Here is a 57,671-nt window from a genome sequence, read left to right as displayed (position 1 = left end):
CGAAAATCGTTAGTTTGTCTTTCATGCTTTCTGGAAGATCTTTAGGGTTGCTCCAATTGAAATTGCTGAACGCTCCTGCTGCGACTCTCTGCTTATACACCCATACTGAAAGGTTGATTTCATTCGATTGAGCCAAGTGCTCGTCAAGGAATAAATATCCAATACTGTCTTTGGCTGGTTTGTCATCGGAGGAGGGGAGGTATTCTAATTTCTCCCCTTGATTAAGCAGTGTAATAGCGGGTAAGTAATAGCTGCTGGTGGATGTACGCTTTTCAAAAACAAGTGTTTTTCCGCGCAGGTCAGAAATCGACTCGATACCACTCTCTTTGTGGGTAAAGAATACCGTATGATATTTTTGTAAACCTTTTTTCCAGCGTATGGCAATGACTTGGCTGCCAGATTCTGCCTCGAGGGTCATTGCATTGAAGGGGGTGGCTGTTGCAATTTGAACGGTGCCATTTTCAAGTGCCACCGCGAGCTGGCGATAATTTTTAAATACTTTTACAGCCCCCTTGGTGTATCCGTATTCAGCCAAACCATTGGTCACGTGCTGCGTAAAAGGCGTCGACTTTTTGATTTTGCTTTGAGCTTTATTGGAAACAATGCCAAACGTGAATGTTTTTTCAATATTTTCTTGTGCACTGACGACAAAAGGCGAACTCAGCAAAGTGAGTGATAACAGAGTGCAGGCAGGTTTCATCCGGCTTCAACTTCCTTCTGGTGCATGTCAGTAATATTTAGCATTTATCAATGCGCCCCAAATCAATAGTAGAAACAGTATGATGTACAAATTTCGTTTTACTAGCGCACTTTTATAATGTGACTTGGTCACTTATTCCGTTCAAATAGTACCGAATTTGAAGTTTATGTACAGGATGAATGTTTCACCGTGGGTTTTAATTCACTGGATTCTTAGTCAAGTTCAGTAGTGTCTGTGAGCGAGTACACCTTCTTTATCATGATGTCGTGTTAAGAAAATATCTCCAATTGCTTTTGATATTTTTTCTCGAGTGCTTCATTACCTGCTGCACGTTCAAGTTGAATCATGAGCTGTAAAGAGGGTTTCTTAACGCCATACATTTGATTAAATCTCATTAATCGAATTCTGGCTTCAGTGTAATTGCCGCTATCAATTTCTAGCTTGGCTAGCTGCAAAATAGACTTTGGCCTATGAGGGTCATGATCAATAGCTCGGGCGAAGTAGTATTTCGCTTTGTCTTTATCTTGTGACTTCAACGCGCAAAATGCGGCGTTTTCATAACTGGCCGGAATGAGATAGTAATAAGGCTGCTCAATGGCTCGATTAAACATTTGATCGGCTTTCTCGAAGTCACCCCGCTTGCAAAGAAAGGTGCCGTAGTTATTGAGCACGTTACCGTTTTTGGTGTGTTGGCGTAGAGAGCGTTTATACATTTGCTCGGCTTTAGCATCTTCACCAACCGTTTCATAGTAGTGAGCCATCGATAACTGAGCACGATAGTATTGAGGTGCGTGGGTTAAGGCTTGTTGCAAGTTATCATGCGCGCGAATCATATTGCCGCCTTCTAAATAACCTAGGCCAAGTGCGATACGTGATTCTGCCATTGCTACAGGATCGGCTTTAACGACAGGACTACCATCTTCTTTCACCGTCACGCAGCCCACAAGTGCAAACTGAGAGATTAATAGTAGTGCACCGAGCTTTGTTGTTTTCATTCTTTGTCCCTACATCCCTGAATCTCCCAGCATGATATGAATTACGTAGCAAAAGCCTATGGAGGAAAAAACACTATGCGATCAGGTTTGCAAACTGGTATGAAAAAGCCGCCATATGGCGGCTTGGTTCACATATTACATTTAGGCATCATAAGCGCTTTGTTTGCGTGCTTTGAGGTTAATCGTCTTTAGTAAAAGCGTCTTCACTGAAGTGATCAAGATCATAAGGTGTTTGCTGGTAAACGCAGTAGTTCAGCCAGTTTAAAAAGAGGAGATGTCCATGACTTCTCCAACTGGCAATTGGTGGATTATCAGGATTGTTGTTTGGATAGTAGTTGACGGGAATGGCTGGTTCCATGCCTTCGCTTAAATCGCGGATATATTCGTTATGTAAGGTATGCGAATCGTATTCAGGATGCCCAGTAACAAACACATTTCTCTTGTCTTTTGTTGTAGCTAAATAAACACCTGCAACATCCGATGTGGCTAGGATGTCTAAGTCGGTATGTTCTTCTAAAAAGTGAGGTGAAAAGTCGGCATAGCGTGAATGAGGCGCTAAAAATGTGTCATCAAACCCACGTAACATAGGATGGAATTGATGATGAATCTGGTGATGGTACACGCCTGAAAGTTTCTCTTTACGCGTTTTTTTAGGTAGATCGTAGAGCAACTTCAGCCCTGCTTGTGCTGCCCAGCAGACATAAAGAGTCGATGTCACATGATCTTTTGCCCATTCCATGATGGTTTTTAGGTGGTCCCAATAAATGACATCTTCAAATTGAACCAAACCTAGTGGGGCACCAGTAATGATCATGCCATCGAAATTTTTATCTCTCACCATTTCAAATTGACGATAAAAAGTATCCAAATGTTCGGTTGGCGTATTTTTGCTTGGGCGGTTATCAATGCGTAACAACTCGACATTGACTTGTAATGGGCTGTTTGAGAGTAGACGCAAAAACTGAGTTTCAGTTTCTATTTTTTTGGGCATCAGATTCAGGATCAGCACTCGTAAAGGACGTATTTCCTGACTCGCAGCACGCGTTTCACTCATTACGAAGATGTTCTCTGTCCTTAGCACATCGGTAGCTGGTAGTTGATCTGGAATTCTAATTGGCACGACTTTCTCTCCCTAAGTATAGTCAATCTAGACGTCTATACTTCTAAAGCTAACTTAATTAAGTTTAGATGTCGATACGAAATATGACTTTTCAATCTACTCTTTACATTATGGTAAACCGAGCTCGAAGCTGTCACACAATTGTGACTAGAGCGGAGTTTCTGATGAGATATGTTTGAAACGCTGGTCGTACTATTTGCTGGTAATTATGTGATCACGTTAATATGCGAAAGTGACTTCGTTGTAAGGAAGTCTCAGATTAATGAGCCATACTAAAAACAATCAGCTCACCAATATGCATTAAAGTGTGTATTTGGAAACATCGTCAGTGGAGGACATTATGTTCGGTATTTTTAAAAGAAAGACAAAAATTCAGAGCATCGCTCAAGAGGTTCCTAGCGTACTATTGCGCTTGTTTGGCGATAAAGACACTTATACGCCGAAAGAAATTGATCAAGCCCTTCAAGAGCTTGGTTATGATAAGAGTAAGGATCTAAGTCATTATCAGTATGCCTATGGAATGTTTGCCAATGAAGCTTCTTACGAGCAGCTAGGGCTGACGGATGAGTTAGGTAATTATGGTCACTTTCAACGAGAAGTGGGCAAGATGCTGCTCAATACACCAGAGCCAATTGATATGCACATCTACTTTGAAATTGCTCGGCAGCACCAAAAAGCAGGCCTGTCGCTTACTCATCAAGAAGTGAGTGAAAGCGATGGCGTGTGAATGTCTCTATATTCAAGTGATCACGCTGTGAATCCTGCATTTTGAAGCCGCTTGAGTAAGAGGTATTCCATCGAGAGATGAGTTGGGTATAATGCGCGACCTAATTATCCGGACGTGTTGTCGGTTACATTTCTGTTGAGCGTTAATGCCTTATGTTCAAAATGCTTGTCTCTATGCCGCCAATGTTGGCGCTGTCGATCGCGATTGTATGTGAAGTGATTGCCACTTCCTATATTCCCAAAACAGAGCAATTTACGAAAATGATGCCTAGCACAGTCGTTCTGATTGGTTACGGCATTGCTTTCTTCTTGCTTTCCGTCACGGTAAAAACGATGCCTGTTGGGGTTGTTTACGCCATATGGAGTGGAGCGGGTATTGTTTTAGTTGCTACGGTTGGCTACTTTGTTTATGGACAGCGGCTAGATTTGCCTGCGATTGTTGGTATTGGGTTTATCCTCACTGGTGTGATGATCGTGAATCTGTTATCCAAGACTGTAGGACACGGATAACCAACACTACTTGTGATGCCAAATAAAAAGCCGTAGCGAGAAATTGCTGCGGCTTTTTAATGTCAATCCAATAGTTAACTTACTAGTACCTCAAGCATTTTGCTTTGTTGACAATGTTTTCGATTGCGATACATCACGGCGGCGAACGCTGGGAGGCTAAATGTGATAAATCCTAATATCAGTGCATATGCACCAGTTTTTGCGCTAATTCTTGCTGGTACGTCAAAAGATACAACAATCGTCACCAAGCAACTCATCAAGCCTAATCCTGCCACTAAACACATTCCTATTTTTCCGCCCGCAATTCGAAATGGGCGCTCAATATTTGCGTGTTTGTAGCGTGAGACCAAAAAGCTAACAAAAATACAGATGTACATCACCATATAGAGCTGAGTCATCAGGATATTCAATAGCCACATGCCTTGATTGACGTTTGGAACAAAAATGAAAACCAAAGAGAGCACGCTAACAATCGCGCCTTGCAAGAGCAACAATGAGACGGGGGCTTGGTTGCGGTTTTCTTTGGCGAGCGACATCGGCATGAAACTATCTTTTGCGGCAACATGCAGACTTTTAGTTGGGGCGATTATCCAGTTATTCAGGCTTGCAAGCGTGCCAAAAACAATAGCAAGGGCAATGACAGGCAGCAGGAATGAGAGGTGCAGATCATCAAAAAAAGTTTTGAAGGCAAGTATCACTCCTTCACTCAAACTAGAATGGTCACTTGAGACGACCGAAGAAATAGACAGTGAGCACGCCGTCAGAGAAACCAAGATTAAGGTTGTGGAGATCAGCAGAGCTTTGGGATAGGCTTTTTGCGGATTTTCTACTTCGCTTGCATAAGAGGTCGTGATTTCAAGGCCTGTAAGTGACAGAACTACCGCAGTAAAACCAGCTCCGATCCCATCTTGAGAAAGGTCCGGCAACCAGTCAGATACGTGGCGAAGCGAGATATGAGACTCACCAGGATGGGTATACGCCCAGTACCCGCCTAATCCGATAATCAATAGAATCGGAAATATCAAACCTAGGGTGCCGAATACATTTGTAATCAGGGAAGAGAGGCGCAAGCCAAAGATATTAACTAAAGTTAACGCCCAAAAAATCACATTAATCATCACCAACATAAACATGTTGTTTTGCGCCAGGTCTGGGAAAAAAGGGTAGGCCCCCGTTGCAACAATGAATGAAATTAACGGTGGATAGTAAACAATATTTTCAGCGTATTGATACCACACGGTGGCAAAGCCAAAGTTTGGCCCTAGTGTTTCTTTGCCCCAAAGATATACACCACCTTGCTTTGGATAAGTGGTACTTAGCTCAGCACACACTAGCGCTGTAGGGACAAAAAAACAGAGTCCAGCAAGTAAGAAGAAAGAAATGGCATGGCTACCAAACAAAGCCGCCCCAGGAATGTTCCTTATGCTGTCGACCGAAGTTACGGTAATCATGATGATAGAGAAAACACTCAATTTAACGGCGGATTTAACGATATTGCTCATTCGATACCTTTAATGGATGAGCGCACAACTTCTAGGTTGTAAAAGTAGCGTGCTACAAGTAAGACTCGCGTATTGTAGATTCCTCATAAATAGTGGGTATATAGCGAAAAACGGTATGTATTTATCCGAAAATGAGCTGAAAACAACACGCTTTATTTCCATGGGATATAAACGAGTGATATGTCGGATAAATAAACACTTATAGCGATAAATTAGAACCTTTAGGTAAAGGTTTGACTTTCCCCTAAGGTCAAGGAGTACATTAATGCCATATCGAAATGAAACGATGGAGAAACACAATGGGATGCTGTAACCAAGCGCCAAAAGGTGGCACCGGAAAGTTGTCTTACTTATTCAGGGTAATGGTTATCATGTTTATTGTTATTTTCATGGTAGCTGCATTATGGGGTTAAAAAAACACCATTATCTAGCGCATTGAAAACACAAAGTTATGTTTGTCCAAACTTTATGAAAGTGTGGTAGATTAATCACTCCAATCGATGTTAACGTGGTGATTCATCTTTGCTGCTTTTTCATCCCCCTACATATTTCTGCAAAGTTCTTATTGTGTAGTGTGTCGAAGAACCATAGAATCCGCGCGCTTTAATTTATGTTATTAGCGCTATCAATGATAAAAGTGCAGTCCATTATCATTGTTTTTATCACTTATAGATGGGCACATCTGACAATACTCACATGAATAAATACCAAAAGCCTGAGTTCAAGGCTGAATTTCTTTTGCCTCGTTACTGGGGAACCTTAATTATCATCAGCGTGATGTACTTACTCAGTCTCCTTCCTTTCAAAGTTCAGTTAGCATTAGGACGTGGCATTGGCCGTTTAGCCATGCGAATCATGAAAAAACGTCAAGTTACGATTAGACGCAATCTTGAGCTTTGCTTTCCTCAGATGGAAGAATGCCAACGCGAAGCAATTTTAAAAGACAATATCGACAATACAGGTATTGCGCTATTTGAGACCGCGATGGCATGGTTTTGGCCTGATAAACGGGTAAACAAACACGTTACGATAAAAGGAATGGAGCACCTCGAGGCTTTAGAAAAATCAGGCAAGGGGGCATTAATGTTGGCCGTACACTCGATGAACTTAGAGTTAGGTGCTCGTGCTTTTGGCATTAAAAAGTCTGGCACTGGTGTTTATCGCCCAAACAACAATCCGTGTTTTGATTACTTTCAATACAAGGGGCGTTCTCGCTCTAATCGTACGCTTATTGACCGCAAGAACGTTAAAGCCATGCTTGAAGCGCTTAGAACGGGTGAGCGGGTCTGGTATGCACCGGATCATGATTATGGAAACCGACGCTCAACGTTTGCGCCATTATTTGCCGTTAAAAATGCTTGCACGACGACAGGTACAAGTCTGCTGGTTGATTCGACAGATTGTGCCATCGTGCCTTTTACGATGGTAAGAGGAAAAGACGGACACTATACCTTGACGATTAGTGCGCCAGTCGACGGTTTCCCGAAAGAAGATCCTCAAGGTGCGGCAGTTTTCGTGAATAAGATAGTTGAAACGTCAATCATGACAAGTCCGAGTCAATATATGTGGCTTCACCGTCGGTTTAAAACCAGACCTGAAGGCGAGGATTGTTTGTACAAGCCAAGGCTTATCCCTAGCTTGGCATAGTATAGAAAGAGCCTAAAAAAGCCCAAGGAACATACGAACCTTGGGCTTTTACGTTCTATTCTTTTTCTATTTACAGGTAGCGGCCTTTTAGGTGCGCTTGGAAGTGCTTAGCATTTAGTGTTTCACCCGTTGCGTCTCTTACGAGATCATCTGTTGTTAATACGCTGCCTTTACTCCAGATGTTCTTCGACAGCCAATCGAATATCGGCGTCAGATCGCCAGAGCGAATAACCGCGTCCACATCTACCGTTTGCTTCATTGCGGCCATGAATTGGGCTGCGTACATCGCACCGAGAGTGTAGGATGGGAAATATCCAAAACTTCCATCCGTCCAGTGAATGTCCTGCATACAACCGTTTTTGAAATTCCCTTCCGTTGAGAGCCCCAAATACGCTTTCATTTTTTCGTTCCAGAGCTCTGGTACGTCTGTATGCTTGATGGCACCGTTCATAAGATCACGTTCAATCTCATATCGAAGAATAACGTGGGCAGGGTATGTTAATTCGTCCGCATCTACGCGAATAAAGCCTTTCTCTACGCGAGTGTAGATTTTGGCTAGATTGTCTTTTTCAAATTCATCCCCAGAAAAATGCTTGGAAGCCATGTGAGCAAGGTGGTCGATAAATGCGTTGTTTCGTCCTATTTGCATTTCAAAGAAGAGCGACTGTGACTCATGAATTCCCATAGAGCGGGCTTGACCAGCTGGTGTTCCTGCTAAATCTTTTGGTAGCCCTTGCTCGTATCTGGCATGGCCAGTTTCGTGGACGATCCCCATCAATGATTGGACAAACTCGCTTTCATCATAACGTGTTGTAATACGCACATCTGTTGGCACACCGCCACAAAATGGGTGGACACTTTCATCAAGCCGACCGTGTTCAAAATCGAATTGAAGTAGCTTCATGACTTCCAGTCCCAGCGCTTTTTGTTTTTCCGCAGGGTAGTGCGCAGTTGGCAATAAGATGTTGTCTGATTGCTGTTTTTCAAGCGCTTCGTCTATCAAGGAAGGTAGCCACGTTTTTACGTCAGCAAAAAGCGTGTCTAACGATGCAGACGTTGTGCCTGGTTCATAAATATCAAGCATGGCATCGTAAGGCGTTGTGCCGTTTGCTTCGGCTCTAATTTGCGCTTCTTCTTGCGATAGTTTGACGACTTCTGCCCAGTTCTTTTCAAAGCCAGACCAGTCATTTTCTCCGCGTTGCGTACGCCATGCATGTTCACATTTGGAGCCAGCAAGAGATTGAGCTTGAACTAATGATTCTGGTAGCAAGTTAGCTTGTTGCCATTCACGTTTCATTTCTCGTAGGATGGACTTTTCACTTGCAGATAGCGTCTCTTCTTCTGCCTGAGCGAAAAGCTCGCCCAAGTGTGGCTGAGTCATCAATGAGTGGATGTGTACATCAAGTTCTGCCATAGCATTGGAGCGCGCTTCAGCGCCACCAGATGGCATGACCGCTGCTTGGTCCCAACCTATGATGGCAGAGAGGTGCTCAAAATTTGCCACTTTTTTGGAATGTTCAATGAGTTTTGTAAATGCTTTCATGTGACTACTCTTATTCTTTTGTTCTTTCCCTAAACACCCGATAACGGGTCCTTTACGTCGAGTTGCACGAAACAACCTGTGTTAATTTACTAATAATTAACAATTAATCGTCACTCATTGTCCATAAATTCACTCAGTTGTATAGCTCTCTTAAAAAAGAAGCTTGCGAATCTCGTGGATTGACGGTATTGATGACGGATTAACAATTAATTATCACGATAATATGGATATCTTGAATTTTGAGGCATTTATTATTGCCATCACTATTTTAACGCTAACGCCGGGTTTAGATACGGCCCTTGTTATTCGTAATACCAGTCGCGCGGGTTTAAAAGACGGATGTACAACCAGTTTAGGGATTTGCTTTGGCTTATTTGTGCATGCTTTCTTTTCAGCGGTTGGAATTTCGGCCATTCTGGCGCAATCTGCAGAGTTGTTCCAAATCGTAAAAATGATTGGTGCAGCTTATCTTATTTGGCTTGGTCTGAGCAGTTTAAAAGCCCTAATGTCGTCGAAGAATGGTTTGCCAGTGACTGAGCAGGTTCATGAAGTGTTTAATGGCAAACGCTCTTTTAGAGAGGGCTTTCTTTCTAACGTCTTGAACCCAAAAACGGCAGTTTTCTACTTGGCGTTCTTGCCACAGTTTGTGAATCCAGAAGGTTCTCCTTTGCTTCAATCAATGATGATGGCATCCGTGCACTTTATTATTGCGATGGTTTGGCAGTGTGGTTTGGCTGGCGCACTTAACTCAGCTAAGAGCCTGTTAAAGAATGCAAGCTTTATGAAGTGGATGGAAGGGGCGACGGGCGCTGTCTTAGTCGCACTTGGCGTAAAGTTATTGATTGAAAAGCCCGTGTAATGCGCAATATTTACCACCTTTTGATATTGCTCGTTGTGTTTATTACTGGCGTGGTTGGTGCCATTGTTTGGCAGACATGGCCACAGGTACAGTTTGCGCAACGTGGCATGACCTGGTCTTGGCACTGGGGCTATTTCGAGCCATTTTCCAATGGAATACAACAGACGCGAACTCAAGATACGAAACAGCTATTACTTCGACGTGTGTATATGAATGACGGTATTGTCGTTTTTGTCTCGACAACAATGGACAATAAATTTGAAGTTGATGTTGTAAAAGAGCAAAGCTGCGAACCTAAAACGACAACTTGGGCTTCAGTATCCGTCAACCATCAACGCATGAGACATGTGCCGATGGTTTGTGATGCACTGGGGCAGAGCTACTTTTATCGCTACATCGGGAAGCATCTTGAATCGATTGAAGTTGGGGTTGGAGATTCGTTCGTAACAGAGGCGTTTTCAGACTGGCCGCTATCAGAGCTGAAGTCGGATCAATTCAAGCAAAAAAATGCGAAGTTTTTTCAAGAACGTGGAGAAAAGGTTGAGCATCAATGGTTGAGAGATTAACCGCTTAACTTAAGATAAAATAAAGCCCGCTGAATACCAGCGGGCTTTATGTTTTTACCATTTCCAATTTACTTTCAGCGATTGACGGTTCATTACTGAACACTTGTCATGTCACTAAGCTTTTACTGCTTCAATTTCATCAGATTGCGATGCTGAGCTAAAGAACAGTTTGGTTTCTGCCAGCACGACGTGACGCAGTGCGATCAAACCGATAAGGTTAGGAATCGCCATCAGACCATTTACGATATCGGCGAGTAGCCAAATCATGTCTAGATGGAGGAACGCGCCTGATGCCACCAAACCAACGAAAATCAGCTTATAAGGAAGCACCGCTTTTGTACCAAAGAGGAACACAACGCAACGCTCACCGTAGTAGTTCCATCCAAGAATGGTTGTGAATGCAAAAAACATCAAACCAATTGAAACCAGCATTGGACCAAATGTATCCGCATTCAAACCTACCGCAAAGGCATGAGTCGTCATTGCTGCACCAGAAAAGTCGCTTTGCCATGCGCCAGTAAGGATCAAGGCTAGGCCCGTCATGGTACAAATAATGATGGTATCAAAGAAGGTACCTGTCATTGAAATCAGGCCTTGTTTCACACAAGAGTCTGTTTTCGCTGCCGCTGCTGCCATAGGCGCGCTACCCAAACCAGATTCGTTTGAGAATACGCCACGAGCGATACCTGATTGGATTGCCAGCATGATACTTGCACCTAAGAAACCGCCAGTCGCTGCTGTTGATGTAAATGCTGAGACCAACACTAATTCAACGGCGTTGACTAATTGGTCTGCATTCATGATGATCACGCTTAGACACGCCAACACATAAAATACAGCCATGGTAGGAACCACTTTTCCTGCAACGTTAGCAATGGATTTGATACCACCCAAAGTCACGAAAGCAACCAAAAGAGTCAGTACAAAGGCAGAGAGCTCACGGTCAACACCGAGAGATATCTCACTTGCATCCAGAATCGCGTTTACTTGTGGAAACGTACCAATACCAAAACAAGCAACACCCAAAGCAAACACTGCAAACATGATCGCGAGGGCTTTTGAGCCAACACCGTATTGCAGATAGTACATCGGGCCACCAATCATTTGGCCTTTATCATCGACTCTTCGGTATTTAACCGCTAACAAACATTCGGCGTATTTAGTCGCCATTCCGAAAAGGGCGGCGAGCCACATCCAGAATAGGGCACCTGGTCCACCAAGTTTGATCGCGGTGGCAACACCAACAATGTTACCAGTACCAATCGTTGCAGAGAGCGCAGTACAAAGTGCTGCAAAGCTAGAAACGTCACCTTGTTTATCAGATGACTTATCTTTACTGAATACCATCGCTAGCGCTGTTGGGAGATGTTTAAACTGGATCAAGCCGAGGCTAAAAGTGAAGTAAACACCGGTACCCACTAGCAAAATAAGCAGTGGTGGACCCCAGACAAAATTATCGATGGTTTGTAGTAAAGATTGTAGGTCGTTCATGATTTCCCCTTAATAAAACAACTAATAAGGAGAAGAGGGAAAGGACGAGATCAACGATCTCTAAAAGAACTAAGCTATTGGTTGTAGGCGGGAAGGCCAAGCAAAATAGTTAGGTTGTAACTTTCCACTCCTCTGTCCTTTTGCCTGAGAGTTTCACCTTGCGTGAGTGCAAGACTTGCTCCTTCGGCGACCGATTTAACGGTTCTCTCCAGAGGTTCCTCCAACTACAGTCCCCGCTACCTAGGTAGCACCTGAAATAGTTAATTCTTCGGCGAGTTATGCTAATCAAATGTTAAAATTTGATTAATAACCACTCTCCTGCAGTCTTCATCGGAACAATTACTCAATTAAATGAGTAAAGGTTAGTTAATGATGCTGGTCATCATTAACGTGTGAACTCTATCATGTTTTTGGTCCATTTCAACACCCTATGTCAATTTATTTTCAACGAAATAACCCCACTTATTTTCACGAAGCTATGTTTACCAAGTTTTTTGTGTGAGCAACTGCATAAACAAAACTCATTGGGCTAGGGAATAGAACCAAGAACACACTTCAGAACGATAAATGTGTTTCGATTATTACGACATAAGTTATTCAATTAAGGACACAAATTTGATTAAAATCGGAGCACTTATTTTAAAATCTACGCTAAGTTGACCTTATGGGGCGTATAAATGAGTTACAATAAATCTTTGTGAAACCGTCTATGGACCTAGGCAGTTTTTCATGAGTGGACAAGGAGGCGGTATGACCAGATTATTAGCCATTGCGGTGTTGATTGCAGTAGCATTTGTGCTGTTTCGTTATCGAACCAATGAAAAAGTCCAAAAAGCGACCGTTATAACATTAATTGGCGCCTTTCTGATTTATACAGCATCGATTATGTTTGCGGAATTGATCCGCTAGCAAAGTAAAAGAGTCCTTGGAGTAGTATACGGTGAGTTCTCAGAACAAAATGGAAGAACAAGACGACGTTGTTGTCATTGAAGAGCGTGACAAACGTACTCATATCTATATCGCGATTGCTGCGGTATTAGGCTTAGCATTTGGTGGCCTTGTTGGATCGATTGTCACTGCGAACAAGTGGGAATCGACTTATCATGTGCTAGAAGAAAAATACCAAGCGTTGACGCAAGATAAAACGCAGTTGGTGTCTCAAGTAAAAGTGCGCGAAGAAGCGCTCGACCAAGAAATACAAGATAAAGTCACTGAACTGCTCGCAGCGAAAGATGAAGCGCACGAGAAAGCGCTTAAGAAGTTACAAAAGCAATTGACTGAGGTCGAGAAAGTTAACCTGTCGCTAGAGTCTCAATTGAAACAACAGGCAGATAAGATCAATACGACAAAATCAGAAAATGAGAAGCTGAGTCGTCAAGCGGATATGCAAGCGACTATCTTTGAACGATCGCGCGAGGTGTTTCAAAAAGAGCTGAAAATTTCGCAAGAATTGGAGTCCCTAGAGAAAGAAAGGGCGAAATTATTGCCTAAGATCGAGAAACTCAAAAAAGAGTGTGATGTATTTTTGGAAGGTAAATCTTGGGACGTGAAATCGGACGCGTGTGATAAACACGATGAAGCCAATTCACGACTAAGTCAGGTCGATCAAATGATTGAAGTTTATAAAATGGATCTCAAGCAAATCAAAGCAATAACTGAAGATATCGGCCTCTAGATCTTTTATACCTGATTTTGGAAAGTAAAAGGAGCTCTTTAAGAGCTCCTTTTTCGTTGCTAGCTTTAAACTCGGGAGCTAACGTTTATTCTTAGATACGCGAGGCGTCATAGCCTGAAGCAAGCAGCAATTCTCGCTCATGTTTAATCAGTTGGGCGCGATCTTCAATCAGCTCATTGAGAGCTAGTGAGGGCTTGCCTGCTAAAGCCTTGAACGACTCAAAAGATTCCGCGGTGTCGATTTTATCAATCATCTGACTGATGACATTACGAGCCTCACACGGGTTACTCGTAGTGGTAAAGTATTCCACTTGCTTTGCTGCCGATTTCATCTCTGTCAACAGCTCAAGTGGGCTGCTCTCTTTTGCTACCGCCATGTAGTTATCCAGCACGCGCTTTGCGTAAAGCAGTTCTTTGAGGGGGATATCTCTTCCACTCTCGATTAGAGATTCGCTAAGGATCATACTTGAGCTCATGGGCATTCCTTCTTATATACAACGCAGCTTTTGATGTTTCCCTGAGTCTAATTTATTGAAGTCACATTGGGAATGGGTAAAAAGCATTTTTAACGCATTTTTATTCACTAATGAAAACGCGAATGCGATGTTTATCCGGATCGGTAGCCACAAAATTTAAGCCATACACCGAAGTCATTGGTGGTTGAGCAAACTCAACGCCCATGTTTTTCCAACTGTTGTAAACGTGCTCTAACGTATGGCGGTTGCGCACTGCAAATGATAATTCGGTGCCACCACCTTTGATGTCGCTGGAAGGGGAAAGAACATCACTTTGCTTGAGTGTCAGTTTTAAGCCATTTGCGAGTGGCATAGAAGCAAATGTTGGAGACAAAAACGTGACCTCACAATCAAACAGTTTCGAGTAAAAAGCTTGGCTTACGTGGATGTCCTCAACATAGAGGACGAATGAATTGATAGTTAGCATGGTCTGTTTCTCAATTTACTAGAAGTATGAGGTTGAATCTAACGGAAGGGTAAGACAGGCTTTGTCAGTAGACCAAGTTAAAGTACCTTGTTTGAAATAGTGAGAAGTATCACTTTCAATTTTATTGGCTCAGGATCGAGCATATGAACATATCGTTTGCTTTGTATTTGATTCCATTTATCTTCTCGACATTTCCTTGTCAAAAGCAATCCGTTCATATGTGTAAAACGATTAGTTCACTGTTAATTATTATTTTTTGTGTTACATGTTCATTAAGTATTTCAGCAAAAAATATAGAAAAGAAAGAAAGTCAAATTTTAACTATCAATGAAATTAATAATAAAGAAAAAATTCGTGATCTTACAGAAATAGAAAGAGTGAGCCTTTCAACTATCTATCTTCTTTACAAAAATGGAGTGATAACGGAGAGTGAAGCAAACCAAGAGTTTGGACACTTTCTCGAAAATGAAGACAGAAAAAATGCCTTATTGAAACTCGCTCACATTGATGACGCTCAAAAAGAGCTGAAGCAAGCCGAAGAAAGCAGTGACTGGGTGAAACTATTTAACTTAGTTAACCTGATGAAACTATGTGGAGTGTTGCTTCTTATCGCTGCTGTTGCTTATTTTATCGCTCAAACCTACGAACTTCTTCAAGATATCGGTAGGGTATTTTGGCGACTTATTTGCACATTACCCGCGATTTGTTACCAGATTCTATTTGTTATCATTGGCTTAACCCTAGCCTTAGTTCCAATGATTATCAGTATCTCAGAAGCGCAATATGTTGTCATTTTTGGTGTGTTGCTCGCTTATGTCGCACTAGTATGGTGGACTATTCATTACGAAGAGCAGTCAGAAATTCTCCTAGAAAAACTCTCCTTGGGTTTACCAATTGGTATGGTTTGGTCTTTTTATCATGCTATTTACTTTGGCTTTTTTGCCATCCGCGAAGAGATCGCATTTTTACAGCTAGTGACATTTTCATGGGTTGTTCTTGGTATTGCAGTGGGAATTTTTAGGTTATTTAACTTTGAGGACAAACCTTACAAAGGAACAAAGTGTTTTTCTTTAGCGTTATCATCGACCATTGTTACTTGCATAATACTATTCTTAAACCAGAGTTCAGATTGGATTACGCCATATTACAAATTTACTTATTATGGGTTAGTGCCATTGCTGTTGTTGTCCTTTTCTATTTCGGGTTTTTATCTACAAAAACCAAGTTGGGTTAAAAAATTTTCAAATATTATGATGTTTTCACTCCTATTTATTAGCGCACCCTTACCAAGTTTTGGTCTGGATAATTTGTACGCTATGATTAATAGTGGTGTATTTGCCTATGGTTTTATCACGATAACAACGATGGTATTTCGGGTCAGTTTTCTGTTTGGCTTGATATCAACAAGCCTCGTTGTTTACGTGTTGGCCTTAGTCATCGAACACAATCCTGAAAAGTTCATGCTCTACATATGACTATGATTTTCTAGATACAAAGTGTGCGTTCCTCCATGTACTCTAAGAGTGAAGAGTCTTACAGAATAAAGAAAAGGAGCCATTTGGCTCCTTTTTAACTGAATCAGCAGATATTAGTTGGTACATTTCGAAGCGTACCAGTTGTTTTGATACGCCTTAGATGCAAACAATGCGTTTGCTTTTGCGCGTTCAATAACGGATTCATCGACTTCTAGCGGTTTCATGGTTTGGCTTTCAAAGTCGTATTCCATGGTCGACACTTTTTCACCAGGAGAAAGCACAACTAGGTTGTCACGCGTTAAATAACCAAAGTTTTTGTCGTATTGCATCATTGCGCGTTCATCTTCGCGAGCCAGTGGTTTCGTTAAGTCACGACCAATCATCGGCGTTTTGGCGTCTACGCCAATAAGAGACAACAGCGTAGGCGGCATATCTATGTTGTTTGCGATACGGTCATCTTTACGTGGTTGAATGTCTTTACCAATGATCAATGCAGGAATGTGGAAGTGCTTAACTGGAACCAAGTTAGCGCCAGACACGCGGGCATCGTGGTCTGCAATGACAATGAAAATAGTATCATCCCAGTAGGATGAGTTTTTCGCTTTGTCAAAGAACGTACCCAAAGCGTAATCTGAATATTTTACCGCGTTATTACGCGTCATGTGTTCGGAATCGTATGGCTCAATTTTACCTTTCGGATACTCATAAGGACTGTGATTGCTTGACGTAAAAACTAAGCTGAAAAAAGGTTTGTCGCTTTTTGAAAGGCGTTCAAACTCTTCGTCTGCTTTGTTGTATAAGTCTTCATCACTGACCCCCCAAGAGCCAACAAAGCTTGGGTTATTGTAATCATCTTCTTCGACGATTTGATCAAAACCATTACCGAAGAAGAAGGTTTTCATGTTATCGAAGTTTGCTTCACCGCCATAAATAAATTGCGTGTGATAGCCTTGTGCTTTGAGTAAGTCTGCGATGGTAAAGAAGCCTGTTTGGCTTTTGCTTAGTTTCACCACTGCGCGAGAAGGGGATGGTGGAAAACCCGTGGTTACAGCTTCGATACCACGAACAGAACGAGTACCCGTTGCGTACATTTGCGTGAACTGCCAACCTTCAGCCATGAGTTCATCAAGGTTTGGTGTAAGAGGCAGACCACCCAAAGAGCCCACAAACTGTGCGCCCAAGCTCTCTTGTAGCAAGATCACTAAGTTCTTACGTTTACCATGGTAAGTCGCAGGGTTACTGTTCATGGTTGGAAGTAATGTTGGATCAAAGTCGGACTTTTTTGACGAAGCGCGAACGAGATCCAACATCTTTTGATTATCCATCTTGCCGTAGAACTGCTCTGCGCTTTTTTCTGACTTCATGCTGTTGACAGCAAACAGCAGTGAGTAAGATGAGTTTAATGCTAAGTCGTTAAGCAGTGGATCGTTAGAAAATGCCACCATGGCAGGGTTTAGCGGGCGGTGGCCTAAAGACGAGCGTGCGCCTGCAACACCAAGAAGCACAACAAAAATGGCTAATAGTGGGCGCCACTTCCAGTTGATCTGCTGTGCATTGTCGGTCAGTTTTTTGCTCCACTTCCAACCCAAAACTAGAGTTAATGCCGTGCCTAACGCGCCAATAAACAGCTCTAGCTTATAGCCAGTCCAAAGCATGCCCATGACCTCTTTCGGATAGATAAGGTATTCCACAAACAGACGGTTTGGGCGTAGGTCATATTCTTGAATGAATGGTGCCGTTGCCAGTTCCATGTACACGAGAGTCCAAAGCCCTAAAACCATCCATATGCGCAATATCCATTTCCAGCATTGCCCAATCTTGCCGTTTAATGGCATTAGGGCAGAAAGCAGTGCAGGGAGGATGAATAACCAGCACAGTGTTGCAATGTCTACGCGTAAGCCTTGGCCTAGGATGTAAATTAAGTCGTTGAAAGAGTCAATTCGATCAAGTTGCCAAAAGGCGAGCAAAACGCGTGAGATAGACAAAAATATAAGTGAAAACAAAGAAAAAGCAGCAATTGGCTGCAAAGGCCCCCACATAGAGCCCTTAGATAAGTTTTTCATATTTATTCGAATAGTTTAATTGTTATGTTGTGTTGTTTTTAACAAAGCAAGCGTGAAATAAACGTGAATTATAATGTGGGTTTATGGTCGAGTAGTGTAAGTGTTGGTATGTCTATGTAAGTGTGGAATGAAGCTCATGTTCGGCTGGAACATAAATTAAACAGGTTATGGTCTGTATCGCTTTTGTTAGCACTTTGGGAAAGTGACGACAAACGTATTCCTACTATTTTCTCTGGGAATGAGCTCAAGTGTTGCACGGTGTAGTGCTGTAATGTCTTTGCAAATTGACATCCCTAAACCCGCACCGTCGCCATGTTCGGAATGACCCCGATAAAACTGTTCGAAGATTCTTTCACGAGTTTCTTTCGGGATTTCTGGACCAGTATCGGAAATTAAGACTTTGATTGTATTATTGTTCTCAGTGACGCTGACTTGTATGTCACTGTGCTCGCCGGAGTAACGAATCGCATTATCGACGAGGTTACGAAATAACACCTCTAACAACATTTGATCACCGGATATAGCGATGTTGGAAGATGATAAACTGATGTCTTGCTTATGCTTCAATGCTAACGGTGCCAAATCAGCAACAACGGTTTGCAACAAAGGGGTTAGCTCAACGGTGTCGAATACACGTTCTGATAAGCTATCTACTTTAGCTAAAGTCAGTAGCTGATGGATAAGGCGGTCAGTGCGTTTAATGCCTTGCAGAATGTTGTGTAAATCTCCTCTCAGTTGCTCCGGATCATTACTTTCAAGTGCATTTTCTACGTTAAGACGAAGGATTGTTAGTGGGGTTTTTAGTTCATGCGCTGCAGCACGTGTAAAGCGTTTCTCTCTTTGCCAGGCTAACTCTAGTTCCGAGAGGAGAGAGTTGAGCGAATCGACAAGTGGTGCGAGTTCAACGGTGTTGTCTTTTACATGAATGCGATCTAATCGGTGTACGTTTCTTTGTGTGATGGCGGTGCGTAGGTCGTTAATCGGTCGGAAATGTTTATCGATCAACCAAAACAGCAAAAGCAACAAAGTTGGTAGTATCAGCAATTGTTCTATTGATGTGGATAGGGCAATTTCGTGGATGATCTCTTTACGTATCTTGTATTTTTCTGCAACCACGACGTATTCATTATCATGTTTTGTTTGTGGTAGTGAAATCTGAAATGTACGCCATTGTGTACCGTCTTTTACGATATCAGCGTAGCCGTTATTATCAAAGGACGTAGAGAGTGCGTGCAAGGTTTGATCAGAGCTCCAGAGCAGTGTGTTGTCTCGATAGAATTGAAAAACCAAGTTTTGTTCATAAGGGTGGCCGAACGTTGTGACATTGTCATCGTCAGACTTTGACATTGACTCAATGTTTTCCATCCACTCATTAAATAATTCTCGATGGTTAGCGAGAGTCCTCTCTTCCGTTGAAATTGAGAGCGTCAGCAACATTAATTTTGCGGATTGTCCAAGCCTAGCGTCATAAACTTCTTCGACCTCGTGCTTCGCAGATTGGAAACTGAAATAAAGTGAGATGAGTAAGAGAACACTTACCAACACGCCTACTGATAGAGTTAACTGACGTTTGATCGAGTACGATTTCTTATCTTTCAAGAATGTACCCCACACCGCGAATATTTTTAATGACCACTTTGGGCGCTTTTTTACGCAAATTGTGAATATGAACTTCGATAGCGTTGTCGCTTGAACCTTCATCCCAGCCGTGCAGTGATTGTTGCAATTGCTCCTTACTTTGCACGCGTCCGGCGTTCGTCATCAAACTGGTGAGGATTTTAAATTCATTGCGTGTGAGTTTAAGCGGCTCGTCATCGTAGCGAATGCTTTGTTCCGATAAGGATAAAGATAACTGTCCAACTTGAATGATTTCTTCTGCACTACCGGATTGACGGCGAATCAACACACGCAAGCGAGCGAGCAACTCTTCGAGTGCAAACGGTTTTCCGAGGTAGTCATCTGCGCCGCCGTCGAGGCCTTGAACGCGATCGCGAATGTCGTCTCGTGCGGTAAGTATCATCACTGGGAGCTTAAATCCGCCTTTGCGAATATTACGTAAAACTTCCAATCCATCGATATCGGGTAGAGTGAGATCCAAAATTACGGCAGTGAACGCTTCTGTTTTGAGTGCGCTAGTCACGCCAGACCCTTTTTCCACCCAATCCACGGTGTACCCATGGCGACTTAATGAAGTCACCATGGATTGACCGAGTAGTTTGTCATCTTCTACGAGTAATAAGCGCATGGTTTATTTCAATCTCCCAAGAGTCGCTTCAATTTCCAGCTTTCGACCTTTATCAGCTAAAGGTCGGTCAGGGCGAGGTGACGCCTGAATTGCGCGAGTCAAATACACTTTCGCTTCCTTGTCTCGACCTTCTTCTGCAAGGAAGTCTCCATAAAAATAGTTCGGATCGATGCCTTTTGGATTGATCTCTAACGCTTTTTTCAACATTTCTTCGGCTTTATCGTCATCACCAAAGCCAATTGGCCACCCCGGAACTTTGTAATACAGAGAACCCAAACTGGTGTATGCAGAGCCATCAAGCGTTTGCGGTGACGTTGCAATTACCCCTTCGAGTAAAGATTTGGCTTCTTTGGCGAGTGACAATGCACCTAAGCCACCTTGAGCACCAGCCAGCGATGCTTTATTGATTGCCAGCCAAACAGTGAGTTCGGGATTGCCGGGTTCTCTGTCGAGATAAATACTGGTTTTGGCAATCGCACGATGGAAGCATTGTTCCTTTTCGTCACCGTCAGGCGTGCTGTACTGACATTCCGCCCATTTCTTTTGAACCTGTTGCAGTGGAGCATTACCTGCCAACGCAGCGGTCGAAGCTAACGTTGAACAAACCGTCAAAGCGCAAAGTAGTTGTTTGGTATTCATCGTCCATGTCCTCTTCAATGACTGACCCGGTTTACGTATTGGTGAATGGTTTCTTGTTGCTTACGAATCGCAGAAGAAACCACGCTTGGAAGCAGTTGATTGATGCGTGCAAAAAGCTTTTCTGGCCAACCAATCCATTTCGCGGAAATTTCTTTTTCCAACATGGTGACAACGTGATCGGCTACAACTTGCGGCGAGTCCGTTTTGTTACCCAGTTGTCGATTCATTTCATTGACGGCATCGCTATTGAGCGAGGTTTCTGTCGCTCTTGGTGCCAAATACAGCGCACGGATTCCGGTTGCGAACAGCTCTCTGTCGAGCGATTCGGTAAAACGGTGCAACCCCGCTTTTGCCGCGCAATAGGAGGTATAGCCTGGGTAGCCAATTGAGCCGAATGTGGAACCTATATTGAGAATCACCCCAGGCTGCTTTAACCACGTTAACGCTGATTGGCACAGCAGCATCGGCGCAACGAGATTGAGTTGGATTTCGTCTGTAATCTGCGTTGGTCGTTTGTGGCTTAACAACGAGAAATCGTTGCTGCCCGCATTGTTAATCAGTGCGTCCACTCTTTGATGTCGGCGCGCTCGAGCTTTAATCGCAGTTAATCCTTCTGATGAGGTGATGTCTGCAACGACTAGGTTATGGCGCTCTGGATTCGACAGTTCACGCTGTAGTGTTTGCAAGCTCTCTTCGTTTCGCCCAACAAGAATGAGGCTGGCACCGCGTTTTGCTAACTCTTGCGCGATGGCTTGCCCAATTCCGCCCGTTGCGCCTGTCAAGAGAATGGTGCTGTTGTTAATGATCATGCTTCACCTCACGCCGCTTGTTGGGTTGAGAAAGAAGGCAAAGAACGCAGCATTTGTCCGTACAATGCGAACACCATTTTTGCGGAGTCGATGATGACTTGTTGATCTTCCACTTTGGTGATTTTGTTCATCAGTGATTCAAAAAATTGCAGATGATCTTGGTCTAACACGCTGTGTGAAACTAGGTAAGTCATTGCCGAAGGCGGTAGGCTTAGCGTTGACTGGATTTTTTCAGCCATTTGGCCACCAATGCCGACGCTGGTGCCTTCTAATACCCACACCATGCCAAACAGCGCGAGTGGGTTGTGGCGGTCAATGTTGTGGTAAAGGTAGGAAACCATCAGTTCAATCGGTGCTCCTACTTGACCTACATCTTTGTTGTTGCGCACTGCTTCGGCATCGCCGCCGCACGCTTTGATGTCATTTAAAATCCATTCTTGATGGCCTTTCTCTTCCTCGATGTACTCGGCAATGGCATCTCGTACCCATTCGTATTCGCCAGGTAGTCGGCCTCCACACGCCATCAGCAAGGGAACAGTGTGCTTAACGTGATGGTAAGCTTGGGTTAGAAAGGCGATATACATATCTTTGGAAATGTTGCCTTGTTGAACTTCTGCGATGACTGGCGCAGTTAACATTGCTTGTTGAGCAGCGGCAGTGCTTTGTTTGAGTTGTTCGAAAAATAAAGTCATAACCTTCTCCTTAAGAAGCCGTTAACTAAGATGCAGTTTGGAAAGACGTAATGTGTTGCTGGAAGGGCAAATCGATGCGTTGGAGCTTTTGCGCTTGCAGCGTTAATTCAGGCGTTGTGCTCGCTAATAACTGAGCCACATCATGTTCGATTTGATTTCGTTTGAGCTTGCCGTTATCCGTGTACCAACCAGAGATGGCTCGTGGGTTGTCAAGTAGCAACAAGGTTCGGATTTGAGCGTAATCGGGTAGGGTTTGGTTTAATGTATGAACCTTTGCTTCGACGTCTTCGCTATTGGCAATGACAGCGCATAATGTTTGTTGGCTATCGCCCGTAACGATCAGTGGCGTCATCGGCAAAAACGCCAACGCTTCTGATTCAATCCATTCCGGTGAGACATTTCTGCCATACGCGGTGACGATAAGGTTCTTCTTACGTCCCGAGAGAGAGACAAAGCCTTGTGCGTCAATTTGGGCTAAGTCGCCAGTCGCTAACCATTCTTGAGTAAACGGTTCATTCAAATAACCAAGAGCAACGTTGCCTTTGACGAGCAGTTCACCATCTTCCGCGATACGAATCTGAGCGTGGGGAAGCGGTTTGCCACACGTTCCTGCTTTAAATGCGGCTGGTGTATTCAAACAAACAACAGAGCCACATTCAGACAAGCCATAACCTTCAAACGCAGGGATGTTCAGTGCATGCGCGGCGTTAATCAGTTGAGACGACACTCTTGCGCCGCCAACGGCGACAAATTTTAGAGAATCCACAAGAGAGGGCTGCTGTTTCGCGATCTGAATGAGCGCAAGCAATAAAGCCGGTGTTAGCACTAAGCTTTCTGGTTTGATGGTCGCTAATGCTTGTGCAAACAGACGCGGTTCGAATTGGCTTGAACCGAGTAGGCCGGTTTGTGCTCCGGGTAAAATATATGACGTCACGCCCAACATGAGTGGAACATAAACGCCGGTTATGTTCTCGAGAAGTGTCGATAACGGAAGCAGCACTAAGTGCGAGTGCGCCGTGCCGTTTACTGCATCGGCGAGCGATTTCGCCACCAAACACAAATGATCATTGCTTAAACACACGCCTTTAGGCTGACCAGTCGAGCCAGACGTAAATGTGATTTTTCCGGTTTCTGGTAGATAAGCTGCCTGTGTATCTTCATCTCCCAACTGGTTACGACGCAGCAAAGGCAAATTGGTAATGGAAAACGGATGGTCTTGCTGATTAAAGCTTTGCTTAGGGTTAGAAGCCAACCATGCTTGCCAATCGCCGACTAAAGCATCGACGCGTGATTGCTCTAACGTATGTTCAACCTGTGCATCAGAGAAAAAAGTCGGAATAGGTACGACGACTATGTCTGCCGCCATCGCCGCCAAATCAACAATGGCCCAATTGATGCTGTTTTCTGCGCGTAGCGCGAGTGCTTTGATGTTCTGTGCAATAAGTTCGGCGGCAACGAGTTCGATCTTGTTTAACAATTCAGAGTAAGTCAGTTCAACGGTTTGATTTGCTTCGTAGCCGACAAGTGCTACTCGGCCTGGTGTCGTTTTTGCCCATTTTGTAATGGCATCGAGGAGAATATTCATACGTCACCTATATTCTGGCGTGGTGTTTAACCAAGTTGTTCTGGTTGTGTTTGCGGTTTTAACGACGTTTACTTTTCTATCTAGGCTTGTTTACGTTTTTTTTCTTGGACTAATCGAAGGCGTTCGAGTCCTTTTTGCAAATTGCCAGCTAACACACGCGGTTGATGCTCGTAGTACGCCCCCCAAGTGGACTCGGCATCAGGGACTTTATTTTGATCGGCCTGCGCGATGATATGAGGCTCCAATCCTAGGCGCGCCATCATGGCGTGAAGAGGGTCTGTTGCGGTGAAGATGCACCATTCAAAACCGAGATTGACCAGCATTTCTGCGATCAGGTAGAAGTGCAGAGATGACATGCCCTTAGCGAAAGATGCCAAGTGACCAAACTCCACTAAGTTCGAACGTTTTACGTCGCAGCTAAATACGTTAGAAACCAGCTTTTGGGCGTCGTCTTCTAAATACTGTTCAAGGAACAAAGGTTCATCTTCGGCGATGCGAAAGCCGCATACGGAAATAATTTGACCGCCGTCAATGAGGGTTAAATACGCCGGCATAAACTGTTTGAGCTCGGCAAAGAATGCTTCTTGATAACGCTGAGAAACATGCTCGATAACTTGGCTCCAAAGCGGATGCATTGGATAGACGATGTCTAAAGTAAAGCCATCTACAGAAATTTGTGCATGGTGTTTCATGAGCGCTTCCTTTGTTTGATTGGTTATCAACAAAATAAAACGCGAAACTTAAGAAACTCTTAAGGAATGAAATTAAGTAGAAACTTTAAGAAAATACTTAGGAGCAGGGCTCAATATTGTTGTAACCCTTTTTACTACGGTGAATAAAATTAGAGCCAACCGATGTGATCGGTTGGCTCTAAAGTTAGGTGTCGCGTATTTTAATGGTTGTGCCGATTACATGGCTGCTTTTTTAGCTTCGTCTACCCATGCGTCGAACTTTTTCTGGTTCGCTTTGATCCAGCCATTTACATGAGACTCGATGTCTGCTGAGCTGTTCTTACCTTGGCTCATCATCATATTCTGCGCACTAACATCATTGATGTTTAGCTTGATGATTTCAAACAGCTTCGCTGCTGCTGGGTTCTTTTCAGTAAACTCTTTGTTCGCAACGATGCGCATAGAGTTCATCTCAAAGCCGTAGTTCTTACCGTTCTCTAGTGTTGTGTCGATGTCCTTACGCTCACCAGGAAGTGAAGAGAATGGCACTTCTAACCAAACAACATCTTTACCCGGAACTAAGACGCCACTTACCCAGTAAGGTGTCCAAGTGTAGTAAAGAATCGGATCGCCTTTTTTGTAACGAGAAATCGTGTCAGCGATAATCGCAGCGTAGTTACCTTGGTTGTGCGTTACCGTGTCACGAAGCTTGAACGCATCCAACTGATGCTCAACGACCATTTCACAACCCCAACCTGGGTTACAACCTGTTAAGTCCGCTTTACCGTCACCGTTGGCATCGAAAAGCTTGGCCAGTTTTGGATCTTTTAATTGACCAATATTTGTGATGCCATATTTTTCAGCGGTTTTTTTATCGATCAAGTAACCTTGAGCAGCACCACTTACATATTGACCTTTGCGGAAAAACTTATCATCACCGCCAGACATCGTGTACTTATCGGCGTGAAGAGGGAACCAACCTACAGCTAAGAAAGTGGCGTCGCCTTTAGCAATAGAGGTATAGCCTACGTTGTAATCGACTTCTTTAGTCGGTTTTACATCGTAACCAAGCTCTTCAAGTGCACGGTTTACGATCAATGTTTGAAACGTTTCCTCTGCAACGGTTGATTGAACTGGCTGAACAGTCACACCTTCACCCGGTAGTTCGCTTGCCACACCATAAGTTGAAAATGCGATAGTACTTAGAGCTCCAACAGAGAGCGCTTTCTTCCATGAATTATTCATTGATGTTTCTCCTAAGTTTTAGATCGTCTTGGTTCGTCTTTGTTTTCAGTTTTAATAGGTATGAAACAGGACCTGTGTGATACCAGCGAAGCTTGGTGTTACCCGCATTAACCCCTAATACTTGGGTAATACGGTCTAATAAAATGGCAAGAATTACGATGCCTAAGCCACCGACGGCAGCAAGACCCATATCAAGTCGGCCGATACCACGAAGTACCATTTGGCCCAAGCCGCCAACCGCAATCATTGAAGCGATCACAACCATAGAAAGTGAAAGCATCAAGGTTTGGTTTACCCCTGCCATAATCGTTGGTAACGCCAATGGCAATTGGATGCGGTAAAGCATCTGTTTTTTGTTTGCCCCGAAAGAGTGGCCCGCTTCGATCAGCTCTTCAGGTACTTGTTGAATCCCTAAAATAGTCAGGCGCACAACGGGAGGCAGTGCGAAAATGATGGTTACTACAACGCCAGGAACGTTACCAATACCGAATAGCATAACGATTGGCACTAGATAAACGAACGCGGGGGTCGTTTGCATTGCATCGAGTATTGGTCTAACAAATTTGGCTGCGGTTTGGCTTCTCGCCAACCATATCCCCATCGGTAGCCCGATAAGCAAACAGAAGAAGACGGCGGTTAAAACCAGTGCGAGCGTTGTCATCGCCTGTGACCACGCACCAATTAGGCCGATAAAAACAAGGGATACAAGTGTTGAAAAACCGAGTTTTACATTGGAAAACTGCCACGCCAGCAAAAATAAAATGAGCACCATGATAGGCGCAGGTGTAGACACCAAAGCAGTTTCAAACGAGGTAAGAATAAAGTCGATTGGAACTCGAATTGCTTGGAAAACAGGGCGACCATGTTCCACCAACCAGTTCAATCCCGATTCTACCCAGCTATCAAGTGGTAGAACCGCATCTTGGAATGGGTTCATAATGTCGAATGGCGCTTGCTCTACAGTTTCTGAGCTTAACCAGTCATTACTTGGGGCAGCGTCAGCACCTGCACCTTGTGACCAAGGATCATCTTGTGCAGGAGCGGTATTCGACCAGGGATCATTGTTAGTTTGCTCTGAAGACATCGTGTTAATCCTTATCTAGTGTTTGTAGAAGACGTGATTTAGTCACGACACCAAAGTAAGTACCTTGCTCATCAACGACAGGTACGGCATAAGGAACGCCTGCAACTAGCCCCAAAATGTCATTGATTGACTGCTCTGGCTGAAGAGTGACTTCATCCGTCAATTGAGCACTGGCTAGAGAGCGGTTTTCTTTGTGAGCCAAACGTAGTGAGTCAAGAGACACGATGCCGGAATATCGGCTAGATTTATCGACGACAATGCCGTAATCACGGTCATGATCCATCAGAATCTGCATCGCTGAGCCTGGGCCATCATTTTCCGATTTCTTAAAGACGGCGGCTGGCTTCTTGCGAGCGATATCTTTTGCTGTCAAGACACTTGCGATGTTTACGCCGCGGAAAAACGCTTCGACATAATCATTTGCTGGGCTGTGCAATATTTCATCAGGTGTGCCAACCTGAACAACCTCACCGTTTTGCATGATGGCGATACGATCACCAATACGCATTGCTTCGTCCAAATCATGAGAGATGAAGACAATTGTGCGTTTGTCATCGTTTTGTAGACGAATAAGCTCATCCTGCATCTCAGAACGGATTAATGGGTCTAAAGCGGAAAACGCCTCGTCCATTAATAGAATGTCTGGGTCACAAGCCAATGCCCTTGCTAGACCCACGCGCTGTTTCATACCACCGGATAACTCGTCAGGGAAAGATTCTGCATAAGGGTCTAAGCCAACTCTTTCCAAGGCGGAAAGGGCACTTTTCTGACGTTCATTAACATCAATGCCAGCAAGTTCTAAACCGAATGCAGCGTTTTCGATCACCGTCATGTGAGGCATAAGTGCGAAACTTTGAAACACCATTGAGATATTGTTGCGACGAACTTCTCGAAGTTCGTCTTCAGAGATATGGGCAATATCTTTCCCTTTTAGATAAACACTGCCTTTCGTTGGCTCAATGAGTCGGTTTAGGAGTCGAACGAGAGTAGATTTTCCCGAACCAGAAAGCCCCATGATTACGAAAATTTCACCTTCGTTAATGGTGAGAGATACATCGTTTACGCCGACTGTTAAACCTGTCTGTTCAAAAATACCGTCCTTATCGATACCTTTTTCGATAAGCGAGAAGGCTCTTTCTGGGTCTTCTCCAAACACTTTATACAGTCCCTTAACTTCCAGTATGGGATCCATGTTATCTGTCCTTTTTTGTGTGTTTATAACTGTTTAACGATTTGTACTCTAATTAATTTTAGTTCAACTTTCAACGAATGGGGTTCGGTTAACAGGATTTTATGTGCATACAATAAACAATGAAGGTGGTGTGGTTAAATAGTGTTTTTATTAACAAAAATAGATATTTACGGTTAGTTTTGTCTTCGCTTAACTTTTCCATGACATTGGTTTGAATTTATTTTGAAGTTTTTAGTACATTTCAACTCAGCCCATCTGCATAGCTATAAGGAGAAATAGATTAGAGGTCTATATTTAAAAACATTAGAGCTCTAATTTTTGGTTGGAGTTTTATTCTGCGAACTAGGTTAGGTGTTGTTATTCTTAGATTTATTCATTGATTGATTTCAATCTTGGTGATATTTATCGCTGTAGTTTAGGCAACGTATGGAATAAAAGATGGAAGCCGAACAGTTAGAAGTGCTCAACTTCATTAGCCAGTACCCACCTTTCGATGATCTACCCGAAGAGCAGTTAAAAAAGATCGCTCTAAATGCCGAGGTTGCATACTTTCGGCAAGGCACAGAGATACTCAATTTTGGAGACACGATCCGCGACTTATATATGGTGAGAAGCGGCGCTGTGGAGATCTACCGACGTAAAGGCGAACTCTATAACAGGATTGACGCTGGTGGACTGTTTGGACAGATGGGGTTGTTAATGAACAACCGTGTGCGTATGCCTGCCAAAGCGATAGAAGACACCTTGGTTTACTGTATTCCGGAGGATATTTTCAACGAGCTTTGTGATGAGTTTGAAAACTTTGCTGACTATATGGAACTGGAAGACAGCGCGCGCTTGCGAAGCGCAATATCCAGCCGCTCAGAAAGTAATGACTTTACCACCGCCAAAGCACGTAAGATCTTAGCGAGAGATCCGGTAACGTTGGAGGCGACGGCATCGATTCAAGAAGCCGCGATACTGATGGCGGAGGAAAATGTCACCTCTTTGCTTATTGTTCGCCCAGCAGAAGAACTCACAGAAGAAGACGATGAACAACTACTTGGAATATTGACTGATCGCGATCTATGTATTCGCGTATTAGCTCAGGGCATTGATACCAATATCCCAGTGAGTGAGGTCATGAGTTATGACGTGGTGTCTCTGGATTACAACGCTTATGTCTTTGAAGCCATGTTAACCATGTTGCGCTACAACGTGCACCATCTCCCTATTTTAAAAGATAAAAAGCCGATAGGAATTATTGGCATGACGGATATTGTCCGTTATGAATCTCAAAACAGCTTGCTGCTAGTTAGCTCTATCTTCCAACAAACCAGCGTTGAAGATCTCAAGCAAGTTTCTGAACAAGTGAAAGACTGTTTTGTGCGAATGGTGAATGAAGATGCCAACGCTCATATGATTGGTCGAGCCATGTCGGTCATTGGTAGTAGCTTTAAACAGCGTTTGGCTGAATTAGCAGAGCAAGAGCTTGGCCCTGCGCCAATTCCGTATTGTTTGGTCGCTATGGGATCGATGGCCAGGGATGAGCAGTTAATTGTAACGGACCAAGACAACGCCCTTATTCTCGACAACAGTTATGATGTTGAGATGCACGGGGAGTACTTTGAAAAGTTTGCCAAATTTGTTTGTGATGGTTTAGCAGCATGCGGCTATGCTTACTGTACTGGCGACATTATGGCAACCAATCCAGAGTGGCGAAAAACCCGAGCGGAGTGGGAGGAGTGCTTTGGCAACTGGATAGATAACCCAACTCCTGAAAGGTTGTTAAACAGTAATATCTTTTTTGATTTATTAGGTGTTCATGGGCGAGTGAAGTGGGCGGAACAATTAAGCAGCTTTATTGTTAGGCGCGCGAAAAGAAACAACCGCTTCCTTGCATGTATGGCTTACAACGCGATACGTCGTACACCGCCATTGGGCTTCTTCAAAGATTTTGTTATGGAGAAAGATGGTCGTCACCGCAATTCTATTAACTTGAAAAGAAGAGGAACTGCGCCATTGGCAGATTTGATTCGAGTACATTCATTGGCAATTGGTTCCCGTTCGCAAAACTCGTTTGACCGATTAGACGATATTAATGATGCGGGCATTTTACCTAAAGGTCGAGGAATGGACTTGAGGGATGCAATGGAATTGATCTACATGGTTCGAATTCGTCATCAAGCACTCGATATCGAAAATGGAGATGAACCAGATAACAACATTGAGCCAGAGAACATGTCAGAGTTTGAGCGCCGAAACTTAAAAGCTGCTTTCCAAATCCTTAGTAATGCACAGAACTTCATCAAGTTCCGATACCAGAGAAGTAGCAAATAATGTGGTTCTCAAAAAAGGCAGCAAAAGATCAGCCGTTGTTGGATACGTCTCGGACGCCAGAGTGGTCAACGTTATTCAAACAGCTCGCGAAAGAAGCAAGAGACGAGAGGCTCAAACGTTATTACTCGACACCGATGGTTAATGGGGAAACCCCAGTTGAGGAAGTGCCATTTGTCTCGGTAGATTTTGAAACGACAGGTTTGAATGCGGAAGAGGATGCAATTCTCACGATTGGACTTGTGCCGTTTACCATTGATCGTGTTCAATGTAGTGGCTCTGCGCATTGGGTTGTTAACCCTAATCGTGAGTTAAACGAAGAGTCAGTCGTGATTCATGGCATCACTGATTCTGAAGTCAAAAACGCACCCCAATTAACCCACATTTTAGGGGAAATATTGGATGCGCTGTCAGGCAAAGTTGTGCTTGTTCATTATAAAAATATCGAAAGGCAGTTTTTTAATAACGCGTTGCTAAATAGCATTGGGGAGGGGATACAGTTTCCCGTTGTCGATACGCTAGACATTGAACACGCGATACAGCGCCGTGAATGCAGTGGCCTATTCAATAAGTTAAAAGGTAAGAAGCCAGGCTCTGTCAGGCTGGGGCATGCTCGTGAAAGGTATCGCCTTCCTGCTTATCAACCTCATCATGCTTTGACCGATGCGCTGGCAACTGCTGAACTGTTTCAAGCACAGTTGCAATATCATTTTAATCGAAGCATGCCAATCTCTTCGATTTGGCAATAAGCGTTGTTTATGATGAAGACAATAAAATGCAATGAAAGGTAGGGGGCTTTGCGATTATGATGGCGGACTGAGTAACCGCTTATAAGAACTATGTTTTTTGAACATGTGCTTGGTAGTGATGGGAGGTTTCATCACTCAAACTCCGACGAAAGTAATTTAAATTTGGTCACGTATTTTTAAGGAGATTATCCGTGAGCACCGATAATAACGGTGGCATTCAACGCCCCGATGGAAAGGTAAACGCGATAGACACTGACTATCAAATTGGTCAGGATAACGTCGCGTTAAAAGTAGGCCCGTTTGGCCTTGATATTCATAACCGTGTTTTTGCAATTTCTGGTTTAGCAATCATCCTATTTGTTGTAGTAACACTATTATTTCGAGAACAGGTAGAGCCGTTTTTCGCAGATCTAAGAGCGGGTTTGTTACACCATTTGGATTGGTTCTTTCTCGCATCTGGTAATATTTTTGTCATTGTCTGTGTTGGGTTGATTTTTACACCGCTAGGTCGGGTACGAATCGGCGGTACAGAAGCGACGCCAGATTATTCCTATGCGGGTTGGCTGGCAATGCTCTTTGCAGCAGGTATGGGTATCGGTCTGGTGTTCTTTGGTGTATCAGAACCTATGTCTCATTTTAGTTCTGCTATTGGTGGCGTGAACGTTGAGAACGGTGTTCGTACTGACTGGGCTCCTCTAGGTGGTGCAGAAGGCGATGCAAGTGCTGCATCTGCACTAGGCATGGCGGCGACGATTTACCACTGGGCGCTTCATCCGTGGTCAATCTATGCGCTATTGGCTCTTGGTTTGGCGATTTTCTCGTTTAACAAAGGCTTACCACTTACCATGCGATCCATTTTTTACCCACTGTTTGGTGAGCGTGTATGGGGTTGGACTGGTCACATTATCGACATTCTTGCCGTTGTCGCGACAGTTTTTGGTCTGGCAACGTCTCTAGGTTACGGTGCGTCTCAAGCCGCAACGGGTTTGAACTTCCTATTTGATGTTCCAATGACGAATACTACGCAGGTACTATTGATTATTGGCATCACCGCACTCGCTTTAATCTCAGTTGTTGCGGGACTAGACAAAGGCGTGAAAATCTTATCTGAGATCAATATGGGTCTCGCTGCGCTTTTACTGCTTTTCGTTATTGTTGTCGGCCCGACGATCGCGATTTTAACGGGTTTCTTCGAAAATATAGTGTCATATGTGGCTAATATTCCTGCCCTATCAATGCCATTTGGACGAGAAGACGTAAACTATTCTCAAGGTTGGACAGCATTCTACTGGGCTTGGTGGATTTCTTGGTCACCATTTGTCGGTATGTTCATTGCGCGTGTATCTCGTGGTCGTTCCGTTCGTGAGTTCATTATTTGCGTTATCCTTATCCCTTCCTCTGTTTGTGTGTTATGGATGACCGCTTTTGGTGGTAACGCTATAAGCCAATACGTGAGCGATGGTTATGAAGCCGTGTTCAACGCGGAATTACCGTTAAAACTATTTGCCATGTTAGATGTGATGCCGCTAGCTGAAATTACATCTTTCGTCGGTATTATTTTGGTGGTGGTATTCTTCATTACCTCTTCAGACTCTGGCTCACTGGTTATTGATACTATTGCTGCGGGCGGTAAGGTCGATGCGCCAACGCCTCAACGCGTGTTCTGGTGTACGTTTGAAGGCTTAGTTGCGATTGCATTGATGCTTGGTGGTGGCCTAGCGGCAGCTCAAGCAATGGCCGTGACCACAGGCCTACCATTTACGATTGTTCTGCTTGTTGCAACGGTTTCTCTAGTAAAAGGCTTGATGGATGAACCTCGTCCAAAAGCGGTTTCTAAGAAGAAATCGAAATAACCAACATCAGCAGTTAAATATTTGAATAAAGCGGCATGCGAAAGCATGCCGTTTTTTTTGATTTTTGAATTTTTTGCTGAGAAATGAAGACCATGGAGGACTGTTTTTTCTGTTCATTTTTTATACTTATTCTTTAAGTGATTTTTTAATAAATTAGACCTCGAACTATTTTAAGATTTGGTTAAATGGGGTGTTTTTGTGATATTTGTCACAAAAATGTCGATAAAAAGGCGGATTATTTGATTTTTAGTCGCGAGGAATGCCCATAATAAAAAGGAAATTTAATTAGACCTCAAAGGATATGTATTTCCACATGATCACATCAGCACCTTGGGTTCTTTATCCAGAGATTGGAGAAGACTCAAGTAAAAAATGGATTTTTCGTGAGCCTAAAATCTCTGATGGTGACGACATTTACAGCTTAATTGCAGACTGTCCTCCATTGGACATGAACTCATCTTATTGCAATTTCCTACAGTCTACGCATTTCAGCAAAACCAGTATTTTGGTTGAGCAAAAAGGCGAAATCGCAGGTTTCATTTCCGGTTATCAGAAACCAGACGAGCAAGACGTTTTATTTGTCTGGCAAGTTGCAGTCTCACCTCGCTTTAGAGGTCACGGTTTAGCATTCCGCATGTTGAAAGAACTTCTCACCCGAGAGGAATTGGGCGGTGTTAAATCGGTAGAAACTACCATCACGGAAGATAATAAAGCCTCTTGGGCATTGTTCAAAAAGTTAGATGCGATGAACGGCAACTCTGGCCAAGTAAGCACATTTTTGGACGAAGAAGCCCACTTTAAAGGCAAACACGATACAGAATATTTGTATCGCATTCCTCTCAAATAATCCTCAAACAATAGGAATTAAAAACGGTCTCATCATGGATATTTTCAAAAAGCAGGAATCCAATGTACGCTCATATTCAAACAATTTCCCAGTCGTTTTTCGTAAAGCGAAAGGTTGCTGGCTGGAAACAGAACAAGGTGAACGATACTTAGACTTCCTTGCTGGAGCGGGATCTCTAAATTACGGCCATAACAACCCAGTACTTAAGCAAGCACTGCTTGAGTACATTGAGATGGACGGTATTACTCACGGTTTGGATATGCACTCAGAAGCGAAAGCATCGTTTCTTGAAGCGTTGGATACTTACATCCTTAAACCAAGAAACTTGGACTACAAAGTTCAGTTTACTGGCCCAACCGGTACTAACGCCGTTGAGGCAGCACTTAAGTTAGCGAAAAAAGTAAAAGGTCGCGACAGCGTTGTTGCATTTACCAACGGTTTCCACGGTTGTACAGCTGGCGCACTGGCTGCAACGGGTAACCAGCATCACAGACAAGGTAACGGTTCTAGCTTAAGTAACGTCACTCGTATTCCATTTGAAGGTTACGCTGGCGTTGATGGTCTAGCATTGTTCGAAACCATGCTAAACGACAACTCTGCAGGTATGGATAAACCAGCCGCTGTACTTCTTGAAACTGTGCAGGGCGAGGGTGGTTTAAATGCTGCTTCAAACGAGTGGTTACAACGTTTGAGCAAAATCTGTAAAGCCAACGACATTCTTGTGATTGTCGATGACATTCAGGCTGGCTGCGGACGTACAGGTACTTTCTTTAGCTTTGAGCCGTCAGGTATTCAACCAGATATCGTGACGCTATCGAAATCGATCGGTGGTTACGGTTTACCAATGGCCGTCGTTCTACTCAAACCAGAGCTAGACCAGTGGAAGCCAGGTGAGCATAACGGCACGTTCCGTGGCAACAACCATGCATTTATTACCTCGGCGAAAGCATTAGAAATTTATTGGGCAAATGATGATTTTGAAACACACATCAAGCAGTGTTCAGACAAAGTAAGTGCTGTTATTGATCGCTGCGTTCGTCGCTTTCCACAAATGTTTGTACAGAAAAAAGGTCGCGGCATGATGGTTGGTATTGAGTGTATCAACGGTGATATGGCATCTGAAATCGCGAAAAACTGTTTCGAAAACGGAATGGTAATTGAGACAGCTGGCCCTGACGACGAAGTCGTTAAGTTCTTCTGCCCACTTACGATTAGCGAGTCAGAACTAGACCAAGGACTAAGCATCTTTGAAAGTGCAGTGGAAACCATTGCTGCGAAACATTTCAAACAAGCATCTTAATAAGGATTATTAATTATGATCGTCAGAACACTCGATGAGTGTCGCAACAGTGAGCGACGTGTGGTTTCAGATAACTGGGAAAGTGTCCGTATGTTGTTGAAAGATGACAACATGGGTTTTTCTTTCCACATCACTACGATTTATGAAGGTACTGAAACACACATTCACTATCAAAATCACCTAGAATCGGTTTTTTGTATGAGCGGTGAAGGTGAAATTGAAGTCGTTGGTGGAGAAACTTACCCGATTAAACCGGGTACGTTATACATCCTTGATAAACACGATGAGCACTACTTGAGAGCTTATAAGAACAAAGAAATGGTAATGGCGTGTGTATTCAACCCACCAATTACCGGCGCTGAAGTGCACGATGAAAATGGTGTTTATCCTCTCGTTGACTAAAAGATAGAGGTGGGGTGTTTGTCACCCCACGATCAACTATCTCTTCTTTTTTCTTTTAAAGTTACCAATCAAAAAAGGCTTATCATGACATTTACCGTAGAAAAAATCGGCGGTACATCAATGACAGCATTTGATGCTGTTCTCGACAACATTATTCTTCGTCCTAAATCGCCATACAATCGTATCTTTGTCGTCTCTGCATATGGCGGTATGACCGACGCGCTACTCGAATGTAAAAAAACCAGTAAGCCAGGTGTTTATCAGCTTATCGCGAAACGTGATGACAAATGGGAAGAAGCGCTAGCATATGTAGAAAGCCGTATGCTGCTCACAAATGAAAATATTTTCGCGGACCCAATGAATCGTATCCGTGCAGATAAATTCATTCGCTCACGTATTGCTGAAGCAAAAAACTGTATTGCGAACATTTTAGAAACGTGTCAGTACGGTCAGTTTTCGCTACGTCAGTATTTGCCTCAAATTCGAGAGTTTCTGTCGTCTATCGGTGAGGCGCACAGTGCTTACAATACGGCACTGAAACTAAAAAATATGGGTATTAACGCTAAGTTCGTTGACCTGTCCGGTTGGGACAATCAAGCGCCAAGAAGCCTTGATGAATCGATCAGTGATGCGTTTGCTGATATCGATGTGTCAAAAGAACTGCCAATCGTTACAGGTTATGCTTACTGTAAGGAAGGCCTAATGCACACTTATGACCGAGGTTATAGTGAAATGACATTTAGCCGAATTGCAGCGATAACAAAAGCGGATTTAGCGGTAATTCACAAAGAATATCACTTGAGCTCTGCAGATCCGCGTGTTGTTGGTCCTGAAAAAGTTTTGCCAATTGGTAGTACAAACTATGATGTAGCAGACCAACTTGCTAACCTTGGCATGGAAGCGATTCACCCAAATGCAGCCGCAGGTTTACGTGAGAGTGGTATTGAGCTACAGATTAAAAATACATTTGAACCTGAACACGAAGGCACTTTGATCTCTTCAAGCTACCGCCCAGAAGAAGACAAAGTCGAAATTATCGCAGGTAAAGAAAAGGTGTTCGCACTGCATTTGTTTGACCAAGCGATGGTGGGAAAAGCCGATAACGTTAGCTACGAATTAATGGAAATTATCTCTGATGCTCGCGTAAGTTTAGTTGGTAAAGAGATGAACGCGAACTCTATTACTTACTATCTAGGTGGCAGTACTGATAGCTTGAACAAAGTATTGTATAAAGCTGAAAAACGCTATCCGAATGCGTCGATTAAAGGCCGTATGGTCGCGCTGATTTCAGCCATCGGTTCTCAAATTGACACTAACAAGACACTAGCGAAAGGTGTACTTTCTTTGATGAACAATGGCGTAACGCCAGTTGCACTTCACTCATCAATGAGAAATGTAAACGTTCAGTTCGTCGTGGGTGATAAAGAATATCAGCGTGCGATTTGCGCATTACATGATGAATTCTTTCAGAGCAATAGTTTAACTAAATCGGTTAATGTGGCTTAGTTTATTCATGGTTAAAATATAAAGGAGAGCAGGTTTGCTCTCCTTTTTTGTTTTTCTGTGTTCTCAATATAGGCCCGCTTTGCATGGAGTAAACTACCGAGCTAAGTGTGTTCCCATCCCGAGATACAGATAAGCCAGCAGAACTCTGCTGGCTCAGTAACGCAATCTAGAGTGATTAATTAGATTACTTAACTTTATTCACTTCCTGTTTAAGCATTTCTAACTGCTGCATCTTTTCTTGCATCTGCAAAGAGTCGTAATTTAAAGAAGCAGGGTTCATGGTTGTACCGCGTTGCATTGGGTATTCAGGTAACGTTTTAAAGAAGTCGCCAACAACGTCTTGAATTGGTACAAACAACCACATGTTGTCTGCCATCCAACGTAGATACATTTGTGACTCGCTAGGACCTTTTTCAAATGGGTCTGCGCGTAAGTGAATGATCTTAGGCCAGTTTGGTACAGAGCGCACGGCGTCGCTTAGGTTTCCTTCTAGAGTTGCAAAGTGAAGTTTCCAGTCATTCCAGCGTACTGCGTTTAGTTCACCATTTGAGGTGAAGTAGAGTAGAGACTCACGTGGTCCTTTCTCTTCTTTGCCCTCGAAGTATGGCATGAAGTTGTAGCCGTCTATATGGACGCGCCAGCCTTTACCATTTGCTTTGTAACCTTCAGCAAGCTTTTCTTTCACGTCAGGAACGCCAGCTGCCGCCAACAATGTTGGCAACCAGTCTTGATGAGCCATCATTTCGTTGATTTTCGTTCCTGGCTTAATGACACCAGGCCAACGCACAAGTTGAGGCACACGCATACCGCCTTCCCAAGTCGTGCCTTTCTCACCGTGGAATGGGGTTGCGCCCCCATCAGGCCAAGTCATGGTCTCTGCGCCGTTATCTGTTGTATAGATAACGATAGTGTTGTCAGCAACGCCTAACTCATCGAGTTTGTCGAGCAATACGCCGACTTGATCGTCATGCTCTAACATGCCATCAGCGTAAATGCTAACACCGGATTTGCCTCGGTACTTCTCTTGTAATCGAGTCCAAACGTGCATGCGCGTAGAGTTATGCCAGATGAAGAAGGGCTTATCTGCTTTAACCGCTTTCTCCATAAACGATAAAGTGCTTTCGAGGAACTCTTCGTCCGCGTGTTCCATGCGTTTACGCGTCATTGGGCCAGTATCTTCAATCTTACCGTCGGCATAAGATTTAATTACACCACGAGGACCATAGTTTTTACGGAACTCTGGGTCTTTAGGGTAATAATAGGTTTCGGGCTCTTCTTCTGCATTAAGGTGGTACAAGTTACCAAAGAATTCATCAAAACCATGATTGGTAGGTAGGTGCTTATCTTGATCGCCCAAGTGGTTTTTACCGAACTGAGCTGTCATATAACCTTGGTCTTTTAGTAAGTCAGCAATAGTTGGTGCCCAATCTGGAATCCCATGGTCGGAACCCGGCATACCAATCGTCAGCAAGCCAGTGCGAAATGGTTCTTCACCAGTAATGAATGCTGCTCGACCGGCAGTACAAGATTGTTGGCCGTAATGGTCTGTAAACAAAGCCCCTTCGTTCGCGATACGATCGATGTTAGGGGTTTTGTAACGCATCATACCTTGGTTATATGCGCTGATGTTCCAGTAACCGACATCGTCACCGAAAATTGCAAGTATGTTGGGTTTGTCTGCCGCCATCGCTGCGCTGGACGTTGCTAACAGCCCGACGCCTACTGCGATTTTTCTCAATTGGTTTGCCATAAAAAACTCCAGGTGGTTGAGAGTAACGAGAAGCACAAGTAAACCTTGTGCTTAGGTGCTGCATAAGTTAATGATGTGTATAGAAAAATCCTCTTATACTCTTTATAACCATAAGTTATTGAGGGTATTTAACTATTTGTTTCTAAATAAAAATACTTGTCATTCTGATGATTTGGGGAGGTTTTAAAAATAGAGATGGGTCACTAATGAACACCAGAGCAGGTTGCTGGTGAGACGAATAAAGTTTCAGCAAAAACACCGAGATACTCCCTAATCGGGGGACGAAGAATGGAGCACTCATTTTGAAGGCCTTTCACTTCTAATTATTTGTATAACCAAGGGGTTAGCGACTATATTGATTCAAGTTGCACCATCTAAATACTAAGGATAGTTATGAGTCAGTGGGCAGGTCGGTTTCGGTGTCTATTTCTGGGTATCGTCATGGTGAGTGGTTCGTTTTTTTCCCAGGCATCAGTGATAGAGAGTCCCCAAAATACTACGAAGCTTGGGTTGGAATATGTCGGCACGCAAACGTGCGCGGAATGTCACCAACAAGAGGTGGAGGCTTGGAAGGGCTCTCATCACGATATGGCAATGAAACATGCAAACTCAGAATCTGTTCAAGGTGATTTTGATAACCGCACAGTGACGCATGATGGGCAACCCAACCGTTTTTTTAGACAAGGCGAGGAGTATTGGGTCAATATTCAAGGCCCTGATGGTCAATGGCATGATTATAAAATTAGCTACACATTTGGCTGGAAACCGTTACAGCAATATATGGTGGAGTTTGAAGACGGTCGTGTACAGCTCATTCCTTTTGCGTGGGATTCAAGGACGAAATCGGAAGGTGGTCAGCGCTGGTTTCACCTTTATCCAGAGACAACAACGACAGATGAGTTTTACTGGACTAACACTGGGCAAAATTGGAATTTCATGTGTGCAGACTGTCATTCGACCAATGTAAAGAAGAACTATGACGCAATCAAAAATACCTACAACACGTCTTGGTCCGAGATCAATGTTGGTTGTGAAGCGTGTCATGGCCCTGCAAGTGGACACATCGAGTTGGCGAAAAAGTCCGCATCTACAGGAGGCTCTTTCGATACAGATAGTCACTATGGTTTTGACCGAAATTTATCTAAAGCGGTAACCGAGTGGGTATTTGAGAAGGGCCACAGAACGTTACAACCAAAAGCAATCGCAGAAACAAATCAAGTTCAGACGTGCGCACAATGTCACAGCCGTCGAACGCAGTTAAATGAGACAGGTGATCACATTCAAGGCTCATTTTTCGATAAATATCGGTTAAGCCTGATCACTCCAGAACTCTACTACCACGATGGCCAAATTTACGATGAAGACTATGTTTACGGTTCATTTCTTCAGTCTGAAATGGCTGAAAAAGGCGTAACATGCACCAATTGCCACGATCCTCATTCGGCAAAACTAAACATCCCAGAAGAGGCGGTATGTTCACAATGTCATATTGCGTCAGAATATACCCCAGAAAACCACACCTTCCATGAAGCGGGATCCAAAGCGTCACAATGTACGACTTGTCACATGCCAGAAACGACTTATATGCAAGTCGATCCTCGTAGAGACCACAGTTGGCACGTACCTAGACCTGACTTGAGTAAACACATCGACACGCCCAATGTATGTACGTCTTGTCATGAGGATAAGAGTAACCAGTGGGCGGATGCGCAGATAGCCGAATGGTTTCCTCACTCTCAATACCGCAATCAACAACACTTTGCTGTCGCGTTTTATGCCGATGTAATTGGGCACAAAGGGGCGGCGAATGCTCTGGCTTACTCTGCTCAGGATTCATCATTAAAAGACATCATACGAGCTTCTGCATTAGAGCGAACGGGCGGTAATACTGACCAAAATACGACAGTTTCGCTCGCAAGGGCCGTTAAAAATGAGAATGAAATGATTAGACTCGGCGCAGTCGCGGGCTCGTCTGGTTATGAGTTTCATGATCGATGGCGAATTTTAGAACCACTGCTGGATGATCCCGTACTTTCAGTGAGGGCGGAGGCGGCTTCGGTATTAGTGACCAGCTATGCACAAATGACGCCGTTACAAAAAGATAGGATTCAACCACCGCTTGAAGTGTACATGGACATTCAAAAGTTTAACGCCGATCGTGGTTTCGGCAGAACCAATTTGGCAAATGTATACCGCAGCTTAGGCGAAATCGATAAGGCAATTGCGTTATACCAAGAAGCGATAAGTATCGAGCCTTATTTCGAAAATAGTTACGTGAATTTATCGGACCTGTATAGACGCCTTGGGAAAGAAAAAGCTGCGCTCTCGGTGTTACAACAAGGGATGAAAGCTCAGCCTAAATCCAGCTCATTACCTTACAGTGCCGGTCTTTCTTTGTTACGCCAAGGCAAGGAAGATGAGGCCAAAGCTCTACTTAAACATGCCGCAGAACTAGGAAAGACTAACGCTCACTACTGGTATGTTTATGGTCTAGCTTTAGAAAAAAGTGACGTTCTGGAAGCCAGTAAGGCATTGCAGACTGCGTTTAAAGTTGGTGGGAACCCTCAACATTTATATGCTCAATGCGAAGTTCTAGCGAGAAATCATAAAAAAGGTGCTGTCGCTTTTGCTTTCGATAGGTGTCTAAAAGAGCTGAGTAATTATGCTCCTAAGCAGGCTATTGATCAGCTGAAAGCATCTATTGCGAATCTGTAGAGATTAAACACCAATAGTAAAAAGTGGAGCCTTTATCGCGCCACTTTCTCTACTTAGTTTAGTCTACGTCTTTCGCTAGTCTAAGGCCCATGTCAGACATAATGACGGATTGGCTGGCAAAATCGCGGCGATAGTTTTCAGATTCGTCTGCGCCATAAGCAAAGCTGCCGCCACGTACAGACTTGTGTGCAAGGCTTTCTTTTTCCTCTTTTGCGTTTACCGGATTATCACTGGGCGCTGTTTTGTAATAACCTTCGTCAAAAGCATCAATCACAAACTCGCCTACGTTACCTGTCATATCGTACAACCCGAGCTCGTTTGGTTGCTTTTGACCTACCTTATGAGCCTTATTGTGCGAGTTATTCGCATACCAAGCCACATCGTCAATATTGTTTGATCCAGAAAAAGTGAAGCCTTTACTTAAAATTCCGCCTTTAGCGGCAAACTCCCATTCAGCTTCTGTTGGTAGACGGTAATGCTCTCCCGTTTTTTCATTCAATTTCTGAATGAAATAATTGGCTTGTTGCCAACTAATATTATTGACGGGTGTATTTGGATCTCGAAAGTAGCTCAGAGAGGAGCCAGTGACAGCTTCAAAGACCGATTGAGTTACCTCGAATTTTGACAAATAGAATCCATCAACGTTAACAGTGCGAGCTGGGCGCTCTGACTTTTTGGCTGATGGATTATCTGCGCCCATCGTAAACTGCCCACCTTCGACAAGAACCATATCTTGATCGATTTTCTGAGCGAGAGAGTGTGGTGGGGTTGTTGCACACCCATTAATTATCAGCGTGACCGATATGGCTGAGACAAGGGAAATAATCTTACTTTTGGGATGCTTCATTCGGCAACTCCGTCAACGACTTTGATCAAAAAGTCTAGCAAGCAAAACCATAACAAACGGTTATACACACTATAACAAGCGCCGAGAATAATTGAACATTATCATCACCCTAGGCGATTAACTCGATGATTAGGTTTGACATCATTGGGGACAGGTTAGCAACTAAGAAGGTGATGAATGCACATAACTCAAGGGCCGCAGTTCAACGGAAAAGCATCTAAGCGTTTACATGTGATGGCAAAGCCCATTGGTGCTGCTTGCAACATCGATTGCACTTATTGTTATTACTTAAGCAAACAAGATTTGTTGGAATATAAGCAAGGGTGCTCGCCAATAATGGATGACGAAACCTTAGAGAGCTATATCCGCCAATACATAGAAGGGCAGAACACACCTGAAATTATCTTCTCTTGGCAAGGTGGAGAGCCAACCATGCTGGGGTTGGATTACTTCAAAAGAATTGTTGAATTACAAGATAAATACCGCCCTCATGGTATTACGATCTCTAATGATCTTCAGACTAATGGCACGCTTCTTAATGATGAGTGGTGCGAGTTTCTAAAAGCGAACCACTTTCTTGTCGGTTTAAGCATCGATGGCCCTGAGATGATGCACAACGCTTACCGAACAAATCGAGCGGGAAGAGGCACATTTAAACAAGTGATGAACGCCGTTGAGCTATTACATAAGCATGAAGTGAAGTTTGCAACGCTCACGTGTGTGAACAACTTGACCAGCCGAAACCCATTGGAAGTGTATCGCTTCTTACGAGATGAAGTACGTTCCCCTCAAATGCAGTTTATTCCGATTGTTGAGCAGAAAACTTTCAGAACAACAGCGCCACAAACTTGGAAGCCCAATGAGCAACTAATGCAAGGTGATAAACGTCTGATTCCCGGCCACAAGGATTCGGTTGTCGAGCCATTTTGTGTGGCGGATGAAGCATGGGGTAACTTCCTTATCGCGATATTCAATGAGTGGGTCGTGCATGATATTGGTAACGTTTTTGTACAGTATTTTGAAGCGAGTTTGGAAACATGGATGGGAAGAAAAAACCCACTATGCACGCTAGGTGAAATCTGTGGCAAAGGTTTAGCAATGGAACCAAACGGTGATGTCTTTGCGTGTGACCACTATGTTTACCCGGAATACAAGGTCGGAAATATTCACAGCGAAAAACTCGATACTCTCGCTTATAGCCCTGACCAGCAGAAATTCGGGTTTGCTAAAAGTCGTACACTGCCTCAGCAGTGTGTTAATTGCGATTACCAGTTTGCATGTTTTGGAGAATGCCCTAAAAACCGCTTTATTCGCACCAGAGAAGGTGAGCCCGGCCTCAACTATCTATGTGCAGGTTGGAAGAAGTTTTTTGCGCATGTCGACAAATCAATGGCGTACATTTTACGAGCGATGGGCAACCCTGTGGTACACGGCAAATACAGTGATAAGGCTTTGCACCTGAAAGCGTCTAATCGACCTGTTTTTGACATTAAGTTCTAAGATTCAACTGGTCCAGTTTTATAAAAGTAAGGTCTCATCAATGCACAAGATAACGCGTTTTACGAAGTCACTTTTAACGTTCACGATGAGTGTAGCGTTAAGCCAAGGCGCTTGGGCTCAAGATAAACCTCTGCTCAATTCAGATAAAGTTCCACCCGTTGAGATAGCATCTCAAGAAGAACCAATGACGCTAGCACAACAAGTCGAAAAGTTGTCTTATGATGCACAAAACAAAAAGTTGTCTTCAGAAAAGCGTATTGATGCTTTACGTGAACTGGCCAACTACCCCAGCCAAAACGCTTTGGTTGCCGTCGCTCGTGGTTTGAAAGATGCAGATGCTGGAATTCGTGAAGCGGCAATTGTAGGAGCTCAACCCTATATGATAGAGCACCGCTGGCGTCTGGTTTCCCCGTTGCTAAGTGATGACGATGCAATGGTTCGAATTACCGCAGCGATAAACTTGGTTCGAGATTACGCCAGTTTAAGTTCGGAGCAGCAACAGTCACTAGAAGGCGCGGTGACTGATTTAACATCCTACTTGTCGCAGAAAACTGACAACGTTTCTAGATTACTCCTTGCCGATGTATATCGTTGGCATCGAGAGTGGGACAAAGCGGCATTGATTTATCCAGAGCTAACCAAGCTGATGCCAAGTAACCCGCAAGTCTGGTTAAGCTATGCGGACAATTTTCGAGCGCAACAAAAAGATCGACAAGCTATCCAAGTACTTGATGAAGCAATCACACTTTTTCCTGATAACGCTGCTTTGCATTACTCGAAGTCATTGGCGCTAGTAAGACTTGGTGAGAAGCATGATGCCGCTAGCGAAATTGAAAAGGCCGCTAATATGGCGAAGAACAACAGTTATTTTTGGTACTTAAATGGTGTTCTGCAAGAAGAGTTAGATCTTAAAAAATCTGTGCACGCTTTTGAAAAAGCTTATTTGATCTCTGGCGCGCCGGAGCAGCTTTACGCAGTGTGTGATATCTACATTCGGTACGATAACCCCAAGTCTGAACAGTGTTTAGCGGAACTTAAGAAAGTGGCTCCGGATTACGTGATTGATGAGCTTAATCAGAAAAAGGGACGTCAAAGTACTTCAGAGCAGGTTGACGCCAGCTAACTCAACACTTTATCAGTAAGCTTCTTTAATTAAAGCGTGTTTCTAGTTACAAGGTCACTTTCTGGTGTCGTTACATATGTTGCTCTGAATTGCGCTTGTTAATCGTGAACTATACTTTCATTTGGATTTGCATCCCGTACCTCAATATAAGGAATTAAAATGGCTATAAAGTTAAAGGTGATTGTCCTTGCGACAAGTTTTGCTCTGTCTAGCTATAGCATTGCTGTTGATGTGCAAGATCCTCTGCCATCATGGAACAACACCGGTGCGAAGCAAGCTATTATGGCGTTTGTTACTAAAACGACGACTCAAGGCTCGGACGCTTATATTCCTGAAAGCCAAAGGATCGCTACGTTTGATAATGACGGGACGCTGTGGGCAGAAAAACCCGTTTATCTACAGCTGTTTTTTGCGATCGATAAAGTGAAAGAGATGGCCTCTGAGCATCCTGATTGGAAAACAACAGAACCTTTTGCTTCGGCAATAAAAGGTGACTTGGAGGGGGTTGGCAAGCAAGGCCTTGAAGGTGTGATGCAGCTTGTTATGGCGACTCACTCTGGAATGTCGACTGATCAGTTCCATCAAGAAGTGAAGGAGTGGATGAAAACGGCCGTTCATCCTACGACGGGAAAGCCATACACTGAAATGGTTTATCAACCGATGCTTGAGTTACTCGACTACTTGAGAGCAAATGACTACCAGACCTATATAATTTCTGGAGGTGGCATTGATTTCATGCGTGTTTGGGCACCAGAAGTGTACGGGATCCCAACGCAAAATATCGTTGGGACGACATTAAAAGCGGAGTATCAGGTTGTTGATGGAAAGCCAACGATTCAACGCTTGCCAGAAATTGATTTTGTGAATGATAAAGCGGTGAAGCCTGTCACGATCCAGAACTTCATTGGTAAGCGCCCGGTGATGGCATTTGGTAATTCTGACGGTGACTTACAAATGTTAGAGTGGACTAAAGCGGGGTCTGGCCCACGATTTTCAGCGATTATCCATCATACGGATGACAAGCGTGAATGGGCGTATGATAAAGACTCTCACGTGGGGAAATTAGACAAATCATTTAAAGTGGGTGAAGAGCAAGGTTGGTTGTTTGTCGATATGAAACAAGATTGGAATCAAGTTTTTAAAGAAGCCATGAAAAAGTAGCGACCCAGCTAACGTAAACATTACACCAAAAAATTTTGTGATAGGGGATGATGAGCAAAACGCTCTTCATCTCCTCAACTTAACAATTCTGTTTGGTATCAGCATAAGCAAATATTGCGTGCGTCCGTATTGGTTATTTGATTGCTGTGTGGCATTATTGCTTAAAACCACTTAAGTGAATTTAAGTAATGACGCAAGAAGAGCGATTGATAGAGCTCAGAGCCAAGCTAGAGCTACAAAACAAAATAACGTTATCGGAAGTTTGCGAGTATTTTGGCATCTCTCGAGATTCAGCGCGTCGAGACTTAGTCAAGTTGAGCCAACTACCGGGATTACAAAGAATCCGAGGTGGCGTCATGCTTGCCCCGATATCTTCCTCTACAGAGGCGTACTCCAGTCGAGCAATTAGCGACACTAAACATCGCCTCGCTCAAGCGTCCGCTAAGCTTGTGGATGAGCGTGACCACCTTGTTATTGATACCAGTACTATCTTATCTCTGCTCCCACTTTACGTAGAAAAAGCACGCTGTGAAGAAGATAAGCTCAACGTGGTCACCAACAGTATTGACGTACTAATCGCTGCTGAAAAAAGTGAATCAATGGACGTCCATTTCTTAGGTGGACACTTTGACCCCTACGCCAGAGCGATCTTGGGTGCACAAGCAGAACAGCAAATGAAGCAATATCATGTGAATAAGGCGTTTATTGGTGTGTGCGCGTTGTCATCCCGAGGGTTGACGACAAATAATGAGCTAGAAGCAAACATGAAACAAACCATGATAGAGCAAGCTCAACAAGTCATTGTCGTTTGTGAATCCCGCAAAATTGGAAGCGACAATTTTCACCATGTATGTGATTTGTCAAAGATCGACATCGTTATTACCGATCATGCTCCTCAATCAGATTTTCAACAACTTCTCGACCACAATGATATTGAATGTATTGTTGTTTCACCGAAATAAGGAATCTTAGTATGGCTTACGATCCCGTAAAGACCGCCGTGATTGGTTACGGATATTCAGCAAAAACTTTCCACTTACCCTTCATTAAAGCACTGCCAAACTTGACGTTGAGCGCAATAAGTTCTCGTCAACAGGAAGCGGTCCAAAATGATTGGCCAGATGCTCAGTGGTTTGCTGATGCCAATACTTTACTCGATGACAGTGACGCTGAGCTTGTGATCATCACTGCGCCAAATGACGTGCACTACGAGCTCGCAAAGCGCGCGTTGAACAATGGGAAACATGTCATTGTCGAAAAACCGTTTGTAACGCGCATAGAAGATGGGAATGAGTTGATCGCCTTATCAGAAGAAAAAGGATTGGTTCTGAGCGTTTTTCATAATAGGCGTTGGGATGGCGATTTTATCACCGTTAAATCGCTTATCGAACAAGGTAAGTTAGGTGATGTGAGGCTGTTTGAGTCGCACTTTGATCGCTACCGTCCTGAAGTTCGTCAACGCTGGCGAGAGCAGGCTCAAGATGGCGGTGGTATTTTATTCGATCTTGCTCCCCATCTTCTCGATCAGGCCTTGGTGTTATTTGGTTTGCCAGATGCGATAGACGCACAGTGTCGAATGATGCGTCCGGGCGCGACGACGATTGATTACTACAACTTAGTGCTTCATTACCCAGACCATATTGTGCATTTACATTCAAACTTATACAGCCCAGAACCAAACCTGCGTTATAAAGTATTGGGTACTGAGGCTAAATATGAAAAGTTCGGATTAGATCCTCAAGAAGGTTACTTAAAAGAAGGCCGATTACCGGAGAACGATGCTTGGTCAGAAGAGGACGAGGCGTTATACGGTGTCCGCTACGACGAAGACGGTGCGCAAACTATCAAAACGGAGAGAGGTGCGTATCAAGCTTATTTTGTTGGTGTGGCGGACGCAATTCGCCTGGGTGCTGATAACCCGGTTCCTGCCGTTCAAGCAGTACAGAATATCGCTCTGATTGAGATGGCATTGGAAAGCAGTAAAACGGGTAAAACGATTCAGGTGAAATCATGAGCTTAACGCTTGAGCTCGTCGCTCAACAAGAGCATGAGCTTCAATTGAAAGAGTTTAACCATCAAGTTGCGTGGTCTATTGGTTTAGCTTTAAAAGAAGCGGCGGAAGCCTGTGACGCGGCTGTGGCTATTGAGGTCTACGGTTTTGGACAAACGCTATTTCAATACGCGATGACAGGAACGTGCGCTGACCATTTGGATTGGGTTCGTAGAAAGCGAAACTCAGTATTGAGATATGGTCGCAGCTCTTACTACCTCTCGCTATACAATAAGCAAAAGCAGCGTGATTTTGAAAATCAGTCACATCTCGATGCGCGTGAGTATTGTGCTCATGGCGGCGCGTTCCCAATTCGAATCTTGGGTTCTGGTTTAATTGGTGTTGTGACGGTATCGGGTTTACCGCAGTTAGATGATCATCAGCTTGTTGTCGATGTATTAAAGGCAATGGTAATGACCAGCACAGAGCTTGCTTAAAGTTGTGCGATATTACAGTGGCACGGCATTTATTTTGTGTCACTGAATTCTCTTATTAGCTCATTTTGTGTTCTATTATGTGAAAAAATATTTAACACTGCTCCCAACTTCCTACCTGAAAATTAAATCAATTTCATATAACCTATACGCTCATTCATACAAAAAGCCATCGAAGCTGGCAGTTGGCAAATGTCCTTTAGAAGAAAAGAAAAACTTAATCTTAGAAACCTTATTGTAATCTTGTGTGTTTTCAGTGTGCTTGTCACTTTGATCAATGCGTTTTATTCGATCTATCGAGTGCAACGAGATCTCATCATCAATAACACGTTAGAGTCCAACCGCGTTTATGCGCAAAAAATGTCAGAAATGACGGACTCTTTCATAGAAAGCTCAATGTCGCAGCTAAAATACAGTGCGAACTTGCTAAAAGATAAGATGCACGATGCTCAGTTTCTTGACGAAGAGGCGGAGAGGCTGAGAAAGCAAACCAAATCATTCAACTCTGTGGTTGTCGTTAATGCGAAAGGCGTCATTATTTCTGTATCACCAGAGACACTTCAGGTGAAAGGTGTAAAGCTCGTTGGTGAAAGAAAACGTCAATCTTTAAATGCTCAAGCGCCCTTTGTCACTGAGCCATTTATCTCACCCGCAGGAAATTATCTGTTAACGATCTCATACCCTATATTTTCTCAGTCCAATGAATATTTAGGCTATATCGGCGGTACTATCTATTTAGAGAAGGACAATATTCTTGCGGAATTACTTAGCCAGCATGCTTACAAAGATGGCTCTTTCCTTTACGTTGTGGACGAAAGCAATACGCTGATCTACCACCCAGATAAATCGCGGGTTGGTGAAGTGATCAACGATAATATGGCAATTAACGCCGTGACAATGGGTCAGCGTGGTAACAAAGAAATTGTGAACTCTCGCGGTGTTGAAATGCTAGCAGGGTATGCACCAGTTGAATCATCAGGGTGGGGAATTGTCGCTCAGCGCCCGAAATCAATGACGTTAATGGTGCTAGATGAGCAGATGTGGAGTGTATTTTTCAAATCGATTCCAATTGGTTTATTAACTCTGCTGTTGATCTGGTTCTTCTCTCTACTTATTTCAAGACCATTATGGCAATTGGCTGGCGCTGTTCGAGGAGTAGAAGAGCACTCCTCATCCATCGATGATTTGAAGCTGGTTAAGTCTTGGTATTTTGAGGCTTCACATTTGAAGCTCAGTTTTCTCAAGGCGTTTGGTATCGTTTCAAAAACCATTGATAAGCTGCAACTGGATACGCTAACAGACGCGATGACTGGGTTGTTAAATCGACGCGGCTTAGACAAAGTTCTAGGCTTGTTTAAGCAAGAAAACACCGCTTTTTCTATTTTAGCTTTGGATATTGATCACTTTAAGAGCGTCAATGATAACTATGGTCATGATGTGGGTGACAATCTACTCAAAGAATTCGCTCAGTTGATGAAAGAGCAAGCCCGAGCGAATGATCATCTTTGCCGTTCCGGTGGGGAAGAGTTCATGATGTTCCTTGAAGCGACGGATGTCCATCACGCGGTTGATGTCGCTGAGCGGATTAGGCATAACGTAGAAAAACACGATTTCCTGGTCGTTGGTAAGGTAACGGTATCACTTGGTGTTTCTCACTGGAAAGGCAACGATATGCCAATTGAAGCGGTAATGAAAGACGCTGACAACGCTCTGTATAAAGCAAAGCGCAACGGAAGAAACAGAACCGAGTTGGGTGAAGACGCACAATAGGTATAGTGCTATGCGCTGAACGTAAAACGCGCCAGTTACCAAGCTTTTGTTTTACTCGTTGGCGTAGCCGCTACCAATTGCTCTAAATGGCAAGTCGAGTTCTAACTCTGGAATTTGCTTGCCCACCCAAGCCGGGAATGTATTGCTATTTGGTCCTGGAAACAACGTGTATTCTTCAGCCCAAGGGTATTGGTTGATAACGCTTTGTATTTTTGGGATAAGTTTATCGGCTTTTTCACCTTGTATTGAGAGTATTTTTTCTGGCTTCGCACCGTACCAGTAGCGATCTGGTGTGCCCGTTTGGTATTGATACAGAGCGGGTTGTCCACGATTCACGCGCCACCCGACCACTTCATACACGGTATATTCGTTCGCATTTTCAGGCTTTATCGCAAACCAAGTGTGCACCGCAAACCAGCCTCGCCAACCAAATGCATCTGCGGCATAAAACTCAATTACGGCATGTTTCACATTGGAAGGGTCAGGCGCGATACCGGCAGGCTCTCTGCTTGCGGTACGCCAATCTCCTTGAGTGCATCCACCCATCAAAGCTGCGATTGATATCAAGCCAACTTTTAATAGATGAGTAAAACTGAGAGAGTTTTTCATTGATCGCTCCTAGACCAACCGATGTTGGAAATGCTTTATTGATTTTAGCTATAAAATAGGTGCAAGCCTTATTGTTAAAACTTCCCTTCGTTAAAAAGAAGGGAAGGCTAGTGCCACAATATCGGATCATACGTGATAATGAGATGAGTAGATTTGTAACATGTGGTATAGAAAATATTGTCTTTCTCTATTAACTTGCTTAGTTGCGTATGAAAAAGTAAGAGCTTGTACGTATATTGCTTACACTATTTATTACTTTTAAATTCAATAAAAACAATTGCTTGGGTGTTGTTGGGGGCGATTAAATAGGCTGGTTTATCCTCAGATGTATTGTGATTTCCCCATTTTTAGCGGAATTTCATCGTACATCCTTTTACTGTATTTAGAGACTTGCGTACACCTGTGGCACAATAGGCGATTATTGAGGAGTGCTGTTTGGTAATGCAAATGGCAGAAAAATAACTAGAAATTGAATAACCAATGTTTAAATCAAAAAGTATACTTGCATTATGCATGTTCGCATTTAGCTGTTTTGCCAATCAAGATAGTGAACCAACGTCCGTTGTACTGAACTATGGTGACTCTTCACTCAGCGCTGATATTCAAGCAAATCGAAAATTTCATGTGGTCCAAGATAATGAAAGTGAGCATGTGGAGTTTTCTGGAGGAGTCGCGAAGGAATATTCCGATTACATTGTTAATATACATATCATCAGAAAAAGCAAAATACGCAGATCAAGTCGAGAGCTGAATACCACCGTATTGATGAACAGCGATCAGCTTGAAAAGCCTTTAGTGGTTGGTATTGAAAATGATGAGTTCACCAGTATTACTTTGCGTTAATACTTGGTATTTATCGAATAGGAATGGTTGAACCGATGCTCTCAATACGTCGCTATCGCACAGAGGATGCTCCAATATTGTGGACACTTTTTTACCACACTGTACGAGTCATTAATCGTCGCGATTATACCGAATCACAAGTCTCAGCTTGGGCCCCATCAGATTTTGATCTCAATTCATGGCAACGCACAATGGATGCTATTCAACCCTATATCGCGGAAATAGAAGGGCAGATCGTTGGCTATTGTGATTTGCAAAGTGACGGCTTGATTGACCATTTCTTTTGTCACCATGAATATCAAGGCCAAGGTATTGGTCGTGATTTGATGTCTTTTCTATTTTCACAGGCGAAAGTAAAGGGGATAGAGCGACTGTACTCTGAAGTGAGTATCACTGCCCGGCCTTTCTACGAGAAAATGGGGTTCACAGTTAAGGTTCAGCAATGTGCTGAAGTTAGGGGAGAAATCTTAACTAACTTTATGATGGAAAAGTATATTTCATTGAAATCGTGAGCATTTAGTGAGCTTGAACACAGATATAAAATGTTTTCCAATGTGAAAACAAGTTCATTGATCTCGCACCAAAGTTTTGTTTGAAAACAGTGTGCATAATCTTCTCTGGAACAAGCCATTACTGCATTTTTCGTCTCTGAAGGCTTAGTCAGAGCCTAAAAGCTTCGGTATTGCGGTGGGTAATGGCGTTCCAAACGCCAAACGTGTCTGGCTAACCATCTCAGGAAGAGAAGTAGTACTATGCGCCCTTATCTCAAATACATTATTCCAACATTGATACCATTGCTTATTTGGTTAATGCCCCTCTCTGCATTCCCATTTGATGGCATTACTATCGTCCAGCAGAGAGTGATCGCAATCTTCTTGCTTGCTGCACTCTGTTGGGTGTTTGAACCCATTCCAATCTACGCCACTTCGGTCGTTATCATTGTGCTCGAACTATTGCTTGTTTCGAATAAAAGCATCGTACTTTTTCGCTTGCAAGAAGGGCAGCCACATTTTGGTGAGCTGTTGCAATATAACGAGATAATGGCGACTTTCGCTAGCCCGATTATTATGCTGTTTCTCGGCGGGTTCTTCTTAGCTATGGCGGCGACAAAGTACAGGCTGGATGTCAACTTAGCGCGCGTGTTGCTAAAACCATTTGGGCAAAACCCAAAGTTCGTTATGTTGGGTTTGATGTTGATCACCGCTGTCTTTTCCATGTTTATGTCAAACACCGCAACAACAGCGATGATGTTGTCGATTCTAACCCCTGTGATTGCGGTATTTGGACCTAAAGATCCCGGTCGAATTGCGTTTGCCTTGTGTATTCCTGTTGCCGCCAACATTGGTGGTATTGGTACACCAATCGGCACGCCCCCGAATGCTATCGCGCTGAAATATTTGGTTGGTGATAACTTAATTACGTTTGGTGAATGGATGGTCTTTGGCGTGCCATTCGTCATTGTGATGATGGCGCTAGCGTGGTTTCTGATTGGCTTTTTGTATAAAGCCGAGCAAACCACCATTGATCTGAATATTAAGAGCAAGTTTTTGAAAACACCAAAAGCGATGATTGTCTATGTCACCTTCGCAGGTACGATTATTCTCTGGTTGATGGGGTCAGCACATGGGATGAACTCTTACACAGTGGCATTAATTCCGGTCGCGGTATTCTCATTGACGGGCATTATCAACAAGGAAGATTTGAAGAAAATTTCTTGGGACGTACTTTGGTTGGTGTCAGGTGGTATCGCTCTGGGTCTTGCTCTGGATAAAACAGGGCTTGCGAAGCTGGTGGTACACAGTATTCCGTTTGATCAGTTCTCGCCATATGTGGTCTTGTTTGGTGCGGCGTTCTTGTGCTTGTTAATGGCAAACTTTATGTCGCATACGGCCACTGCAAACTTACTTATGCCGATTATGGCTGCGCTAGGTACCTCGATGACTTCGTTAACGCCATTGGGTGGAGAAGTGACGCTGATCTTAGTCGTGACATTTGCCGCGTCGCTCGGTATGTCGTTACCAATCAGTACGCCACCAAACGCGTTAGCTCATGCTACTGGGCATGTCGAAAGCAGCCAAATGGCTCGTATCGGTGCAGTTCTGGGCGTGATTGGTGTATTACTTAGTTTTGTTATGGTTTGGATTTTACATACCGTTGGGCATATTGGGTAACCCATGTACGAAACGAAACTAGATGCGTTAGTACAACGCTATTTTAACCATCTTGAACGCCGATTAACGGTTTTATCCGGATCGGTGCTTATTGAGCAAGCTGGCTACAACGATCGGTTGTACTACGTGCTTTCAGGAGAGTTGGCTGGCTATTATGCGGAAGACGACAAGAAGCCAATTCAGGTATTTTCTGCGTCTCAAGGTGCGTTTATTGGCGTACATAGTTTCTTTTCTGGTACATGGACGGCCTCTTCGACAGTTATTGCTCAAACTGATGTTGAACTGGCTTGGATACAGCGTGATACGCCCGCGGTGGAAGAGGCGACATACGGACCATTGACGACACAATTTATGCCTGTGATGGTGAACGAGTTATCTCGGCGTCAACGGCGTGCAATGCAAGAGGCCTTGGCTAAAGAAAAAGCGTTACAAAAGCTGCATACCGCAGAGCAAATGACAACGTTAGGACAGCTTGCCGCGGGTATTGCTCATGAGTTGAACAATGCTATTGGTGTGGTAAGCAGTAAATCTGAGCGACTCGAGTCGGTCATCATGGAATTGCTTGAAGAAGTTCATCCGGAAGCGAGTCAGTTTTTTGATTTTGGTTTGATGCAAGGACAGAAAGTCTCTTCCAGCGAAGCGAGAAAGCGGGGGCGTCACTTCGAAAAATATTACGGCTTACCTAAGGATCTCGCGCGTGATCTCGCACGTGCCGTTCCAAATAATTTCCTGTCGGAGCATTGGTTAAAAAGACCCGAAGAAGCGATACGTTTCTGGCAAATGGGGCGAGACCTTCATGATTTGCGTATTGCCTCTAAACATACTGTTGGCATTGTACGTTCAGTGAAACAATTGGGGCGTACGGATATCGACTTGGATGAAGCGTTTAATATTAATGACTCAATCAATCGAGCGCTGGCCCTATTGCAAAGTGACTTAAGACGCGTGAGCGTACGTTTTAGCCCAGCGGAGTTGCCGGACTTTGTCGGCTCTCAAACCGAACTCGTCCAAGTTTGGGTCAATATTTTAAAGAATGCGTGTGATGCACTTGGTCAAACCGAAGATCCGGGGATCGAAATACATACTCGAGAGAGTAAGGGGAAAATTTTGGTCACGATTGCTAACAACGGACCAGAAATCGATGAAGCGACACGCAGAAAAATTTTCCGGCCAAACTTCACCACTAAAAAGGGTGGGTTGTCGTTTGGTTTAGGATTAGGGCTGTCGATTGTGAAACGCATTATCGCCGGATATAACGGCTCTATTGTGGTAAAGAGCGACAGTGAAAAAACAATTTTTAGAATCAAGTTACCAGTAGAGGGTGAACATGGAGAAGCTTAATGTAATTTGCGTTGATGACCAACGAGAGGTATTAAGCGCGGTTCTACAAGATTTAGAGCCGTTACATCAGTGGTTGAATATCGAAGACTGCGAATCCGCAGGTGAGGTTCTAGAACTGATGGATGAGCTTGATGCAGAAGGCGAGATGATCGCATTAATAATTTCCGATCATGTCATGCCAGGTAAAACAGGAGTGGAACTACTGACAGAGGTATCACAAGACAGTCGTTTTGTTCGCACACGTAAAGTGCTTCTGACGGGGCAGGCGACGCACACGGATACCATTAATGCGATTAACTCCGCAGGTATTGATCGCTACTTTGAGAAGCCATGGCAAGCGAGCCAATTGATTGAGTGCGTTAGAAACTTGGTGACTCAATATATCTTTGATATGGGCTTAGATTACACTCAATATCATGAACACTTAGATCAGAGTGTTGTTTTTGAGCGCCTACGTTAATCAAGGCTCTCTAAGGTTGTTTTCGTCACGGCCAGTTAGTGTCTGAAATTTACTGTGAGTAGTTCAGCATGCTTAACGTGGCCGTGCGGAATAGCGTTAATTCTGGGATTATTTCGCCGAAGAACGGTTTAGCTCAATGAATAGCGACTGGCACTGGCAACAGAGAGTGGTTTAGAGAACCAATAACCTTGCAAATAATCGACGCCCATCTCGGAAAAGAAGTCACACATTTTTGCGTCTTCGATGCCTTCTATCACCACTTCAATATTATTTTCCTGACACATAGTGATAAGAAACTTCAAATACTCTTGAGAAGAGCGATTGGTCAGTGTCTTCCATGCCATCGACTTATCAATTTTGATTTGTGTCATCGGCAAGTCGAAGAAGCTATTTAATGAACTGTAACCAGAGCCAAAGTCATCGAGCGAGAGTGCAAAACCTAACTCCCTGAGCGTGCTTAGGGGGGCAATAGCCGTCTGATTATTATCCAAAATAAACGTTTCTGTCAGTTCCAAAACAATGGACTCGGGGTCAACGCCTGCTTCATCCGCCATGGCTTTAATTCGCGTAGGGAATTCGCTGTTCATCAACTGAAGTACAGAAACGTTCACGTTAACACGAACTTGGTTTTGGTAACGTTCGCGGTAGTTTTTGATGAATTCACATGCTTTGGCAAATACTTGATATCCCAGTTCGACGATCAATCCTTTGTTCTCTGCTACAGGGATAAACTCGTCGGGATAAATTTCGCCAAACTCTTTGCTACGCCAGCGAACTAGCGATTCGAAGCTCACCACTTTTGAGCTTTTGGCGTCAATAATTGGCTGAAACTTAACACTTAATGTCTGCTTTTCTAGCGCACTTTTAAGACCTTGCTCGATAAAGAAGTAGCGATCAACGGCATGCTGCGTCTTCTCACTGTAGACCGCGACGCGGTCTCTATTTTGTTCGCTCGCGTACTGACAAGTTCTTGCCGCTTTACGTAAAATCTCCTCTGCGGAGTGACTAGGGTCAATACAAGGATACAAACCAATGCTAATGTTGCTACCTAGGTATTGGCCTTCTTCAATCACCGCTTCATGGTAGGTTTGTTTTAAACTTTCAGCGTAACTCTGTAGCGCTTCTATTGAGCACTCATCGTGAATCAAAATCGCAAAGTCATCATCATGCACGCGATACACCGAGCTGTTTGGAGAGGGCAAGTGGCTGAGAGTTTGTAGCAACTTCTCTACTAATCCATCGACCAGTTCGCTGCCATATTGATTCAAGTAAGATTTGATGTCTTCGATCTGAATATAACAAATAGACGCGCAAGAATCGGTGGTACGTACACTGTCTTCGATATCCAGCAAGAGATGGGCGCGGTTAGCCATGCCTGACGCGTTGTCATGAAATGCGACTTGATGGATGTAACTTTCCATCAGCTTACGCTCAGAAATATCGCGATGGCTGCCAACCATGTAATGGCCGTGTTCTGTTTCTTTGGTCATGGCTACGCCTTCTATCCAGACGTATTGTCCGTTGGGTTTACGAACTCGGTAAGTGGTTGTAACCCTCGTATTGTTGGTCGTGATGTGCGCATCGACCCTTGTGGACAGCCTTTCTCGATCAAGAGGATGAACAAGTTCTAACCACTGCTCTAAACTGATTCGGCCAGCGTTAATACCGAGCTGTTCATAGAAGCCTTTGTTGTAAAATACCATGGTACCAAACTCATCCATGTAGAAGAGGCCTTCGTTAAATACGTCGAAGATATGAATGAATCGTTCTTCAACGATTTTCAGGAACTCTCGGTCACTATCTGAGGCTTGTTGGTCAAATATGGTGGTCAAGATATTTCCTCCTCGAGCGTTTTAGCATCAGAGATGAGTGTGGGGGTTTGATAACATAGAGTTGATCTGTTGGCGTACATTACAATCACAAAAGTATCAGTTCAAATTGTTTGGCTA

51 protein-coding genes and 1 riboswitch (1 of these 52 cut by a window edge) are annotated in these 57,671 nt (G+C 43.7%); of the genes, 28 read left to right on the top strand and 23 right to left on the bottom strand.

The window, feature by feature from the left end:
- The 3 genes from CBX98_RS01260 to metA all read right to left on the bottom strand — a co-directional run.
- Positions 1–700: the 5' portion of a phosphate/phosphite/phosphonate ABC transporter substrate-binding protein gene (locus tag CBX98_RS01260; RefSeq protein ID WP_109168406.1), read on the bottom strand. It extends 230 nt beyond the left edge of the window; the window shows 700 of its 930 coding nt (coding positions 1–700); it begins with the start codon at positions 698–700; its stop codon lies off the left edge, out of view.
- Positions 701–969: 269 nt separating this feature from the next.
- The gene (pilW, locus tag CBX98_RS01255) at positions 970–1,695 is read right to left on the bottom strand and encodes a type IV pilus biogenesis/stability protein PilW (RefSeq protein WP_109168405.1); all 726 of its coding nucleotides are present in this window, start codon (positions 1,693–1,695) and stop codon (positions 970–972) included.
- Positions 1,696–1,873: 178 nt separating this feature from the next.
- Positions 1,874–2,815 carry a homoserine O-succinyltransferase gene (gene metA / locus CBX98_RS01250; protein WP_006741610.1) on the bottom strand — a complete coding sequence of 314 codons (942 nt, stop codon included), beginning with the start codon at positions 2,813–2,815 and terminating at the stop codon, positions 1,874–1,876.
- Between the two features lie 340 nt (positions 2,816–3,155).
- Between metA and CBX98_RS01245 the strand changes: the two genes are divergently transcribed.
- Together CBX98_RS01245 and CBX98_RS01240 are read left to right on the top strand one after the other, a co-directional pair.
- Positions 3,156–3,542, top strand: a complete 387-nt coding sequence (locus CBX98_RS01245) for a hypothetical protein (RefSeq protein WP_047008701.1) — start codon at positions 3,156–3,158, stop codon at positions 3,540–3,542.
- Positions 3,543–3,694: 152 nt separating this feature from the next.
- The gene (locus tag CBX98_RS01240; protein ID WP_083612670.1) at positions 3,695–4,051 is read left to right on the top strand and encodes an SMR family transporter; all 357 of its coding nucleotides are present in this window, start codon (positions 3,695–3,697) and stop codon (positions 4,049–4,051) included.
- A gap of 74 nt (positions 4,052–4,125) precedes the next feature.
- On the opposite strand, the gene CBX98_RS01235 is transcribed toward CBX98_RS01240, so the two are convergent.
- Entirely contained in the window at positions 4,126–5,553 is a 1,428-nt protein-coding gene (locus CBX98_RS01235; protein WP_109168404.1) for an APC family permease, read from the bottom strand.
- Between the two features lie 696 nt (positions 5,554–6,249).
- Here CBX98_RS01235 and CBX98_RS01230 point away from each other — a divergent pair.
- Entirely contained in the window at positions 6,250–7,200 is a 951-nt protein-coding gene (locus tag CBX98_RS01230) for an LpxL/LpxP family Kdo(2)-lipid IV(A) lauroyl/palmitoleoyl acyltransferase (protein WP_109168637.1), read from the top strand.
- A gap of 70 nt (positions 7,201–7,270) precedes the next feature.
- Here the strand turns inward: CBX98_RS01230 and CBX98_RS01225 are convergent, their stop codons facing one another.
- Positions 7,271–8,743 (bottom strand): carboxypeptidase M32, encoded by a 1,473-nt coding sequence (locus CBX98_RS01225; RefSeq protein WP_109168403.1) that lies wholly within the window; start codon positions 8,741–8,743, stop codon positions 7,271–7,273.
- 223 nt (positions 8,744–8,966) lie between these two features.
- On the opposite strand from CBX98_RS01225, the gene CBX98_RS01220 reads away from it, so the two are divergent.
- Positions 8,967–9,602, top strand: coding sequence for a LysE family translocator (locus CBX98_RS01220; RefSeq protein ID WP_109168402.1), 636 nt, complete (start codon positions 8,967–8,969; stop codon positions 9,600–9,602).
- Entirely contained in the window at positions 9,602–10,168 is a 567-nt protein-coding gene (locus tag CBX98_RS01215) for a hypothetical protein (RefSeq protein WP_005393418.1), read from the top strand. Before CBX98_RS01220 ends, CBX98_RS01215 begins: the two co-directional genes overlap by 1 nt.
- A 114-nt stretch (positions 10,169–10,282) precedes the next feature.
- Here CBX98_RS01215 and CBX98_RS01210 read toward each other — a convergent pair whose 3' ends face one another.
- On the bottom strand, positions 10,283–11,659 hold the full coding sequence (locus CBX98_RS01210) for a sodium:alanine symporter family protein (protein WP_065646787.1): 1,377 nt from the start codon (positions 11,657–11,659) through the stop codon (positions 10,283–10,285).
- A 122-nt stretch (positions 11,660–11,781) separates the two neighbouring features.
- Positions 11,782–11,881, bottom strand: a riboswitch (glycine riboswitch).
- A 528-nt stretch (positions 11,882–12,409) separates the two neighbouring features.
- Between CBX98_RS01210 and CBX98_RS01205 the strand changes: the two genes are divergently transcribed.
- Together CBX98_RS01205 and CBX98_RS01200 are read left to right on the top strand one after the other, a co-directional pair.
- Positions 12,410–12,568 (top strand): hypothetical protein, encoded by a 159-nt coding sequence (locus CBX98_RS01205; protein WP_005377784.1) that lies wholly within the window; start codon positions 12,410–12,412, stop codon positions 12,566–12,568.
- Positions 12,569–12,599: 31 nt separating this feature from the next.
- Entirely contained in the window at positions 12,600–13,334 is a 735-nt protein-coding gene (locus CBX98_RS01200; RefSeq protein WP_046874891.1) for a hypothetical protein, read from the top strand.
- A 91-nt stretch (positions 13,335–13,425) separates the two neighbouring features.
- Here the strand turns inward: CBX98_RS01200 and CBX98_RS01195 are convergent, their stop codons facing one another.
- Positions 13,426–13,809 (bottom strand): hypothetical protein, encoded by a 384-nt coding sequence (locus CBX98_RS01195; RefSeq protein ID WP_005393414.1) that lies wholly within the window; start codon positions 13,807–13,809, stop codon positions 13,426–13,428.
- A 100-nt stretch (positions 13,810–13,909) separates the two neighbouring features.
- Positions 13,910–14,275, bottom strand: coding sequence for a VOC family protein (locus tag CBX98_RS01190; protein ID WP_005393412.1), 366 nt, complete (start codon positions 14,273–14,275; stop codon positions 13,910–13,912).
- A gap of 143 nt (positions 14,276–14,418) precedes the next feature.
- On the opposite strand from CBX98_RS01190, the gene CBX98_RS01185 reads away from it, so the two are divergent.
- The gene (locus CBX98_RS01185; protein WP_242446569.1) at positions 14,419–15,750 is read left to right on the top strand and encodes an MFS transporter permease; all 1,332 of its coding nucleotides are present in this window, start codon (positions 14,419–14,421) and stop codon (positions 15,748–15,750) included.
- 113 nt (positions 15,751–15,863) lie between these two features.
- Here CBX98_RS01185 and CBX98_RS01180 read toward each other — a convergent pair whose 3' ends face one another.
- The 11 genes from CBX98_RS01180 to proV form a co-directional block, all read right to left on the bottom strand.
- A complete protein-coding gene (locus CBX98_RS01180; RefSeq protein ID WP_109168401.1) occupies positions 15,864–17,813 on the bottom strand; it encodes an LTA synthase family protein in 1,950 nt (649 codons plus the stop codon).
- A 186-nt stretch (positions 17,814–17,999) separates the two neighbouring features.
- Entirely contained in the window at positions 18,000–19,412 is a 1,413-nt protein-coding gene (locus CBX98_RS01175; RefSeq protein WP_172605908.1) for an ATP-binding protein, read from the bottom strand.
- Positions 19,402–20,058: a response regulator gene (locus CBX98_RS01170; RefSeq protein ID WP_109168399.1), complete on the bottom strand. Its 657-nt coding sequence runs from the start codon at positions 20,056–20,058 to the stop codon at positions 19,402–19,404. Before CBX98_RS01170 ends, CBX98_RS01175 begins: the two co-directional genes overlap by 11 nt.
- A gap of 3 nt (positions 20,059–20,061) precedes the next feature.
- Positions 20,062–20,697 (bottom strand): tetratricopeptide repeat protein, encoded by a 636-nt coding sequence (locus CBX98_RS01165; protein WP_047101813.1) that lies wholly within the window; start codon positions 20,695–20,697, stop codon positions 20,062–20,064.
- 14 nt (positions 20,698–20,711) lie between these two features.
- Entirely contained in the window at positions 20,712–21,506 is a 795-nt protein-coding gene (locus CBX98_RS01160; protein ID WP_109168398.1) for an SDR family oxidoreductase, read from the bottom strand.
- 8 nt (positions 21,507–21,514) lie between these two features.
- A complete protein-coding gene (locus tag CBX98_RS01155; RefSeq protein WP_109168397.1) occupies positions 21,515–22,198 on the bottom strand; it encodes an iron-containing redox enzyme family protein in 684 nt (227 codons plus the stop codon).
- Between the two features lie 25 nt (positions 22,199–22,223).
- Positions 22,224–23,783 carry an AMP-binding protein gene (locus tag CBX98_RS01150; RefSeq protein WP_109168396.1) on the bottom strand — a complete coding sequence of 520 codons (1,560 nt, stop codon included), beginning with the start codon at positions 23,781–23,783 and terminating at the stop codon, positions 22,224–22,226.
- 80 nt (positions 23,784–23,863) lie between these two features.
- Positions 23,864–24,475 (bottom strand): thermostable hemolysin, encoded by a 612-nt coding sequence (locus CBX98_RS01145; RefSeq protein WP_109168395.1) that lies wholly within the window; start codon positions 24,473–24,475, stop codon positions 23,864–23,866.
- A gap of 216 nt (positions 24,476–24,691) precedes the next feature.
- On the bottom strand, positions 24,692–25,699 hold the full coding sequence (gene proX, locus CBX98_RS01140) for a glycine betaine/L-proline ABC transporter substrate-binding protein ProX (RefSeq protein WP_005393392.1): 1,008 nt from the start codon (positions 25,697–25,699) through the stop codon (positions 24,692–24,694).
- Positions 25,692–26,783: a glycine betaine/L-proline ABC transporter permease ProW gene (proW, locus tag CBX98_RS01135; RefSeq protein ID WP_046874899.1), complete on the bottom strand. Its 1,092-nt coding sequence runs from the start codon at positions 26,781–26,783 to the stop codon at positions 25,692–25,694. The genes proX and proW overlap by 8 nt, the downstream gene beginning before the upstream one ends.
- A 4-nt stretch (positions 26,784–26,787) precedes the next feature.
- Positions 26,788–27,975 (bottom strand): glycine betaine/L-proline ABC transporter ATP-binding protein ProV, encoded by a 1,188-nt coding sequence (gene proV / locus CBX98_RS01130; protein WP_005393388.1) that lies wholly within the window; start codon positions 27,973–27,975, stop codon positions 26,788–26,790.
- Positions 27,976–28,413: 438 nt separating this feature from the next.
- Between proV and CBX98_RS01125 the strand changes: the two genes are divergently transcribed.
- From CBX98_RS01125 to CBX98_RS01095, 7 genes are all read left to right on the top strand, one after another.
- Positions 28,414–30,294: a DUF294 nucleotidyltransferase-like domain-containing protein gene (locus CBX98_RS01125; protein ID WP_006741594.1), complete on the top strand. Its 1,881-nt coding sequence runs from the start codon at positions 28,414–28,416 to the stop codon at positions 30,292–30,294.
- Entirely contained in the window at positions 30,294–31,040 is a 747-nt protein-coding gene (locus CBX98_RS01120) for a 3'-5' exonuclease (protein ID WP_109168394.1), read from the top strand. Before CBX98_RS01125 ends, CBX98_RS01120 begins: the two co-directional genes overlap by 1 nt.
- 191 nt (positions 31,041–31,231) lie before the next feature.
- Positions 31,232–32,893 carry a BCCT family transporter gene (locus CBX98_RS01115; RefSeq protein ID WP_005393381.1) on the top strand — a complete coding sequence of 554 codons (1,662 nt, stop codon included), beginning with the start codon at positions 31,232–31,234 and terminating at the stop codon, positions 32,891–32,893.
- 313 nt (positions 32,894–33,206) lie between these two features.
- A complete protein-coding gene (gene ectA / locus CBX98_RS01110; RefSeq protein WP_005393379.1) occupies positions 33,207–33,740 on the top strand; it encodes a diaminobutyrate acetyltransferase in 534 nt (177 codons plus the stop codon).
- A 34-nt stretch (positions 33,741–33,774) separates the two neighbouring features.
- Complete coding sequence (gene ectB, locus CBX98_RS01105; RefSeq protein WP_109168393.1) at positions 33,775–35,040, top strand: diaminobutyrate--2-oxoglutarate transaminase; 1,266 nt, start codon at positions 33,775–33,777, stop codon at positions 35,038–35,040.
- Between the two features lie 15 nt (positions 35,041–35,055).
- A complete protein-coding gene (locus tag CBX98_RS01100) occupies positions 35,056–35,442 on the top strand; it encodes an ectoine synthase (protein WP_005393369.1) in 387 nt (128 codons plus the stop codon).
- Between the two features lie 84 nt (positions 35,443–35,526).
- Positions 35,527–36,948 carry an aspartate kinase gene (locus CBX98_RS01095; RefSeq protein ID WP_005393366.1) on the top strand — a complete coding sequence of 474 codons (1,422 nt, stop codon included), beginning with the start codon at positions 35,527–35,529 and terminating at the stop codon, positions 36,946–36,948.
- 184 nt (positions 36,949–37,132) lie between these two features.
- Here CBX98_RS01095 and CBX98_RS01090 read toward each other — a convergent pair whose 3' ends face one another.
- On the bottom strand, positions 37,133–38,698 hold the full coding sequence (locus tag CBX98_RS01090; RefSeq protein WP_109168392.1) for an arylsulfatase: 1,566 nt from the start codon (positions 38,696–38,698) through the stop codon (positions 37,133–37,135).
- Positions 38,699–39,091: 393 nt separating this feature from the next.
- Here CBX98_RS01090 and CBX98_RS01085 point away from each other — a divergent pair, with 393 nt between their 5' ends.
- Complete coding sequence (locus CBX98_RS01085; protein WP_109168391.1) at positions 39,092–41,413, top strand: multiheme c-type cytochrome; 2,322 nt, start codon at positions 39,092–39,094, stop codon at positions 41,411–41,413.
- A gap of 58 nt (positions 41,414–41,471) precedes the next feature.
- Here the strand turns inward: CBX98_RS01085 and CBX98_RS01080 are convergent, their stop codons facing one another.
- Positions 41,472–42,260, bottom strand: coding sequence for an SUMF1/EgtB/PvdO family nonheme iron enzyme (locus CBX98_RS01080; protein ID WP_109168390.1), 789 nt, complete (start codon positions 42,258–42,260; stop codon positions 41,472–41,474).
- Between the two features lie 177 nt (positions 42,261–42,437).
- On the opposite strand from CBX98_RS01080, the gene CBX98_RS01075 reads away from it, so the two are divergent.
- The 7 genes from CBX98_RS01075 to CBX98_RS01045 all read left to right on the top strand — a co-directional run bounded on the left by CBX98_RS01075 (position 42,438) and on the right by CBX98_RS01045 (position 50,298).
- The gene (locus tag CBX98_RS01075) at positions 42,438–43,760 is read left to right on the top strand and encodes an anaerobic sulfatase maturase (RefSeq protein ID WP_109168389.1); all 1,323 of its coding nucleotides are present in this window, start codon (positions 42,438–42,440) and stop codon (positions 43,758–43,760) included.
- Positions 43,761–43,800: 40 nt separating this feature from the next.
- Positions 43,801–44,883, top strand: coding sequence for a hypothetical protein (locus tag CBX98_RS01070; RefSeq protein ID WP_109168388.1), 1,083 nt, complete (start codon positions 43,801–43,803; stop codon positions 44,881–44,883).
- A gap of 159 nt (positions 44,884–45,042) precedes the next feature.
- Positions 45,043–46,044: an HAD family hydrolase gene (locus tag CBX98_RS01065; protein WP_109168387.1), complete on the top strand. Its 1,002-nt coding sequence runs from the start codon at positions 45,043–45,045 to the stop codon at positions 46,042–46,044.
- Between the two features lie 188 nt (positions 46,045–46,232).
- Positions 46,233–47,006, top strand: coding sequence for a DeoR/GlpR family DNA-binding transcription regulator (locus CBX98_RS01060; RefSeq protein WP_109168386.1), 774 nt, complete (start codon positions 46,233–46,235; stop codon positions 47,004–47,006).
- 11 nt (positions 47,007–47,017) lie between these two features.
- Entirely contained in the window at positions 47,018–48,058 is a 1,041-nt protein-coding gene (locus CBX98_RS01055; protein WP_104974153.1) for an oxidoreductase, read from the top strand.
- The gene (locus tag CBX98_RS01050; protein ID WP_104974152.1) at positions 48,055–48,531 is read left to right on the top strand and encodes a heme-degrading domain-containing protein; all 477 of its coding nucleotides are present in this window, start codon (positions 48,055–48,057) and stop codon (positions 48,529–48,531) included. Before CBX98_RS01055 ends, CBX98_RS01050 begins: the two co-directional genes overlap by 4 nt.
- A gap of 189 nt (positions 48,532–48,720) precedes the next feature.
- Entirely contained in the window at positions 48,721–50,298 is a 1,578-nt protein-coding gene (locus CBX98_RS01045; protein ID WP_109168385.1) for a sensor domain-containing diguanylate cyclase, read from the top strand.
- A 51-nt stretch (positions 50,299–50,349) separates the two neighbouring features.
- On the opposite strand, the gene CBX98_RS01040 is transcribed toward CBX98_RS01045, so the two are convergent.
- Entirely contained in the window at positions 50,350–50,907 is a 558-nt protein-coding gene (locus CBX98_RS01040; RefSeq protein ID WP_012841873.1) for a DUF3750 domain-containing protein, read from the bottom strand.
- A gap of 480 nt (positions 50,908–51,387) precedes the next feature.
- Between CBX98_RS01040 and CBX98_RS01035 the strand changes: the two genes are divergently transcribed.
- The 5 genes from CBX98_RS01035 to CBX98_RS01015 all read left to right on the top strand — a co-directional run bounded on the left by CBX98_RS01035 (position 51,388) and on the right by CBX98_RS01015 (position 55,722).
- Positions 51,388–51,750, top strand: coding sequence for a hypothetical protein (locus CBX98_RS01035; RefSeq protein WP_104974151.1), 363 nt, complete (start codon positions 51,388–51,390; stop codon positions 51,748–51,750).
- A gap of 35 nt (positions 51,751–51,785) precedes the next feature.
- Positions 51,786–52,262 (top strand): GNAT family N-acetyltransferase, encoded by a 477-nt coding sequence (locus CBX98_RS01030; protein ID WP_104974150.1) that lies wholly within the window; start codon positions 51,786–51,788, stop codon positions 52,260–52,262.
- Positions 52,263–52,502: 240 nt separating this feature from the next.
- The gene (locus tag CBX98_RS01025; protein ID WP_005394158.1) at positions 52,503–53,921 is read left to right on the top strand and encodes an SLC13 family permease; all 1,419 of its coding nucleotides are present in this window, start codon (positions 52,503–52,505) and stop codon (positions 53,919–53,921) included.
- Positions 53,922–53,924: 3 nt separating this feature from the next.
- Positions 53,925–55,262: an ATP-binding protein gene (locus tag CBX98_RS01020; RefSeq protein WP_005394159.1), complete on the top strand. Its 1,338-nt coding sequence runs from the start codon at positions 53,925–53,927 to the stop codon at positions 55,260–55,262.
- On the top strand, positions 55,249–55,722 hold the full coding sequence (locus CBX98_RS01015) for a response regulator (RefSeq protein WP_047008729.1): 474 nt from the start codon (positions 55,249–55,251) through the stop codon (positions 55,720–55,722). The genes CBX98_RS01020 and CBX98_RS01015 overlap by 14 nt, the downstream gene beginning before the upstream one ends.
- Before the next feature lie 128 nt (positions 55,723–55,850).
- On the opposite strand, the gene CBX98_RS01010 is transcribed toward CBX98_RS01015, so the two are convergent.
- Positions 55,851–57,554, bottom strand: a complete 1,704-nt coding sequence (locus CBX98_RS01010; protein ID WP_006741581.1) for an EAL domain-containing protein — start codon at positions 57,552–57,554, stop codon at positions 55,851–55,853.
- Positions 57,555–57,671 lie beyond the last annotated feature (117 nt).

This window comes from Vibrio sp. T9 (assembly GCF_003123985.1).
GTDB lineage: Bacteria > Pseudomonadota > Gammaproteobacteria > Enterobacterales > Vibrionaceae > Vibrio > Vibrio diabolicus.
This window is presented reverse-complemented; position numbering and strand designations above follow the sequence as displayed.

What these genes read in the sequence shown, in the direction of transcription:
- CBX98_RS01230 (WP_109168637.1), top strand. Translation starts at nt 6,250, where the DNA reads ATGAATAAATACCAAAAGCCTGAGTTCAAGGCTGAATTTCTTTTGCCT.
- CBX98_RS01180 (WP_109168401.1), bottom strand. Translation starts at nt 17,813, where the DNA reads ATGAAAAACTTATCTAAGGGCTCTATGTGGGGGCCTTTGCAGCCAATT.
- CBX98_RS01045 (WP_109168385.1), top strand. Translation starts at nt 48,721, where the DNA reads ATGTCCTTTAGAAGAAAAGAAAAACTTAATCTTAGAAACCTTATTGTA.
- CBX98_RS01225 (WP_109168403.1), bottom strand. Translation starts at nt 8,743, where the DNA reads ATGAAAGCATTTACAAAACTCATTGAACATTCCAAAAAAGTGGCAAAT.
- CBX98_RS01160 (WP_109168398.1), bottom strand. Translation starts at nt 21,506, where the DNA reads ATGATCATTAACAACAGCACCATTCTCTTGACAGGCGCAACGGGCGGA.
- CBX98_RS01070 (WP_109168388.1), top strand. Translation starts at nt 43,801, where the DNA reads ATGCACAAGATAACGCGTTTTACGAAGTCACTTTTAACGTTCACGATG.
- CBX98_RS01050 (WP_104974152.1), top strand. Translation starts at nt 48,055, where the DNA reads ATGAGCTTAACGCTTGAGCTCGTCGCTCAACAAGAGCATGAGCTTCAA.
- CBX98_RS01100 (WP_005393369.1), top strand. Translation starts at nt 35,056, where the DNA reads ATGATCGTCAGAACACTCGATGAGTGTCGCAACAGTGAGCGACGTGTG.
- CBX98_RS01040 (WP_012841873.1), bottom strand. Translation starts at nt 50,907, where the DNA reads ATGAAAAACTCTCTCAGTTTTACTCATCTATTAAAAGTTGGCTTGATA.
- CBX98_RS01210 (WP_065646787.1), bottom strand. Translation starts at nt 11,659, where the DNA reads ATGAACGACCTACAATCTTTACTACAAACCATCGATAATTTTGTCTGG.
- ectB (WP_109168393.1), top strand. Translation starts at nt 33,775, where the DNA reads ATGGATATTTTCAAAAAGCAGGAATCCAATGTACGCTCATATTCAAAC.
- CBX98_RS01025 (WP_005394158.1), top strand. Translation starts at nt 52,503, where the DNA reads ATGCGCCCTTATCTCAAATACATTATTCCAACATTGATACCATTGCTT.
- CBX98_RS01095 (WP_005393366.1), top strand. Translation starts at nt 35,527, where the DNA reads ATGACATTTACCGTAGAAAAAATCGGCGGTACATCAATGACAGCATTT.
- CBX98_RS01065 (WP_109168387.1), top strand. Translation starts at nt 45,043, where the DNA reads ATGGCTATAAAGTTAAAGGTGATTGTCCTTGCGACAAGTTTTGCTCTG.
- CBX98_RS01215 (WP_005393418.1), top strand. Translation starts at nt 9,602, where the DNA reads ATGCGCAATATTTACCACCTTTTGATATTGCTCGTTGTGTTTATTACT.
- CBX98_RS01240 (WP_083612670.1), top strand. Translation starts at nt 3,695, where the DNA reads ATGTTCAAAATGCTTGTCTCTATGCCGCCAATGTTGGCGCTGTCGATC.
- proV (WP_005393388.1), bottom strand. Translation starts at nt 27,975, where the DNA reads ATGGATCCCATACTGGAAGTTAAGGGACTGTATAAAGTGTTTGGAGAA.
- CBX98_RS01125 (WP_006741594.1), top strand. Translation starts at nt 28,414, where the DNA reads ATGGAAGCCGAACAGTTAGAAGTGCTCAACTTCATTAGCCAGTACCCA.
- CBX98_RS01085 (WP_109168391.1), top strand. Translation starts at nt 39,092, where the DNA reads ATGAGTCAGTGGGCAGGTCGGTTTCGGTGTCTATTTCTGGGTATCGTC.
- CBX98_RS01120 (WP_109168394.1), top strand. Translation starts at nt 30,294, where the DNA reads ATGTGGTTCTCAAAAAAGGCAGCAAAAGATCAGCCGTTGTTGGATACG.
- CBX98_RS01235 (WP_109168404.1), bottom strand. Translation starts at nt 5,553, where the DNA reads ATGAGCAATATCGTTAAATCCGCCGTTAAATTGAGTGTTTTCTCTATC.
- CBX98_RS01205 (WP_005377784.1), top strand. Translation starts at nt 12,410, where the DNA reads ATGACCAGATTATTAGCCATTGCGGTGTTGATTGCAGTAGCATTTGTG.
- CBX98_RS01245 (WP_047008701.1), top strand. Translation starts at nt 3,156, where the DNA reads ATGTTCGGTATTTTTAAAAGAAAGACAAAAATTCAGAGCATCGCTCAA.
- pilW (WP_109168405.1), bottom strand. Translation starts at nt 1,695, where the DNA reads ATGAAAACAACAAAGCTCGGTGCACTACTATTAATCTCTCAGTTTGCA.
- CBX98_RS01035 (WP_104974151.1), top strand. Translation starts at nt 51,388, where the DNA reads ATGTTTAAATCAAAAAGTATACTTGCATTATGCATGTTCGCATTTAGC.
- CBX98_RS01150 (WP_109168396.1), bottom strand. Translation starts at nt 23,783, where the DNA reads ATGAATATTCTCCTCGATGCCATTACAAAATGGGCAAAAACGACACCA.
- proW (WP_046874899.1), bottom strand. Translation starts at nt 26,783, where the DNA reads ATGTCTTCAGAGCAAACTAACAATGATCCCTGGTCGAATACCGCTCCT.
- CBX98_RS01030 (WP_104974150.1), top strand. Translation starts at nt 51,786, where the DNA reads ATGCTCTCAATACGTCGCTATCGCACAGAGGATGCTCCAATATTGTGG.
- CBX98_RS01145 (WP_109168395.1), bottom strand. Translation starts at nt 24,475, where the DNA reads ATGAAACACCATGCACAAATTTCTGTAGATGGCTTTACTTTAGACATC.
- CBX98_RS01170 (WP_109168399.1), bottom strand. Translation starts at nt 20,058, where the DNA reads ATGCGCTTATTACTCGTAGAAGATGACAAACTACTCGGTCAATCCATG.
- CBX98_RS01080 (WP_109168390.1), bottom strand. Translation starts at nt 42,260, where the DNA reads ATGAAGCATCCCAAAAGTAAGATTATTTCCCTTGTCTCAGCCATATCG.
- CBX98_RS01060 (WP_109168386.1), top strand. Translation starts at nt 46,233, where the DNA reads ATGACGCAAGAAGAGCGATTGATAGAGCTCAGAGCCAAGCTAGAGCTA.
- CBX98_RS01075 (WP_109168389.1), top strand. Translation starts at nt 42,438, where the DNA reads ATGCACATAACTCAAGGGCCGCAGTTCAACGGAAAAGCATCTAAGCGT.
- CBX98_RS01185 (WP_242446569.1), top strand. Translation starts at nt 14,419, where the DNA reads ATGAACATATCGTTTGCTTTGTATTTGATTCCATTTATCTTCTCGACA.
- CBX98_RS01165 (WP_047101813.1), bottom strand. Translation starts at nt 20,697, where the DNA reads ATGAATACCAAACAACTACTTTGCGCTTTGACGGTTTGTTCAACGTTA.
- CBX98_RS01195 (WP_005393414.1), bottom strand. Translation starts at nt 13,809, where the DNA reads ATGAGCTCAAGTATGATCCTTAGCGAATCTCTAATCGAGAGTGGAAGA.
- CBX98_RS01190 (WP_005393412.1), bottom strand. Translation starts at nt 14,275, where the DNA reads ATGCTAACTATCAATTCATTCGTCCTCTATGTTGAGGACATCCACGTA.
- CBX98_RS01055 (WP_104974153.1), top strand. Translation starts at nt 47,018, where the DNA reads ATGGCTTACGATCCCGTAAAGACCGCCGTGATTGGTTACGGATATTCA.
- CBX98_RS01015 (WP_047008729.1), top strand. Translation starts at nt 55,249, where the DNA reads ATGGAGAAGCTTAATGTAATTTGCGTTGATGACCAACGAGAGGTATTA.
- CBX98_RS01155 (WP_109168397.1), bottom strand. Translation starts at nt 22,198, where the DNA reads ATGACTTTATTTTTCGAACAACTCAAACAAAGCACTGCCGCTGCTCAA.
- CBX98_RS01220 (WP_109168402.1), top strand. Translation starts at nt 8,967, where the DNA reads ATGGATATCTTGAATTTTGAGGCATTTATTATTGCCATCACTATTTTA.
- CBX98_RS01020 (WP_005394159.1), top strand. Translation starts at nt 53,925, where the DNA reads ATGTACGAAACGAAACTAGATGCGTTAGTACAACGCTATTTTAACCAT.
- ectA (WP_005393379.1), top strand. Translation starts at nt 33,207, where the DNA reads ATGATCACATCAGCACCTTGGGTTCTTTATCCAGAGATTGGAGAAGAC.
- CBX98_RS01090 (WP_109168392.1), bottom strand. Translation starts at nt 38,698, where the DNA reads ATGGCAAACCAATTGAGAAAAATCGCAGTAGGCGTCGGGCTGTTAGCA.
- proX (WP_005393392.1), bottom strand. Translation starts at nt 25,699, where the DNA reads ATGAATAATTCATGGAAGAAAGCGCTCTCTGTTGGAGCTCTAAGTACT.